The sequence below is a fragment of the Pseudomonas sp. AKS31 genome, from assembly GCF_023634765.1.
In the GTDB taxonomy this organism is placed as follows: Bacteria; Pseudomonadota; Gammaproteobacteria; order Pseudomonadales; family Pseudomonadaceae; genus Aquipseudomonas.
In genome coordinates this window covers 322,200-371,098 of record NZ_JAMLFX010000005.1, presented here as the reverse complement: position 1 = coordinate 371,098, position 48,899 = coordinate 322,200, and the positions used below count along the sequence as shown (strand labels likewise).

Here is a 48,899-nt window from a genome sequence, read left to right as displayed (position 1 = left end):
CGAGCAGGCTCGCTCCCACCCTTGGAATGCGTTCCCTGTGGGAGTGAGCCTGCTCGCGAAGAGGCCCGCTCAGACAACACAAATACCTCGGTTACAGCAGATTCCCACCCACCACCGGCTCAACCTGCGCCCAATGCGAGGTGTCTTCACGATGCGCCTGCAAATACGGCAGCACCGCCGCCAGCAACGGCGCTTTGAACGCCTCTTGAAAACGATGCGCCAGACCAGGAATCAGCTTCAACTGACTGCCGCGAATATGCGCCGCCAGATGCACCCCGTGCATCACCGGCAACAACGGGTCCGCCGTGCCATGCACCACCAGCGTCGGCACTCGCAATTGATTGAGCAACGCCACCCGGCTCGGCTCGGCAAGGATCGCCATGATCTGCCGCTTCACACCTTCGGGGTTGAACGCACGGTCGTAGGACAGCGCGGCCTGATGCAGCAAGGCCTGACGATCATCGGTGACCGTCGGGCTGCCCAGCGCGGCGAGCAGGTCAGCCTGTTGCTCCAGCGCCACCTGTCGATTCGGTGCGCCGCGACGCGACAACAACTGCACCAGTGCCGCGCTCGGTGCCGGCAGGCCTTCGGCGCCCGAGGTGGTCATGATCAATGTCAGGCTCTCGACCCGCTGCGGTGCCATTGCCGCCATGTGCTGGGCAATCATCCCGCCCATGCTTGCGCCCAGCACATGGAATTGCTCAACATGCAGCGCGTCCATCAAGCCCAGCGCATCGTCTGCCATATCCGTCAGGCTGTAGGGCGCCGCCACCGGCAGACCGAGTTTGTAGCGCAGCACTTCAAAGGTCAGATTGGCCTCCGCCGGCGCCTGACGCCAGGTCGACAAACCGACGTCGCGGTTGTCATAGCGAATCACCCGAAAGCCCTGCTGACACAGCGCGACCACCACTTCATCCGGCCAGTGGATCAACTGACCACCCAAGCCCATGACCAGCAACAACGCCGGATCCGACGTGCGACCAATGCTCTGGTAAGCCAGGCTCACCTGCTGCAGATCAACATGTTCGGTCGGCACATTGACGTCGCAACGCGCCGCCGCCCATACCGACGATCCGAAAAAAATCGCGGCCAGAACAGCCGCGACCGATAAAAATCCCTTGACCATGAAAAACACCGAAACGCAGAACCCCAGTAGAGCGCGAGTCTGATGAAGTTTGTTCAAGCGCGCTGCCACACTTCCATGACAGTTTGATGAAGAGTGCCGAGCGGTCATCGACCGTTGGTGCAAACAATATCTATGTACCGCCATCGCCTTGCGCGATTTCTCTTGAATGACCCGCTCAGGGACGGATTCCCCGCCCCGCCAATGCGAGTCACACCACCATGCCCGAGCGCCTTATTCCGGATGAACTCCCCGCACCGTCACCGTTGCCCGAGACCGTCGAGCACCTGCCGAAAACCATTGATGACAGCCTGTTGCTGCAGGCCTGCCAACGCTGGCGCGCCAGCAGCGAGGGTTTACGCGACCTGTTTGCCGCCAGCCCGGCCCTGCGCGACAGCATCAATGAACTGCTGCGCCAACAACTGCAACTGGACGGTGAAAAAACCGGACTGCGCTTTGCTGCCACCGATGACCAGCCGGAACACTTCGTCAGCCTCACCGACGCCTGTGCCTTCGTCGTTCAACAGCCGACGCTGGAAACCGATCTGGATCAGCATTGTGTCCTCTCCGGCCTACGCGCCAACCATCCGTTGTACGCCTTGAAGCCGCTGCAACTCCTGGAAAAACTCAAAGCCCTCGACCCACGCAAAAGCCACGAGATTCGCTGGGCAGAATTCTGGGATGCGCGGGCGCCGCGCACGCCCGTGTCGCGACGTACCCGCGCCACGCAGCTTTACCGTGCGCATTTCGAAGCCACTGCGCACATGGCCCTCGCCCACCAGGCCATTACCGCGGCGCAACTCAAAACCCTGCAACTGATCATTGATTCAGGTGACGGCGTGCTGACGATCGATGGCCAGCCTGTGCACACGGAAAAGCTGGCACTGGTGCTGAGCAATGGCAGCAGAATCAAACTCCCCGGTGCCTGGGTCATCAGCGTCGGCGATTTGGCCACGGCCGCTCCGTTGCTTTATCTGCCCGGCAACGCCACATCGATCCAGGCTTTCACCACTCGCGCAGACATGCAGACGTGGCTGGCCGGTCAGGTACAGATTCCCACCGGACTGCCCAAGACCATCCAGCGCGTTGACTACAGCACAGCGCTCGAGCCGATGGTCACCGGCGCCAGCGATCTGTTCGCCAACCGCCACCACGCGCAGCTCTACGCCTTGAGCAATACCAACAAGGGCCATCCCGGGATCAGGGCGCATGGCGCGCGCTCACTGGTGCACGTCGATCTGATCGATCATCAGCGCAGCAGCGCGATCATCGTGGCGGCGCCGCCAAAACCGCTTACGTCCACCAGCGATGTCGAGACGGACGAGACACCGCTGTTCGGCAGCCTGTCGGCCGGGATTCCACTGGGCATGCGCCACGCGGCGCTCAAACGCCAGCGCGAAGCGCTTGAGCGCTTGCAGGACAATGACAGCGACGGCGCTCGATACCGAGAATGCCAGGACGCCCTCGATGCGCTGGAAACCGCCGAACAAGCCGGCACGACCGCTGCCACAACGCTGCTTTACCGCGAAACGGCCCTCGACGTGAGCACCTTCAATACGGCGTTCAGTGCCCTGCGCCAGGCACACCTGGACGGCTTGTATGCCGAAGGCAGACTGCAAGCGGCGCTGGGCCAACTCGACAGCGGCGAACATGACCTGCTCAAAGCCGTGCTGGATAAGCCCGTCGCGGCCGAACGCGACGCGGACATCACGGCGGCCAGCCTGACCTTGTCACTGAGCGAAACCCAGGACGGGGTCACGACAACGCAGAGCGAAGTGCTCCGGGGCGCGCTGGTCATCGGAGCACAAGCCGCACTCGCCGACCGCACCGCGACTTCCAGTCTGATGCTCTACTGGCCGGGCAATGGTGGGGGCCTGCAACGCTTTGCTGATCGCCGCACGCTGGAGTGCGAGGTGTTCCGGATTCTGGATCACGACAGCAACCTGACCCTGCAACTGAGCCCCATCAGCACAGACCCGTTACATCACTGCCTCAATGAGCTGGTGACCGACTTCGAAGCAAAAGCCACACCCCTGCGCGGTATTCCCGAGCAGGCCGATGCACTGGCAATCCTGCGCCAGGGCTACCTCGCCCATCTGCAGGTTCCGCTGCACGCCGCCAGACAACTGGCCTTTGCTCATCTGCAGGAACAGGAACGCAGCGGCACCCTCGCCGGGCATCTGCCGGGCTGGCTGGTCACGCTCAAAGAGAACGAGCGCAGCGCGTTGAAACAGAACATCGAGGCGTACATTGCGGCGATGCGCCAAAGCCACGCGCTGATGACACTTGCGCTGGAGCCCCGTGACGACTTCACCCGCCGTCACCTGCACGCACGCCTGCGCAAGGACTTTTCCCTTGATGGTGACTTTTCCATCCTGGTTGAACTGCCCGACTCGACCACCACCGAACAGGTGCCCGAGGCTGGGCCCGGTGGCATCAGGAAGACGACCAACATTGTGCCCAGCAAAGCACACAGCAAAATGTCACTGGAGGACCTGGCCCAGCTCAATATCGATAACGTGCAATCGGTGCTCAATGACTCGCTTTCACAACGCCTGGTCTTCCTGCGCCTGGAGATCACTGCGACGCACAGGACAGATCGCACGCGCCTGCTCAACGGCATCAACCTGACCTATCTGCGCAGGGTCCTGCCGGAACTCGACCTGCCCAAAGCCTATGAGCAGAAGATCCGTGACGCCTTTCAAGGCGCCGCCAGCGAGTCGGCATTCGTCAGACAACATCGCCGGGAAAGCCTGATCGAGCCCTGGCGCCTGATGCTGAAAATACAGAGCGAAAATGCACGCCTGCAAAAACACCTCAGCCCTGATGAAGCAGCGCTGCTGAACACCGCTATCGATGCCGACACCCCACAGGCATGGCAAGCCACCGGCAAGCGCCTTGTGCTGTTGCCGGTGTCGCTGAAAGTCGGTGGCAAGGACACCCCCGGCGAAGGCCCGGTGACGCTGTCCGGCGTCAGCTTCATCCAAGAGCAGATCAGCGGCGTCACCCTGCTGTACCTGCCGGACAGCCACGACGGGCAGTTTTTCCGCCGCTACGACACGCTCGAGGCGGCGCGCAAAGGGCTGTTCACTTTGTGCGCAACTGACAAATGGATCGACTACCTGGCAGGCAGGACCTTGCAGGGCAACGTCAGGGCCCATGTCCGGCGTATCGGTCAGGCCGTGGAAAAAAACTTCGATGCCATTATCGAAGTCGGCGTGCGCTGGCCGGCCAGTACTTCGCTGGCCGCGCACCTGCTCGACGCGCACATGGGACGCTTGATCGAAGCCCATCGCGGCACGTCGCGCTCCAATGATGAATTGTTCTTCGAGCGTTACGCCCTGAAAGGCCCGCGCGCTTTCAACTACATCAAAATGGCCTTGGGCATGGTGCCCTTCGTCGGCAGCGTACTGGCCCTTTACCAGGCCTGGACCGCTGCCAATCAGGCGACCGCCGCATTCTTGCGCGGCGATGTGGCCGACGGTCTGGTGGAAATCGAATCGATGCTGTTGTCGTTGATCGACGCGTTCATGGATCTGCTTCCGGGCGAAGCCGCAGCCTCGACGCTGTCGCAGACGACCCGCGCGTTGACGCGGGCGCGTCAGCTTCACACGGTGGTGCGCAACATGGCGGCACTGCAGATCAAGTCGCAGCGTCACGCCCGGCATGTGCTGGCGCGCTTCAAGGATTACGAATATGAAAAGCCGATTTCCCTGGCCGCCACAGAGCCGGTCGGCCACGGCCTCTATCGCGGGATCTACCGGCATGCCGACGGTGACTTCATCGAGCGCCAGGGTCGCCTCTACCAGGTAGAGCTGAGCCGCGATTCGCGCAGCTGGCGCCTGGCCGGCAACTCGCGAAAAACCTACAAGCAACCGATCGCACTGGATGAAAGCGGACACTGGGACACCTGGTTCGGCGTCCACGGTACAGCCCTTGAAGGCGCCGCGGTGGGGGGTGGCAATGTCGTCGGGCGTGTCGCCGATACGCTCGAACCTTTCTGGCCACCGGTGATTCGCCAACGCTTGCCGCGCTGGCTGGTGGATCGAAACTTCCGCCGTCACCATCAACTGACCGCTACCGTTGATGACCTGGCCGACCAATTGCAACGCAGGGGGGCAAAAAGTGACCGGGTGCTCAATGCCTACGGCGCAGCCACGGACGCGCAACGCCTGACCATGTTGCCAGCGGTCGAAGCCGCTTGTGTTGGCGATATCAAATTGGCCAGGCAGCGTTATGAGGCGTTGACCGAGTTGACTGCGCTGACCCAGGGCAGAAAACGCAGGGAAGTCACCTACATGCAAAGCAAGACCGCATGGCTGTTGACTGATCGTTACCGGCGACGCGCCATTCACGTGTCGCATAAATTTCTCGGCATGACACGAGCAGTCAAGCGCTTGAAGCAGCTACACAATGCGCTACCAGGTGATGCTGTGGCTGAACGTTTGAAACACATTGAAGACATCCACAGGTTTCGTGTCGAGATCATCAACCAGCTCGATCAATTGGGCGAACTCAAGGATCAGGTCAATCACTGGTATGAACGCATGCTGGCTAAAGACCGGCCGAAAATTTCGGCGCTGGTCGATAACACGAACAGTCGTCACAGTGAAGCCGTGTTGCTGTACCTGAAAACCTCCCAACGCCTGGAAATCGTCAGAAAACCCGGCAGCCCCGACGACGCCTCGTGGCGCTATTTTGTGACGATGGCAGAGCCCCTGCGCAACAAAATCGATCTGCGCCTGTACCGCCAGTACGACCTGCCGAACATGCAGAATACGACCGCCCAACGTAACCGCATTCTTCAGGAAAGCATCGACGCTTGTGTCGAGTTTCGTCGCGAGATTGGCGTCTGGATCGCCAGCTATCCGCAATTCTTTCATCTGGACGTAGTCGAGCCCTTGCTCGAAGGTATCGATCGCTTGGCGGATCGCGCGCGTGCCGCTATCAACAAACCACCCGAGCCGAGGGTCGCGGGGCAACCTCTGCAGCGCGTGTTCATCACCGATGACAACCAGTTGCGCCATGGCGTGGAGCAATGGGACAACGTGACCAACGCCCGTCAATACAGAAGCACCGGGACTGGAGGCTATGAAGAAATCTGGGAACATGGCGCCGATGGCGTCGTGCGCCTGACCAACCCGCAAAACCTGGCAGTTCCCTCCCCCGCCGAGCTGAGTCTGGCCACCCTGGTAACCGAGGCACAGCAACGTCTGGACAACCTGGCCACTTACCGCACCACGGTGCAGAGCAACGCCAACCGCGGCATGCTCCCCGTCGACCTGCAGCACATGATGGACAGTCAGGCGAGTGAACTCACCACCCGTGCCGACAGTATCGCCGCCAAGTCGGCAGAGCAGCCGATCATTCGGCAATTACGCGACCAGGCCGCCGCGCTGATCGTCGAAGGCCGGACCTTGCGCACCCAGCGCTCATTGAGCAGTCAAAAGCCTACCGACGGCATGCTTGATGACCTCATCGGTCAAAACGCGGTGGAGATCCGCAAACCCCTTGCGATCCGGCAACTGGCGGATCATCAGGGTCGCGCCAACTACCTGCAGGAATATGAGGTCTGGAACCTCACGCAGGAGCCTGCGCAACTGCTCTGGTACGTGCATTTCCATTACCGCTCGGCGACAAGGCCTCTGCGTCAATTCGAAAGAGCTCACCTGAAACTGCCGGCGCATCGCAAGCTGACTCACGCTGACGACCCGACCCTGCTCGATTCCCGAATCACCGAACAGTCGATTGTTCTGCGGCATTTCGAAGGGATTTGAATCCGCGCTCTGCTACCGCCCGTCGCTACTGTCAGATCTGACAGTAGCGCGGCCAAGGTTTTGCGCAGCCAATGGATCGACGACGGAACTCATGATGAACCGTCGATACGATCAAGGGATGGCAGACATGAATAAAAACCTTCTTCAGAACGGCGGCTTCGACACGGGCGAGTTTGATCCTTGGGAGGTACACGTATTCGAAGGCAAAGCCAGCGTCGTTCAGCATAATCGCAGCGCCCAGGCGCAGGTGCTGCCCGGTGTAAACAACGGCGTAGTGCTGTTGAACCGATTCAATGCCCAATCCGGTGCCTTTACCGTGCAGATCGAAGCATCCGCGCCTGAGGCCAAATACCATCAGGATCCGCCGAACATCGATACGCACGCGATTCTGTTTTTTATTATTTCGGGCTATGCAAAGGACGGTAAACCAGTCCAGTACGACATCGGTAGCTGGTGGCTGAAACCTGCACAAAAGTCTTTCAAATACTCCGGCGTCATGTTGGACGGCGTAGTGGAGGCCCAGGTTCAAGTGTCCTTTTCTTCTGATCCTCTCAGGGTCAAGGGCCCGCTCTACATCGATAACGTCAGCTACACGCTCGATCCACCCGAACACGTTCGCGAAACCCGATGGAGTCAGTGAACGGCGGATCGGCGCCACTGCACAAGGACGTGCGGCGCTCCACGGATTAAAGAGGTGTAACGGTCGACAGCTCAGGCAACTTGAGACAAACTCACCCTCTTTGCGTTTATCACAAGTTTTCCTCATGGAGCCTTCGGTGCTTGAAATCCGTCACCTGAAAACCCTGCACGCCTTGCGTGAAGCCGACAGCCTGGTCGATGCCGCCGACCGTCTGCACCTGACGCAGTCGGCATTGTCCCACCAGTTCAAGGAGCTTGAGGAACGCTTGGGCATGGCCCTGTTCGTGCGCAAGACCAAGCCGGTGCGTTTCACCAGTGCCGGTTTGCGCCTGCTGCAACTGGCCGACGCAACCCTGCCGCTGTTGCGCGCCGCCGAACGGGATATCGGTCGTCTGGCCGGTGGCACCGCCGGGCGTTTGCACATGGCCATCGAATGCCACAGCTGCTTCCAGTGGCTGATGCCGACCATCGACCAGTTCCGCGATGCCTGGCCGGAAGTCGAACTCGACCTCGCCTCAGGCTTCGCTTTTGCACCGCTGCCGGCACTGGCACGTGGTGATCTGGATCTGGTGGTGACGTCTGATCCACTGGAAATCGCCGGCATCACCTATGTTCCGCTGTTCACCTACGAAGCCATGCTCGCCGTGGCCAATCAGCATGCTCTCGCGGGTAAACCGTACATCGTCCCCGAAGACTTGCTGACGGAAACGCTGATCACCTACCCGGTGGAACGCGACCGCCTCGACATCTTCACGCGCTTTCTGGAACCGGCCGACATCGAGCCGGCACAAGTGCGCACCTCGGAGCTGACGGTGATGATGATGCAACTGGTCGCCAGCGGCCGAGGCGTCTGTGGCATGCCGCACTGGGCGCTGCACGAATATAGCTCGCGCGGTTATGTGAAGGGCAAACGATTGGGGGAAAAAGGTTTGTTCGCGACTTTGTACGCGGCGATTCGCACCGACATGCTCGATGCCCCGTACATGCGCGATTTTCTGCTGACGGCGAAAGACACCTCGTTCTCGACCCTGGACGGCGTCAGCGCGGTTCGCTGAGTCACTTGTGGGAGCGAGCCTGCTCGCGAAAGCGATGTATCAGACACGAAAATAGTGACTGTCAGATTGCCTTCGCGAGCAGGCTCGCTCCCACAGGGATCAGCGCAATATCAGAGCTGTCGCCACATGTGGATCTTGTCGAAATAGTCTTCGCCCACCCGCACCGCCAGCGGTTCGAGGCCGAACTGGATGAAGCCGCAGCGTTGGTAGAGATTGAACGCGGCGTCATTGCCGGCGGTAACGGTGAGTTGCAGCAGTTTCAGCGCCGGGTGGTTTCGCGCTTCGGCGATGGCTGCCTGCACCAGTTCATGGCCCAGGCCGTGCTGACGAAAATCTGCCGAGACGTACATGCCGAACAACGTGGCCTTGTGACGAGCCTTCTCGCGCGGTTCGAAGGCCAGGCCGACGATGCCGGCCAACGTGCCGGTTTCAAACGCGCCAAGCACCACATCGAGCTTGCTGGTCAGGCGCCCTTCCCACCAGCTCAACGGCATCACCGCGCGTTCGCGCACGCTTGAGGTGAAGGCCTGCGGATGACGGTCATAGGCTTCAAGCATCAGTTCGCGGTAAGCCAGGGCATGACTGGCATCCAGCCGTTCGATCCACATGCTCACGCCGTCCTGCGTTGTTCAAGCATCAGCCGCACAGCGAGGCCGCCGAGGACGAAGCCCATGAAATAACGCTGCAGCGCCAGCCACGTCGGGTTACGCACAAACCACGCAGCGATGCCCGCCGCGAACAGCGCGATCAACAGATTGACGCAGAAGCTGACGCTGATCTGGGTCAGGCCGAGAATGATGCTTTGGGTGAACACCGAGCCGTGTTCAGGGGTGATGAATTGCGGAAAGACCGAGAGGTAGAACACGGCGATTTTCGGATTCAGCGCGCTGGTGAGAAAGCCCATGGTGATCAGCTTTCGCGACGAGTCCGGGGGCAACTGCTGCGCCTCGAACGGTGAGCGCGCGCCCGGTTTCACTGCTTGCCAGGCCAGCCACAGCAGGTACAGCGCACCGGCCCACTTCAGTACTTCATACGCCATCGGCACCGCCAGAAACACCGCGGTCAAACCTGCCGCCGCCGCGAACATGTGCACAAAGAATCCACTGACCACGCCGAGCAACGAGGTGACTCCGGCCTTGCGCCCCTGACAGATCGAACGCGAGATCAGGTAGATCATGTTCGGCCCCGGTGTCAGCACCATCAACAGCGCGGCAGCAGCAAAAATCAGCAGGTCTTGCAGCGGGATCATGGCAAAGTCCTTTGCGTGGATGATCAGACGATGGCCGTCAGCGAATTGCGATAAAACGGCAGGATCAGGTCGCGTGTCAATGGCGCCAGTACGACAGCAGGATCAGTGGCCGGATCGACCCAGATCACTTCCTCGATTTCCGCCGCCGGAGTGACGTCGGCCGCGATCGTCAGTTGAAAGATCTCGGCCTGGACGACAAACCCCGGCTCGTTGGCCGCAGGCGCCGAGAACTGGCCGAGAAAGCTGGCCTGCGCAGGATCGATCCGCAGCCCCAGCTCTTCTTCCAGCTCCCGGGCCAGCGCGTGCACCGGCAACTCATGCGCCTCGATCTTGCCGCCCGGTTGCATGAACGCCGTGGTGCCACGCTTGCGCACCAGCAGGGTCTGGCCTTCGGGGTTGAGCAACAGCGCGGCGGCTATATGAATGAGGTTTGCAGAGACAACGGATGCAGAGGTCATGGGTCAGCCACCGGCCTGGAAAAACCGCAAGGATCCCATGCGCGCCCCGCTGAGGTCATCCCGTAAATCATTCCCCCTGGGCCTTGAGCGCGGCTTCAACCTCCTCCGGCACCTTGACGAAAATCGTGTATTTGCCGCCCTCCATGGCTTCGAACGCAATCAGCTTTTCCACCAACAGCGCGCTGAGCACCTTGCCGGCGTTGAGCAGCAGCATGCCGTTATCGGCGTTCAGATTGCGCGCCAGGATCATTCCCGCCGCCAGATCCCGGGTGGACAGCACCTTGACCGACGGATCGGCCAGCGTCACATCGCTGAGGAATGCCGCGCACACCTGAATGAAATCTTCGACCAGATCGGGATCGTACAAGCGCCCGGCGTACTGGCGCAGGTACAGCAGCGCTTCGTCGCTGTTCATCTGCCGCTCAAGGATCAGACCGCGCTGCAACTCGACGAAATCCACCGCCAGTTTCAGCAGGCGTGAACCGAACGGAATGCCCTCGCCCTTGAGCCGGTCGGGAAAGCCGCTGCCGTCCCAACGCTCCTGATGATGCAGGATCAGACGCGCCGCATCCTTCATCGGGTCGAGGGTCATGAGCAACGATTCGCTCTGCTTCGGATAACTGCGATAGCGCTCGCGTTCGGTATGGCGCAGCAGATCCGAGGGCGTGGTCATCATCGCGTCGGTCCAACTCAGCTTACCGACGTTGTACAGCGCCGCAGCCATGGTCAGGTCGCGGCTGGTGGCCTCGTCCAGCCCGTGCTGTTTGCAGTAGCTGCGCACCAGTTCAATGATCTGCCGATTGGTCTGCTTGGCAGGGGGCAGGCGCAGATTGGCCAGCAGCGAGAACACTTCAGTGCCGGTGACGTAGCTGTGCTTGAGCTCTTCGTAGGCCAGATCGAGCATGTCGGCGGTCTGCTGCAGTTCGGCGGTGCGCGCCGCGACATGCTTTTCCAGGGTGCTGTTGAGCAGTTTCAACTGGTCGTTCTGCACCTGGTTCAAGCGCTCCAGGCGCTGGCGCTCCTGCTCGGAATGCTGGTGTTCGAGGGACTGGCGCAGAATCAGCAGCAGCTCCTCGTCATTCCACGGCTTGCTGATGTAACGGTGAATCTGCCCGTCATTGATGGCTTTGATGATCGCCGCCGGATCGGCGTAGCCGGTGAGCATGATCCGCGCAGTCGCCGGATAACGCTCACGGACATGCGCCAGTAACGAAGCTCCATCCATGCCCGGCATGCGCGCATCGCTCATCACCAGGTTGACCGGCTGCTGCGCGAGGATCTCCAGCGCCTGGGCGCCGCTGGTGGCCAACAGCACATCGTAAGGTTGGCCGCGTAACAGGCGACGCAGGCTGTTGAGGATCGACTCCTCGTCATCGACCAGCAGTACTGTGGGTCGATGCGCCGGCATCGGCGCGGATAGCTCTTCCATGGCATGGCCTCAAGCAAACAGGGAAATTACGACGCACCGACCAACACTTCACCGGTCCGCGCCTGAGTCCAAGGCTAGATGATTTTGGCCGGCATTCACGCCGATCTTTGTCCGGGGCCGAAAGCGTAGTACCGAGGAGCCGACTATGCTGAAGACAGCGCAAGACTCCATCGGCTGATACAAGCAGGCAAATGGCGAGGGAAAGGGATGCCCCGGATGATCACAGCAGGCCTGCCCACGGGCGGCGCGGCATGACAGCAGCAACCGTGCACATCAACCGTCGGGTGCTGATCGTTGACGACAGCCCGGCGATCCATGGCGATTTCGCCAAGATTCTCAGCCCGGTCATCCCCGGCGACGAGGGGCTGGGCGCAACCGAGAGCCTGTTGTTCGGCACACCATCCGCACAGCAATCCCAACATTTCGAACTGGATTCGGCCTTTCAGGGCCGCGAAGCCCTGGAAAAGCTTGAGGCCGCGCTGAGGGAAAACCGCCCCTACGCCATGGCGTTCATCGACATGCGCATGCCACCGGGCTGGGATGGTGTGGAGACCATCGAACGGCTGTGGCAAGCCGACCCCAAGTTGCAAGTTGCCTTGTGCACGGCCTATTCCGATTATTCCTGGGAAGACATCGACCGGCGTCTGGCGCTGAACGATCGGTTGCTGATCCTGAAAAAGCCATTCGACGCGATCGAGATCCGCCAGATGGCCAGCGCCCTCACGGTCAAATGGCAGATGACCGAAGACGCCGAACTGAAGATGAGCCTGCTGGAACAAGCGGTGCAGGAACGCACCCGCGAGCTGTCGGACGCCAATGTGATCGTGCAGAACAGCCCGACCATTCTTTACCGTTTGCGCGGCGAACCCTCGTTTGCGCTGATGTACATCTCCCACAACATCACCCGTTACGGCCACGTCGCCGCCGACCTGGTGGGGTCGCCCGACTGGGCACAGGCATTGATTCATCCGGACGATCAGGCGAACGTCGATGCCGCCATGGCCCGGGTGCTGGATCGGCATGCGTCGGGCGCGTCCATCGAGTTCCGCATGCGCACCGGCCAGGGCACCTGGCGCTGGGTGGAGAACCGCTACATCCCGGTGCGCGATCAGGAAGGTCGCCTGCTGGAAGTCGAAGGCATCATCCTCGACATCACCGAACGCCGCCTGGCCGAGGACAAACTGGCCTTGCTGGCGCGCTCCGATGGCCTGACGGGGCTGGCCAATCGCGCCACGTTGATCGAACGTCTGCATCAGGCATTCGCCGCCGCGCGACGCGGCGCCATGCCGTTCGCAGTGTTCTACCTGGACCTCGACCACTTCAAGCGGATCAATGACACCCTGGGCCACCCGGTGGGCGATCTGCTGCTGCAGGAAGTCGCCCGGCGCATCAAGTGCGGTGTCCGCGAAAGCGACGTAGTGGCGCGCCTGGGCGGCGACGAATTCGCGATCCTGCAACTGGACGTCAGTGATCCGACCCAGTCCGCCGCGATGGCCGCCAATATCCGCGACACGCTGCTGGCGCCCTACCACCTGGCCGGCAATGCCCTGCACATTTCAGTCAGCATCGGCATCAGCAGTTACAGCAAACTCAGCCTCGATGCCGACACGCTGCTCGGACAGGCCGACATGGCGCTGTACCGCGCCAAGGAAATGGGGCGCAACCAGTACCACTTCCATTCCGAGGACATCTCCCGGGAAGTGGCCGAACGCATGACCCTCGTCGGCGAATTGATGACGGCCCTGGAGGGCAATGAGCTGATGCTGCGCTATGCGCCGGAAGTCGATCTGCACAGCGGCAGGATTCTCGGCATGGAGGCACAAGTCCTCTGGCAGCATCCCCGGCGTGGTCTGCTGCCGGCCGCCGACTTCGTGCCGATCGCGGAGAAAACCGGCGCAATCATTCCACTCGGGCGCTGGGTGCTGGATCACGCCTGTCACCAGATGCATCTGTGGCGTAACGACGGCGTCGCGCCACCGGTGATGGCGATCAAACTCTCGCTGGCCCAACTCAAGAGCGGCCCCGAGCTGATCTACAACGTGCTGCGCACCACCGCGCGCTGGGAACTCGCCCCATGGGATCTGCGCTTCGATGTCACCGAGGCCACGCTGGCCCAGACCAAGTGGACGCACAACGACGCGCTGCCACGCCTGCGTGAACTGGGCGTGAGCATCGCCATCGATGATTTCGGCACCGAATACTCCTCGTTCGACTACCTGAAAACCTACCGGGTCAATCACCTCAAACTGGCGCAGAGTTTCGTCGACAGCGCCGCCCACGATGTCGCCAGTGCCAACGCCCTGCGCGCGATCGTCAACTTCGCCCGGGATCTGGACATCGGCATCATTGCTGAAGGCCAGCCGTCGCCGGATCAACCTTGCACGCCCCCCGCTGCAACCCCGCTGCCCAGCACCCGGGGCATGTATTTCAGCGCAGCGGTCAGCGCCGAACAGGCCGGGCATTTGCTCAAGGACAGTGCCCGTCTGGCGCCGAAGGAGGACGAGGCATGAAAACGCCTTTTCCCCAGACCAACCGGCGCATCCTGATCATCGACGACACGCCGGCGATCCACGATGACTTTCGCAAGATCCTTGCCCCACAGGTTCCAGACGCCGCCGATTTGCAGCAACTGGAGCAAACGTTGTTCGGCACTCAGCAGACGCCGCACCTGAGCTTTCAGCTCGACTCCGCCTATCAGGGCCAGGAAGCGCTGGCGCTGGTCAACCGCGCACTGGCCAGTGGCACCCCCTACGCCCTCGCCTTTATCGACATGCGCATGCCGCCCGGCTGGGATGGCCTGGAAACCATCGAGCAACTATGGCGGGTCGACCCGAACCTGCAAATCGCCTTGTGCACCGCCTACAGCGACTACAGCTGGGAAGCGATGGCCGAACGACTGGAGTTCGGCGATCAGTTACTGATCCTGAAAAAGCCGTTCGACAGTCTGGAAATCCGCCAGATGGCCAACGCCCTGACGTGGAAATGGCAACTGGCGCAGGACGCGGCGCTGAAGATGCTCAGCCTTGAGCGAACCATCGAGGCGCGGGTGCACGAACTGCTCAAGGTTTCGCACCTGCTGCAATACGACAGCCTCACGGAGCTGCCCAACAGCACGCTGCTCGGTGATCGCCTGAGTCAGGCCATGGCGGTGTGCCGACGGCATGACAAACAATTGGTGGTGATGTTTCTCGGCCTGGACCGCTTCAAGCGCATCAACAATGCGCTGGGCCATCCGGCGGGTGACGAGATGCTCAAACGGGTCGCCCGGCAACTGTTGTCCTGCGTGCGTGATTCCGACTCGGTGTTTCGCTACGGTTCCGACGAGTTCGTGGTGATCCTCGGCGACATCAACCACCCTCAGCAAACCCACGGCATCGCGGAAAAACTTCTCGCTGCCATTCGCCTGCCGCAGGCGATTGCCGGGCACGATGTCAGCGTCACCGCCAGCGTCGGCATCAGCGTCTACCCCGAAGACGGCCTTGAAGCCACCGAGCTGATCAAGAAGGCCGAGACTGCGATGCGCAACGTCAAGGATCAGGGCCCCGACAACATCGGCTTTTTTATCGAAGCCATGAACCAGCACGCCCGGGAACAGCACAGCATCGAGTCGGGTATTCGCCGCGCCCTGCAGGAACATGAATTCGTCCTGCACTACCAGCCGAAAATCGACTTGCGCAGTGCCAAAGTGGTGGGTGCCGAAGCACTGCTGCGCTGGCAGAAACCGGGGCATGGCTGGGTCTATCCGTCGGACTTCATCCCGGTGGCCGAGGACAGCGGCCTGATCGTACCGCTGAGCAAATGGGTGCTGGCGGAGGCCTGTCGCCAGACCCGCGCCTGGCAACTGGCCGGACTGCCGCCGATCCGCATGTCGGTCAATACTTCACCCATCGATTTTCGCCAGCGTGACTTCGTCGCCGGCATCGAACGCGTACTGGAACAGACAGGTCTGGCGCCCGAGTGGCTGGAACTGGAAATCACCGAAGGCGTGCTGATGCAAAACGTCGAGGCGACGATGACTGCGCTCAATCGCCTGAAAACGCTGGGCACACGTCTGGCTATTGATGATTTCGGCACCGGCTATTCCAGCCTGAGCTACCTGCGGCGGTTTCCCATCGATGTGCTGAAGATCGACCAGTCGTTCATTCGCAACCTGTGCAACGACCGCAACGATGCCGCGCTGGTCAGCGCGATCATCAACCTGGGCAAAAGCCTGGAGCTGGATGTCATCGCCGAAGGCATCGAAACCGCCGAGCAACTGGCCTTTCTCAAGGCTCATCATTGCGAAGAGGGCCAGGGCTACTTTTTCAGCCAAGCCATGCCAGCAGACACGTTTGCGCGGTTGCTCGCCGGCACGGATCCCGCGCCGTGGACGATTGAATAATCACTGTGCAACCGGCCTGGAGTCAGGGAGACAATTGCTGATGAAGCTTTTCCACCACGCCATAGCGTTGCTGCTGTGCGGACTCTGTGCCGGGGCCAGTGCCGAGCCGCTGAACGAGCCACTCAAACCGTTGCCCGCGATACCGCAGCAGGATGCCCGGCGCGTGGAACTCGGTCGACGCTTGTTCCACGAGCCACGGCTATCGATCAACAACACGCTGTCCTGCGCCAGCTGCCACCAACTGGACAAGAACGGCGCCGACAGCCGCGCCTTGTCACTGGGTTTCGATGGCAAACCGGTCGCCGTCAACACACCGACCGTGTTCAACGCAGCCCTCAACTTCCGCCAGTTCTGGGATGGCCGCGTTAAAACGCTCGAGGAGCAAAGCAACGTCGTCGTCACCAGCCCCCATGAAATGGGCAGCGACTGGCGCACCGTGATCGAACGCATCGGCAACGACCCCGACTACCGTCGCGATTTCGCCGCCAGCTACCCGGACGGCGTGACCCAGGCCAATGTCCAGCAGGCGCTGGCCAGTTTTGAACGCACCCTGCTGACGCCCGATTCGCGCTTCGATCAATACCTGCAGGGCAATACCGACATCCTTACCCTGGATGAAAAGTACGGTTACCAGCGCTTCAAGGAGCACGGCTGCATTGCCTGCCATCAGGGGGTGAACATCGGCGGCAACATGTTCCAGAAATTCGGCGTGTTCGGCGATTACATCGCCGATCGCGGCAACCCGACCCTGGCCGATCAGGGCCGCTTCAACGTGACCGGCGATGAAGCGGACCGCGCAGTGTTCAAGGTGCCGAGCCTGCGCAATGTCGCGATCACCGCGCCGTACTTTCACGACGGCTCGGCACCCACCCTCGAGCGGGCGGTGGATGTGATGTTCCAGTACCAGTTGGGGCGCATGCCGAGTGAAGAGGACAAGCGGCTGATCATGCTGTTTCTCGCGACCCTGACCGGCCAACGGGAGGACCAGCCATGATCAACATTTCGCGGCGACGCAGCCTGTTATTGCTGACCCTGGTCGCCCTGGCGCTGGCCTCGATCCTGCTGTTTCTGTACTTGAAATCCAGCTCTGACCAGACCATGACGTACACCGAATCCCGGGATCTGATCCGGCAGATCAAACAGCAGAACTCACTGTGGGAAAACGAGATCCTCAAGGCCCGGGTGGCGCTGACTCACAACTACGATCCGCTGGTGTCACCGATGGACGAGATGAACCGGCTCTGGGCGCGCTTCGACATGATCGAGTCAGGGCATGGGCGCAACGACTCGGCGCAATGGAACGCCGCTCACGAAAGCTTCCTGCAGGCGATGCAGGAAAAGACCCGTCTGGTCGAACAGTTCAAATCGCACAACGCGCTGTTGCGTAATTCCCTGGCTTTTTTGCCCACCGCTGAAGACGACATCCAGCAGCAACTGTCCAGCCTGTCGGACTTCGATAAATTGCAATTGCAAAACATCATCACCGACACCTACGACTTGTTGCTCAGCGCCCTCGAATTCGCCCAGGTCACCTCTGACGACCGGGCCGCCGACATCGAGGTCGGCCTGAACAAGCTGAAGGTCAACGCACAACGCCTGCCGCTCGCGTTTCAGACCCCGATCAAAATCCTGAGCAGCCATATCTCACTGATTGCTCGCGAGCAGCCACGGGTCAACCAGTTGCTCGAAAGCATCGAAGGCATTCCCGTGGCCGACAGCCTCGACAACATCACCACCATGCTCGATCACGACCAGCAGCGCGCCGATCAGGTCGACCGCCAATACCACTTCTACCTGCTGTTGTTTTCGGTGCTGTTGATGTTGTCGCTGGTGTGGCTGGCCATCCGCTTGATCGGCAGCTTCGCCGAGATCAATCGGGTCAATAACGCTCTGCAAACAGCCAACGATGCACTGGAACAGCGGGTCGAAGAACGCACCCGGGAACTGCGCAACGCCCAGAGCGAGCTGCTCGACGCGGCACGTCAGGCCGGCATGGCGGAGATCGCCACCAATGTGCTGCACAACGTCGGCAACGTGCTCAACAGCGTGAACATCTCCAGCGATCTGATTACCCGCAAACTGCGCAACAGCAAGGCCCAAGGCCTGGGCAAGGCCATGCAACTGATCAACGAACACCCGGATGACCTCGGTACGTTCCTCAGCGAAGACGCCAAAGGCAAATTGCTCCCCGGTTACCTCAACCAACTGGTGGTCGCCATTACCCAGGAACAGCAGGAAATGCTCGATGAGTTGAACCAGATGAACAAAAGCGTCGACCACATCAAGGACATCGTCGCCACCCAGCAATCCTATGCCGGCGCCAACAGCATGACCGAACCGCTGTTCATCAACGAATTGCTCGAAGACGCGTTGCGCATGAACGCCGGCGCCCTGACCCGGCACCACGTCACGGTGGTCCGGGAGTACGCCGACGTGCCGCAGGTGATGGGCGACAAACACCGTTTGCTGCTGATCCTGATCAACCTCATCAGCAACGCCAAATACGCCATGTCCGACCTCAGCAACCGCCCCCGCACCATGACCCTGACGGTCAGGATTGTCGATGACAACTTCCTTGAAATCAGCGTCAAGGATGACGGCGAAGGCATCGCGCCGGAAAACATGACGCGCATCTTTGCCCACGGTTTCACCACCCGCAAGGAAGGTCACGGCTTCGGCCTGCACAGCTGCGCCCTGGCCGCCATCGAGATGAACGGCCACCTGACTGCGCACAGCGACGGCCCCGGCCTGGGTGCGTTGTTCACCTTGCAGATCCCCCTGATCAGCGTCACGGAGAACGCATGAGCGAGCTGTCGAACCGCCGCATTCTGCTGATCGACGACATGCCGTCGATCCATGAAGACTTTCGCAAGATTCTTGCGCCGCCGGCAGCGCAGTCCGTGGAACTGGACGAGATGGAAGCCGCTCTGTTTGGCGCTCAGGTGCGCGTCGAACGTCCGCCGTTCGAGCTGGACTCCGCCTACGGCGGCGAGGAGGGTCTGGGCAAGCTGATCCAGGCCTTGGCGGAACAACGCCCCTACGCGCTGGCCTTCGTCGACATGCGCATGCCCGACGGCTGGGATGGCGCGAAAACCATCGAGCATCTGTGGCAACAGGACCCGCAGTTGCAAGTGGTGGTCTGCACCGCCTACTCGGATTATTCCTGGGATGAACTGCTGGAGCGTCTGCAGGCGCATGACCGCTTGCTGATTCTGAAGAAACCGTTCGACAACATCGAAGTGCAGCAGATGGCCAACACCCTGCTGACCAAATGGCAGATGACCGAACGCGCGTCATTGCAAATGCACCACCTGGAACATCTGGTCGATCAACGCACCGCCCAGTTCAAGCAGGCCAGCGAAGCACTGCAGCGGGAAATCGATGAGCGCAAGCAACTGGAAAGTCAGTTGGTGCAGTCGGAAAAACTCGCCTCACTGGGGCAAATGGCGGCGGGCGTGGCCCATGAAATCAATAACCCGATCGGCTTCATCTCCTCCAACCTCGGCACCCTCGACGGCTACTTCAAACAATTGCTCAGCGTACTCGATGCCTGGCAGACGCTTGGGCCAACGCCAGATCCGCAATCCGTGGCGCGGCTGGAGCAATTGCGCAAAGACGCCGATCTGGCGTTTCTGCTCGAAGACATCCCGGTGCTGATCCGCGAATCCAAGGAAGGCATTGGCCGCGTCGGCCAGATCGTCAAGGACCTGAAGGATTTCTCCCGGGTCGATACCCAGCAGCAATGGCAGTGGGCCAATCTGCAACAAGGCATCGAGTCGACGCTGAACATCGTCGCCAGTGAACTCAAGTACAAGGCCGACCTGATCAAGGAGTACCAGCCCCTGCCGGACATCGAGTGCCTGCCGTCGCAAATCAATCAGGTGATCATGAACCTGGTGGTCAATGCGGCGCAGGCCATGGGCCCCGAACGCGGCACCATCACTTTGCGCACCGGGCAGCTACAAGACACGGCGTGGGTGGAAGTCGCCGACACCGGCGCGGGGATTGCGCCGGACATCCTGCAGAAGATCTTCGATCCGTTTTTCACCACCAAACCGGTCGGCCAGGGCACCGGGCTTGGCCTGTCCCTGTCCTACGGCATTGTGAAAAAGCACGGTGGCGACATTTCGGTACGCAGCGAGCCGGGGGTGGGCACGACCTTTCGCGTCGAGTTGCCGATGCGCCAGAACCGGCCCGCTGCCTGAAGGCGCTTCAGGTGGTTTCCTGAAAGTCCATTTCCGGCGGCTGGCGGCGGAAACCCCCGGTGAGTAGCGCCAGGTACACCACGCCGATCGCCAGCCAGCTCAAGCCCAGATACACCGCCAGGTGATCGAGGCTGACCATCAGCCACAAGTCCGCCACCAGCCCGATAAACGGGAAAACCAGAAACAGCAGCAGCTCTCGCGGGCCTTTTTTCTCGCCGCCGATCCAGTAATGAAAGATCACCGACAGGTTGACCAGGCTGAAGGCCAGGAATGCGCCGAAGTTGATGAACGAAGTCGAGGTGGTCACGTCGAGTTTCAGCGCCAGCAACGCCACCACGGCGCACAGCAGGATGCTGTTGACCGGTGTGCCGAAGCGCGTGTGCAAGGTGCCGAAGAACGACTTCGGCAACACGCCGTCGCGGCCCATGGCGAACAGCAGACGCGAGCCGCTGGCCTGAGCCGACAGCCCCGAGGCGAACTGGCCGACAATCAGACCGATGAGGAAGATCGAGACGAACAGATCGCCGCCGATATTGCGGGCGATTTCATAGGCGGCGGAGTCGACGCTGTCGAACTGGAACGACGGGTGGGCGATTTGCACAAAGTATGAAACGCCGACGAAGATCAGTCCGCCGATCAGGGTGATCAGCATGATCGCTCGCGGAATGGTACGGCGTGGATCGCGGGTTTCCTCGGTCAGCGTGCTGACCGCATCGAAGCCGAGGAACGAGTAGCAGGCAATCGCCGCGCCGCTCATGATCAACGGCATCTGCATGTCGCCGTTGAAGAACGGCTTGATCGACCACAACGGCCTGCTCGCATCGCCACCGATGTAGTGCACGCACAGCGCGACGAAGGCGATCAGCACCAGAAACTGCACCAACATCAACAAGGCGTTGATACCGTTGGCCAGTTTCAGACCAATGATGTTGATCGCGCTGGTGATGCCGATAAACGCCAGCACCCAGATCCATTGCGGGATCGCCGGGAATGCCGAGGCCAGATAAGCCGCGCCGATCAGCCAGATCGCCATCGGCAGAAACAGGTAATCGAGCAACACCGCCCAACCGGCGATAAAGCCGAGTTTCGGGCTGATTGCCTTGCGCACGTAGCTATAGGCGGAACCGGCGACGGGGAACGCGGCGGCCATGCGCCCGTAACTCATGGCGGTGAAGAACATCGCCACCAGCGCCGCCAGGTATGCGGCGGGCACCATGCCCGCGGTGGACTGGGCGAGGATGCCGAAGGTGCCGAGAACAATGATCGGCGTCATGTAGGCGATGCCGAACAGCACCACCGACCCTAATGAAAGGGTGCGTTGCAAACGAGCCATGGGCGACTTACTCCGAATGTTATTGGATTTATGGCAGAGCCGGATTCGGCGAATGTTTCGGGTGTGGCTTTGTTGTTCTGGTGTTGTTTGAGTTTTTTGTTCGGCTTGAAATCTTTTCCCCCTCACCCCAGCCCTCTCCCCCAGGGGGTAGAGGGGGAAGGGAGCGGATCTCCATGGGTTTCAAACCCTGCGTTCGACTCGAATTCGCAGTTTCAAACCTTGCGTCCAATTCGAATTCGCAGCTTCAAATCCTGAGTTCGACTCGGTATTTCAGGTCGGCGTACCTCGAACAATCAACCCGGTCAGTTCCCTCTCCCTCCGGGAGAGGGCTAGGGTGAGGGCAGCGGTCAACGGCGTGGAATCAACAACTCACGAACACCATCGCCGTGCTCCAGCACCTCCCCCGGCAACTTCAAACGCTGATCATCCAGATAGCGGTAATCCTTGCGCGCAATCGCCAGTTGAGCGAAATCCAGCTCGACGTTGAACGTCCCCTCCTCTCGCCCCGCTTCGAACAGCAACGTCCCCAGCGGATCGACCAGCGCACTGCCACCGGCAAACACCAGACCGTCATCCCCGGCCTCGACGCGATTGACCATCAACGCAAAGGACTGATTCTCCTGCGCCCGCGCCATGATGGCGGTGCGGTGCGTCGGCGCGTATGGGTCCATGTTGCCGTTGGTCACGATCAACAGTTCGGCACCCAGTTGTGCCAAGGCACGGGCCGACTCTGGAAACTCGATGTCGTAGCAAATCAACAGGCCGACACGCACACCGTTCCACTCGCACGTGGCGTAGCGGTCGCCTGCCTCGAACACACCGCGATCCGACGCCCACAAATGCGTCTTGCGATATTTCAGGGCGATGCCTTCAGGGGTGATCAACAGCGTGGTGTTGTAGAAGCGACCGTTGTCGTTTTCGGCCATGCCGATCACCACGGCAATGTTGCGTTCGCGCGCGGCGGCCAGCACGGCGCTGACAGTCGGGCCGTCCAGCGGTTCGGCGGTTTGCGCGACAGTCTCGGCCGTCGGAAAGCCCATCAGGTGGGTTTCCGGAAACACGATCAATTGCGTGTCGGCCGCGCACGCGGCAATCGCTGCCAGTGCGCGTTCGAGGTTGTAGGCCGTGGCATTGTCACGGCCCGCCAATTGCGCGAGTTCGACTTTCATGGGAATTCCTTGTGATGAGCGCCGGGCGCTGAAAGATTGCCCGGTGGCTGTCTGTGGGCCAGTATGCGCAGCAAGCAGCCGGCCAGGGAATTACGCGGCCGGGGTAACCCGATAGGGGTAGATCGATGACACTTGCGTTTGACGACATCACCTGGCACCGCGCCGTCGGGCAACTGATCGAGGCGCTGGACAAGCCGAATTTCTGGGCGCAACTGGTGCGGTTGCTCGACCAGTACGTGCCGTTCGATAGCTGGGTGGCGCTGCTGTTCAGCGCCGATCAACACCCGCAAGTGTTCGCCGAATGTCCGGGCGAGGACGGCAATCCTGACCCGTTGTTTCAGGACTACTTGCGCGGCCTGTACCTGCTCGACCCGTTCTACATCGCCTGCCGCGAGCAAACCCGCACCGGTCTGTATCGCCTGTCGGAGGTCGCGCCGGAGCATTTCGAACTGACCGAGTATTACCAGCGATACTTTCGTCTGAATGTCGTGGCCGACGAAATCCAGTTCAATTGTCAGCTCGAAGGCGAGCGCACGTTGTGTCTGTCACTGGGCAGTGAAAAACGTTTCACTGGCGAACATATCGCCTTGCTGTCATTGATCCAGCCATGGGTGCTGGGTTTGTTGCGCCAGCGCCTGCCTTATGAAATCAACGAGACCGTGGCCCTCGCTACCGCCCCCGCGCCGACCGACTGGCGGGTGCAACTGGAGGCGTCAGTGCAGCAACTCAAGGGCGCGCAGTTGACCGCCCGGGAACTGGATGTCGGGCGTTTGATGCTCAGCGGTTGCTCCAGTAAAGAAATCGCCCGTAAGCTGGAAATCTCCGTAGAAACCGTGAAAGTCCATAAGAAACACATGTACAGCAAGCTGGGAATCAAATCCCAGTCCGAGCTGTTTTCGATTTTTCTTCAGGCGCAAAACGCCTGATCGTTTGGTGAAGTTGCTTTTTGTGGGAGCGAGCCTGCTCGCGAATGCGTCGGATCAGACAATAATTTTTCTACTGACAGGTCGCTTTCGCGAGCAGGCTCGCTCCCACAGGGATTTTGTACATCCCTGAGCCTTTCGCCGAAATCTCTGAGTCCGAACCAAGGAAACCGTATGAGCCTGTCACTCCTGAGCCGCTACGCCTTCTTTGCCGTCTGCGTGATGTTCACCCTCGCCAGCCTGCCCTTCCTCGAACACGACTGGCTGTGGCCAATCACCGCCGTCACCGGTGTACTGAGCCTGCTCGGTCTGTTCGACCTGCTGCAAAGCCCGCACGCGGTGCGCCGCAATTACCCGATCCTCGGCAACATCCGTTACCTGGTCGAAGGCATCCGCCCGGAAATACGCCAGTACCTGCTGGAGTCCGACAGCGATGCCCTGCCCTTCTCCCGCGCGCAACGTTCGCTGGTCTATTCGCGAGCGAAAAACGAAACCGCCGACAAACCGTTCGGCACGCTGATCGATGTCTATCAATCCGGGTTCGAATTCATCGGTCACTCGATGCGCCCGGCACCGCTGAGCGACCCAAGCAGTTTCCGCGTCACCGTCGGCGGTCCGCAGTGCAGCCAGCCGTACTCGGCCTCGGTGTTCAACATCTCGGCGATGAGCTTCGGCTCGCTCAGTGCCAACGCCATTCGCGCGTTGAATCAAGGCGCGAAACTCGGCAACTTCGCCCACGACACCGGTGAAGGCAGCATCAGCCCGTATCACCGCGAACACGGCGGCGACCTGACCTGGGAGCTGGGCAGTGGCTACTTCGGCTGCCGCACCAGCGACGGCCGTTTCGACCCGGAACGCTTCGCCACCCAGGCGCAGAACCCGCAAGTGCGGATGATCGAAATCAAGATGAGCCAAGGTGCGAAACCGGGTCACGGCGGCATCCTGCCCAAGCACAAAGTCACCAAGGAAATTGCCGAAACACGCGGCATCCTGATGGGCGAAGATTGCGTGTCGCCGTCACGCCACAGCGCGTTCTCCACGCCGATCGAACTGATGCAGTTCATCCAGCAACTGCGTGAACTGTCCGGCGGCAAACCGGTGGGCTTCAAGTTCTGCCTCGGCCACCCGTGGGAGTTCATGGGCATCGCCAAAGCCATGCTGGAAACCGGCATCCTGCCGGACTTCATCGTCGTCGACGGCAAGGAAGGTGGCACCGGCGCCGCGCCGGTCGAGTTCACCGACCACATCGGCGTGCCGATGCGCGAAGGCCTGCTGTTTGTCCACAACACCCTGGTCGGCCTGAACCTGCGCGACAAGATCAAACTCGGCGCCAGCGGCAAGATCGTCAGCGCCTTCGACATCGCCAGCGTACTGGCCATCGGCGCCGACTGGGCCAACTCCGCGCGCGGCTTCATGTTTGCCATCGGCTGCATTCAATCGCAGAGCTGCCACACCAACAAATGCCCGACCGGCGTCGCCACCCAGGACGCCCTGCGCCAACGCGCGCTGGTGGTGCCGGACAAGGCGCAGCGCGTGTTCAACTTCCACCGCAATACCCTCAAGGCGCTGGCAGAAATGCTTGCCGCTGCCGGCCTTGAGCATCCGTCGCAACTGTCGGCCAAGCACCTGGTGCGGCGCATGTCGGCGACCGAGATCAAGTTGTTCTCGCAGTTGCACGTGTTCCTGAAACCGGGGGAATTGCTTACCGGGGAAGTGAACGGCGAGTTCTATTCGCGGATGTGGCAGATGGCGCGGGCGGACAGTTTTGAGCCGCAGGAAGTGGCGGCAGCGTAAATCCTTTCAGTGCCTGGCCAGTTGGCCTTACTCAAAAATGCAAAAGCCCCGATCTCTCGATCGGGGCTTTGTTGTTTTTACCGTTACAACTTACGAAGCCGAACGCACCGCACCTTGCGACACATTGCTCGGTTGCAGCTTGAACACGTAGAACAACACCGTCAGCAGCACCAGGAACGCCGGCCCCACATACAGCGCCACGCGGGTGTCCGGGAAGTACGCCATCAGGCCGACCACCAGCACCAGAAACGCCAGCGCAAAGTACGAGCTGACCGGGTACAGCCACATCTTGTACTTGAGGCCGGCACGTTCGCTGGCGCTCAGGCCTTTGCGGAATTTCAGTTGCGCCAGCAGGATCATTACCCAAGTCCAGATCGCGCCGAAGGTGGCAATCGAGGTCACCCAGACAAAGACTTTTTCCGGCACCAGATAGTTGAGCAGCACGCCCAGCAACAAGGCAGCAATCGACAACAGCAATGCACGACGCGGCACACCGTTGCTCGAGGTCTTGGCAAAACCGGCCGGTGCCTGGCCGTTCTGCGCCAGGCTGTAGAGCATGCGCCCGGTGCTGAAGATGCCACCGTTGCACGACGACAGCGCGGCGGTGATCACCACGAAGTTGATGATGCCGGCGGCGGTCTTGATGCCCAGACGCTCGAAGGTCATCACGAACGGGCTGCCTTGGGTGCCGATTTCGTTCCACGGGTAGATCGACAGAATCACGAACAGCGCACCGACATAGAACAGCAGAATGCGCCAGAACACCGAGCCGATCGCATCGGGAATGGTCTTCTGCGGGTTCTTCGCTTCACCGGCGGTCAGGCCGATCATCTCCACGCCGAGGTAGGCGAACATGACCATTTGCAGGGACATCAGCACGCCGGTCACGCCGTTGGGCATGAAGCCGCCATGCGCCCACAGATTGGAAATCCCCAGCGCCACGCCGTCATTGCCGAACCCGAAGGCGATGATGCCGACGCCGCCGATGACCATGGCAATGATGGTGACAATCTTGATCAAGGCGAACCAGAATTCGAATTCACCGAAGGCCTTCACCGCGATCAGGTTGACCGAGCCCATGCTGATCAACGCGGCCAGCGCCCAGATCCAGCGCGGCACATCGGGAAACCAGATGCCCATGTAAACGGCCACCGCGGTGATTTCCGCAACACAGGTCACCAGCCACAGAAACCAGTAGTTCCAGCCCGTGAGGAAGCCCGCCAATGGGCCGAGATAGTCTTGCGCGTAGCGGCTGAACGAGCCGGCGACCGGGTTATGCACGGCCATCTCACCGAGGGCGCGCATGATCACCAGGATCGCCAGGCCACCCAGAATGTAGGACAGCATGATCGCCGGGCCAGCCATTTCGATGGCCTTGGCGGAACCTAAAAACAGACCGACGCCGATACAGGCGCCGAGCGCCATCAGGCGAATATGCCGTTCGCCGAGTTCGCGTTTGAGCGGACCGCCCTGAGCGGTGTCGCCGTGAGGCAGGTGATTGCCAACTGGCATAGGGGTGCAACCTCGTCTTGTTATTGGATTTGACCACCGAGTATCGAAGCGTCGGCCGGTAAGCCTTGGCTACTGTGGAACCGCGCCTGCCTTGTGGGCAGACGCGTCTTGCAGGACCACCTGCAAGATCAGCGGGGCGTGCAGTATAAAAAGCCTTTGGCAGGCGTTTTCACTCTATAAACCACAACATTCAGCGACAACTCTCGGTTAAAGCGCGGTTTGCGGAGATGCTTTACCTGCTTAGCGTAGGATTATTCGCCGCTGAAAAAGCCGCCGAGTATTGCACAGCATTGGTGCATCGTCATGTGTCCGCTTGGCTACCTTCACTGCTGACCGGCCTCTATTGCGGCCGCTCAGATCTCCCTCGCCACAAAGTTTGCTCCAGGCTCATTTTCGCTCCGGCACCCGCCTTCCAGATTAATTCAGCAACTCCCCTCCCCCATCCCGCACATTTTTTTCACCACCGGCAACCACCGTCTAAGCTTCAGACAAGTCCGATCAATCTGCGTGAATGGATCAATCGACTATGGGCGCTTTGTGGCAAACCGATTCGAGTAAAGCCGTGGTTCCGACTGAACGAGTGGATGAAGCGCCTGTCCCTGAAAAACCCCGCCGCAACCGGCATGGGTGGAAGGCTTTCTGGTTGTTGCTGGTGATAATCGCGATCGTCGTGGGGCTGGCTGCGTCCAGGGAAATGCGCACTTCGCGCTTCCAGTCTCGCGAGCTCAGCCAGTACGCCGCGTCGCTGACGTACACCCTCGAACCCGGTCCCAGCGAAGCCATTCGCTATCCGGGCAATGGGCCGTTTGATCTGCGCCTGGGTTACAGCTCGCTGGATGAATTTCTGCCACGCCTGCTCAAACGCAATTACGTCATCACCGAGCAGGCGCGGTTTTCCCCGGCGCTGCTCAGCTACACCGACAAAGGCCTGTTCGTGCCGTATTCCGAGAAGATTCAGGCCGGGCTGTCGATCACCGATTGCCGGGCTGCGCCGCTGTACAAGTACAACTATCCGCAACAGCTCTACTCAAGTTTCGACGCCATCCCGCCCGTGGTGGTCAGCAGCCTGTTATTCATCGAAAACCGTTTTCTGCTTGACCCGAAACAGCCGCTGGCCAACCCGGCGGTGGACTGGCCGCGCTTCGGCATGGCCGCATGGTCGCAAGTGGCGAAGCTGCTGAACCTGCCGGGCCAGTCGGCGGGCGGCAGTACGCTGGCGACGCAATTGGAAAAGTACCGGCATTCCCCGGATGGCCTGACGGTGTCCGGTGCCGAGAAGCTGCGGCAGATGATGTCCGCCAGCGTACGCGCCTATCAGGCCGGCCCGCAAACCCTGGTGGCACGGCAGAACATCGTGCGTGACTACCTCAACAGCGTACCGCTCTCGGCGGTGCCGGGGCATGGCGAAGTGCATGGCATGGCTGAAGGCTTGCGCGTGTGGTACGGCAGCGACTTCAACCAGGCCAACGAACAACTGAACAACCCGGCCACCGATGCAAAAACCATGGCCGCCAAAGGCTTGGTCCTGCGTGAAATGCTCTCGCTGATGATCGCCCAGCGCCGTCCTTCGCATTACCTGACCAAGGGCCGCGACGAACTCGCCAACCTTACCGACAGCCACTTGCGCCTGCTCAAGCAGAACGCTGTGATCGACAGCGCCCTGGCCGATGCCGCGCTTGCCAGCAAGGTCACTTACCGCGACTGGCAGACCCAGCCGACCCTTCAACCCATCGAAACCAACAAGGGCATCAGCGTCGCCCGCAGTCGTCTGGCGAGCATGCTCAACAGGCCGCTGTACGACCTCGATCGCCTCGATCTCTCGGCTACAAGTACCCTGCAGGGCGACCTGCAAACCCAGGCCACCGCTTACCTGAAAAAACTCGCCGACCCGGCCTATGCCGCCGAAATCGGCCTGCTCGGTGAACGTTTGCTGACCCCGACCAGCACCACACAAGTGCGCTACAGCTTCACCCTCTTCGAACTGACCGCGGACGGATCCCGCGTACGGGTGCAGACCGACAGCACCGACCAGCCGTTCGACATCAACGAAGGCAGCAAACTCGAACTCGGCTCCACGGCGAAAATGCGCGTGCTCACCACTTACCTGCAAATCATCGCCGAACTGCACGACAAGTACGGCGCCATGAGCGTGCCGGAACTGAAGAAAGTCGAAGTTCCCGATCAGGACCGCTTGAGCCAGTGGGTCATCGATTACCTGATCCAGAACAAGGATCACGACCTGTCGACGCTGCTCGGTGCAGCCCTTGACCGCAAATACTCGGCGAGCCCCGGCGAAGCGTTTTTCACCGGCGGCGGACTGCACACGTTCCACAACTTTCGCAAGGAAGACAACGGCCGCCTGCCGACCCTGCGCGATGCCCTGCGCGAATCGATCAACCTGCCGTTCATTCGCCTGATGCGCGACGTGGTGCGCTACGTCACTTATTCGGGGCCCAACAGCAGTGCCGAACTGCTCAAGGATGATCGTGACCCGCGCCGACAGGAATACCTGGCGAATTTCGCCGACCGCGAAGGCACGGCGTTCCAGCTCAAGTTCTGGAAAAAATACAAAAACAAAGACACTCAGGCGCGCCTCGACACCTTCCTCGACAGCATGCGCCCGACGCCGATCCGCATGGCCGCCGTGCATCGCTACCTGCTGCCCGAGGCCAGCCAGGAAGACTTCAACACCTTCGTGCGCTCACACCTCAAAGGCGCCAGGCTCAGCGAAAAACTCACCGACGATCGCCTGATCCGCCTTTACGACGCCTACGGCCCCGGCAGTTTCGATTTGCCCGATCAAGGCTTCATCGCCAAGGTGCATCCGCTGGACTTGTGGATGATGGGTTACCTGTTGCATCACCCGGACGCGACCTTCAGCGAGATCGTCAAGGCCAGCCATTTCGAACGTCAGGAAGTCTACAGCTGGCTGTTCAAGAGCAAGCACAAGGGCGCCCGCGACAGTCGTATTCGCACCATGCTCGAGATCGAAGCGTTCCTCGAGATTCACCAGCGCTGGCAGAAAGTCGGCTACCCGTTCGATCATCTGGTGCCATCGCTGGCCACCGCCATTGGCAGCTCCGGTGACCGCCCGGCCGCACTGGCCGAGTTGATCGGCACCATTCTCAATGACGGCGTGCGCATGCCGACGCTGCGCATCGACAGCCTGCATTTCGCCGCCGGCACGCCCTATGAAACGCAACTGGTCAATGACCCGCATGTCGGCAAACGGGTGATGCCGTCCGAGGTCGCCACGGCCATGCGCGAGGCGCTGTCGCAAGTGGTCGACGCCGGTACGGCAAAACGTGTTTCCGGCAGTTTCAAACTGGCTGATGGCAGCCCACTGGCCATGGGTGGCAAAACGGGGACCGGTGACAACCGCATCGAAGCCATCGGTTCGGGCGGACGCATCCTCAGTTCGAAGTCGATCAACCGCACGGCGACGTTCGTTTTCTTCATCGGCGATCACCATTTCGGCACCCTCACCGCGTTCGTTCCGGGGCGCTCGGCGGAGAACTTCAAGTTCACCTCGGCCCTGCCAGTGCAGGTGCTCAAGGGCATGGCGCCGATTCTGACGCCGTATCTGCAACCGGGCAGTGACTCGCAATGCAAGCCGACACAGACCGCCAGCGTGGCGATGCTCGAGGCGCCGCGCCCTACAGCGAGGTAACAAATCGTGTCGGCTTTTTCTGCATCAGGGTGACGAATTTTCGCTTCGGCGGGTGGTATTTATATATTTTTCAGATTCGAATTTTCGTCGAATTGGCGCTGCGCAACACGGTTTGCCTCCCGATCTTTGAACTTTTGTTTTGCCCTGTCCTGAGTAGGCTGATCACTCCTCAACAATCAAGGATGATTGGCCATGTCTCTCTCTCCCCTGCCTGCGGAAACCGCGGACAAAGGACGGCACTACGAATTCATCAAGTCTGCCGTCAACGACACCTTCAAAACCGCCACCGTCAGCCGGGGCCTCGCGCTGGCAGCCTCGCCTCTGCAGATTGAAGCCTGGTACACCAACGCGCCTTCCGCGTATCTGAGCAAACTCGCTGTGGCCAACCTCAAGGCCTGGGGTTCGCAGAACCAGGTTGACCATCTGCTGGCGAAAACCGATCTCTACGCTTTCGCCGAGCCGCTGCTCAAGGCGAAAATCAAGGAGCGGCACGGCATCGAGCTGGACGTCAAAAACACCTTTCTACGCCTGTACCTGCCCAAGGACAAACCGTGGTACGCCATCGATGTTTCCACAGGCAGCGTGACCCGCACCGTCTCATTGCTGGATGCCGCCCTGCACAACTTCGCCAGCAGTGAAACGGTCGGCCATGGCTCGGACTACATCAGCAAACCCGATGAACGCGGTCTGTTCGATATCGTGCCGATCAAAAGCGCCATGCCGATCAGCCAGTTTCAGACGCTGTGCCGCGATCTGGATATCGGCGCGCAGTATAAAAAACTCCTGGAAAGTTACCTGCTGCCCGGCGAAGCGCTGGCCGAGAGCGTGCTGCAGTACAAAGTCAACGAAAGTCAGAAGGACGCCCTCGCCGTTGCGGCGAATCTGGCGCTGATCAATGACGACATCCAGTACGACGCCTACAAAATGCTCCTGAGCCTGGCCGAGGAGAAACCGCAACTGGTGCTCAATGGCCGTTCGATGCAGTGTTCCGATCTGACGCTGCTGGGCACCCGGCTGACCGGGATCCTGCTGCTGACGCACACGGTCTCGGACAACCGTGGCGTCCGACGCCTGATCGTCTACATCCCCCACGACCCGGATCATCCGCTCAAGGAATACGCCTCTCTGAAAGCTTTCCGGGATGAATTGGCGCGCCAGTTTCGCGAGGACCGGTTCAGCGAGACGACCCGACAGACCTACCGCCAGTTCTTCAGTCAGTTTGTCGACCATCAGCAGCGCGGGCACTTCTTTGCCGAGCTGGAACAACGGCTGTTCGTTGTCAGGTATCACCCGCGCCAGGATCCCACTGACCAGCAACCGGCGTGGCGCAAGGACCCGCTGAACAATCCCAACCTGCAGTTCGGTCGAGTGAAATTGCAGGGTGATTACTGGCGCCACGCCTATCAGCAAAAGCTCAACAAGATCCTCAACGACGCGCGGGAAATTGCCGTCTCCACCGCCGACACCGACAGCAAGGCGCGCTGGGCGTGGTGGGACAACTTCAAGAAAATCCTTTCGGACATTTTCAACGTGGCGCTGCTGATTGCCACGCCGTTCGTGCCGGGACTGGGCGAACTGATGATGGCCTACACCGCCTACCAACTGACCAGCGACGTCATCGAAGGCATCGTCGATCTGGCCGAAGGGCTTTGGCAGGAAGCCGCCGGGCATGTCATCAGCGTGGTCACCGACATCATTCAGTTGGCCGCTTTCACAGCAGGCGCGCAGATCGGCGAAGCGTTTCGTATCAAGCTGTCGCCACTGGTCGACGGCATGAAACCGGTCACGCTGCCCGACGGCAAAAACAGCTTGTGGCACCCGGACCTGAGCCCTTACCAACGCAATGAACTGATGCTTGCGCCCGGCGCCAAACCCGACTCCCATGGCCTGCATCGGTACGGCAACGAAAACGTCCTGCCACTGGAGGGCAAGCTGTACGTCGTCGAAAAAGTCTCGCCTGATACGACGTCCAATACCCACCGCATCAAACACCCGACCCGCGCCAACGCCTACCGACCGCAAATCGAACCCAACGGCCACGGTGCCTGGGTGCATGAAGTGGAAACGCCACAAGACTGGCCGAATGACGCGCTGATGCGGCGACTGGGCCACAGCGTCGAACGTTTTTCGCCCACGGAGCTGGAACAGATCCGCGTCGGCAGCGGCACCGATCACAACGCCCTGCGTCAGATGCATATCGACAACAGCCCGCCTCCGCCGCTGTTGGCCGATACGGTCAGGCGCTTCAGCGCCTACGACGATGTGCTCACAGCGACTGCCGACATTCGCGCTGGCCGCCCGATCGATCCACAGGCCGTCTGGCTGGAACCGCTGTTGACCGGATTGCCGGGCTGGCCTTACAGCAAAGCGCTGGAAGTGTTTGCCGATTCCAGCCTGAGCGGCTACTCGCGCAAGTACGGCAATCCACAGGCTGCACCGGCGGATACCTTGCGCATCAGCCTCAACGATCTGAATGCGGGCCAGTTGCCGGATCGCGTGGCGAACTTCCTCACCGATGAAGAATTCAACCACCTGCTGGGCCCGGACATTCCTCGGGACGAGCGCGTCGCGGCCTTGCGCAATCGGCTCGCCAATGCCGTCGATGAGCGCCGTGGCGACATCTCCCGTCATGTCTATCAAGCAGGGGAAAGATCAGATAAAGCCGACATCAGAATCGTCAAGCAGACCTTCCCCGACCTCCCGCTGCCGCTTGCCGAAAAACTCGTGGCCCAGGCCAGCCCCAACGAACTGAAAAGAATCGCCGATGAAAAACGCCTGCCGTTGCGCCTCAAGGTCCAGGCCCGTGAAATGGATTTCGAAGCCTGTGCCACCCGCGCCTACGAGGGCTTTTATCATGACGAGCTGATGACTGCAGACAGTGAACGCCTCGCCCTCAATACCCTCAGGCTCAACACCGATACCTTTGCCGATCTGCGTCTGGAAGTGCGCGACGGCACCTACGACGGGCCACTGCGCTGCAGTGTCGGCCCCGATGATGCAAGCGTCGTCAGGCGCCTGATCCGCGACGAACAGGGGCGCTATGAAGTGCTCGACGCAGGCAACCGTACGCTGCATGACGCGGATAATTTCTACGAGTCGATTCTGCAGGCCGTGCCTGCCGAAACATTGCCAGCCGTGGGTTACCGGCACGGTCAGGGACGCCCGTTGAAACGGTGGGTCATGGAACAGGCTGCCGCCCCAGCGCAGCGCCGAACCGCACTGGCGGAACCGCCGATCCGTCCAGTGGCGACGATCGAGACCGAAACGCTGGTGCGCGGTTGGCCGTGGTTCTGGGCTAGACCGACCCCGGAACAACGCGTCAGCACGCTCTACCCGAAAATGAACAAAAGAGAGGTGAACGCCTTCATTGAAGGCTTGCAGCGCAAGACCGACGGCAGTGCGGTCGATGCGATTGCAGAGCTGGAAAGCGAACGCAAGGAATTGCACAGTGCATTGCAGAAATGGCGGGACACCTATCCCGCCGCAATGGACGACTCCGGACATATGCCCTTGGGAGCGTCCAGGCAATACGCGCAAAACGGCGGCATGCACATCGAAGAACAACTGATCGAATGTTTCGAGCGTAAAAGCGAACCGTTCGGTGAGCGCAGCCTGGATCCCGATCAAGGCTATACGCTGGACCTGACCTCCGAACTCAGAACTTATGATCTCGAACGCTGGTGGAAAGATCTGCGCAAGCGACCCGACATCAAGGTGCACCTCGACAAGATCACCTCACTGCGCATCAACAGAACATCCCTCTCGACAGATCCCGAGGGATTGCTCGGCAGCTTCCCTCATCTGCGCCAATTGAGCGCCCGCCAGTGCAATCTCGAAGAGGTACCCTCCAGCATCGGCCAGATGCGTGAACTCGAAGATCTGGATCTGGCCGATAACCGCATCGGCTCGGCGCCTCAACTCAAGGAACTGGTGCGTCTGCGCACCCTCAACCTCAACGGCAACCCCTTGCACCTGCCTCCGGATGTCGGGCGGATGTACCGGCTGGAAGAGCTGAGCCTGGCTAACACCGACATCCAGACCTGGCCCGAGGGGCTGTTCAAGGTGGGCAGCAATAATCGGCAGCGACCGCGCAGTTTCATGCTCGATATGCGGCAGGCACCGATCAACACCTTGCCCGAGGTCACGCCGGGCACCGAACAGGCGTTCGTTCTCAGTCGCGCGCGTTTTGGTTTATCGGGACTCACCAATGAAGACCGCGTGCGTTTTGGCCAATACCGGGAGTCTTCAGGGTTTTCTTTTGAACAGCGTTATTCACAGGCAATCAAAACCGAGCTTCGCCATTGGCAAGTTTCTTCCGATGAGCCTGGCGGTTTCAGCCCCTCAGCGGCGTTCAGCAAATATCGCGAAGAAACCTGGCATGACCTGATGGCCGAGCCGGACTCCGCCGGTTTTTTCAGCGTGATTGCCAAGCAAAGAGAGAGCGCGGATTACCAGACCCATCACGGTCGCCGGCAGTTGACCCAGCGCGTCTGGGAAATGGTCGAAGCCGCCGCCCTCGATTCAAAACTGCGCGAAAAACTGTTCAGACAGATTGTGTCACCGGAGGACTGCGGCGATCTCGGTGCGCAATTGTTCAATTCACTGGGAATGAAAGTGCTGGTATCCAAAGCCTATACAGCGCCGACATCGGCCCAGGTTCTGGATAACACCCTCGTACGCCTGGCCCGCAGTGCTGCGCGGCTGGACTTTGTGAGCGACGAGGCTCGCGTGGAATACAGCAACCAGGCGCAACAGAACCTGATCGATCCGAGAAAGCCTGCACCGGATGAAGTAGAGATTCACTTGGCATTCGAAACCGGCCTGGCGCAAAGGCTGGAACTGCCCTGGCAATCGGAAGGCATGCGCTATCAACCTCGATCAGGAGTCACTGACGCGAAGATCGAACTGGCTCACAGAATGATCATGAATCGGGAACGGGGCGACGGGTTGATCAATAAAATGATCAATCTGCCTTCAGACAACTTCTGGGAGCTTCATCTGCGCAAGACCCACCCGACGCAGTACATGCGTAATGATCAACTCTTCGAGAACAAACCCGAATGGCTGGATGAATTGAGAGAGGTAAAAAAGCAATGGGCTGACCTCAAGGATCGGCGTCAGATCAAACCGCTGTCGGAAAAACTGGAAAGCCTGGCCAATAAACTCGGCCTTTCCGTGGAATATATTCTCGAAGACGAGCCCTTGGACCCAGAGCTATACAAGACTCTGCTGGAAGAAATGGGCTACCAGCGCAATGAACTGTCCCGCCAACTGACCCGGGAAGCGATGAGAATCGCCGACCTTTGACAGCCGGCGTGCCACCCGGCCGGCCCCTCAGGGGCTGGCCGGAATCAGACCATTGGCCAGACCGCGCTCATTCTGCCCCCGGCGCCCTGGCAGTGAAAAACAGCACCACCGTGCCTTGGTAATCCCCGGAGCGATACCCCCCCTCCGGCTCGATCGGGTCGATTTTCAATGCCACGCGTTTGCCTCCGCCGGCTTCTTCTTCGGACAGCACCTGGCGCGACGCGGCGTGCGAACTCAGCTCGATATCATTGAAAGAGACCCGCAGATAGATCACTTCGCCGGGGCGGCCATTCTCCAGATAAGGTTCGTAGAGCAGACGCGCTTCGATCGCGCTGCTGTCATGGCGCACATCGAAATTCCTCTGCAGCCCGCTCAGGGTCGAGCGCTGGTAGTCCCACTCAAGCCGCTGCGGCCGGTGGATCCAGTCCGGTTCTGCCGGAATGATGTAGAACGGGCGGCTGGGAATGTTCAGGGACACTACGAAGGTGTGCTCCTCGCGCGCGGCCCACGCCCCGGTGACGGTCAGCGCAGTGGCGGCCATCAGCGCGGCGGCGGTGCATTGCTTGATCATGTTGGTTACCCGATGCGTCAATGGAAACACCTAGCGACTGGCGATCTTGATGGTTTTCTTCTCGCTGCCTTCGATCAGGAAGAAGCTGTATTCGCGGCCCTTTTCCTTGTCGAAGGCAAAGGTCTTGCCCGCCAGCACATGGTGTTTGGTGGTCGCGCCGCAGTCGTTTTCCTTGCTCAGCGAACAGCTTTTGAATTCATCGACGATCAGCACGGTATTGCCATCGTTGCGCAGCTCGTAGCGGCTGTTGGTGTCATTGATGACGGTGGCATAACGCGCGTCCTTGGGCCGCACAAAGAAGATCGTGCCGAAACCCGTCATCACGTTGACCCCGGCCGAGAGCGAGTTTTTATAGTCTTCGCGCTCCTCACTGCTGACCACAAAGTCGTCTTCCTTTTCCGGCACCACCGGGACGAAACGCACGCGGAAATAACGCTCGCGGTCACGCTCACCCATGTACAGCAAACGCGTGCCCTGCATGCCTTGCGCCGGGACGATCAGCCGCGCCGGGCTGGCCATCACGCCATTGCGCGACGCGCCATCGGCGGCGTTTTGCACAGGCACTTCCTTCGGCACGCCATCGGCGCCGTAAATGATTTCCAGCACGTTGATCTTGACGAATGCCGTGGCGTCGCCGCTGTTGAACACCCGTTTCAGGTAGGTACTCTTATCGGCGTCGAGATAGTCGTAGACGGTGCCGACATTGATTTGCGGGCCGGCCTGCGCTGTCAGGCAACACATGCTGAGCAGGCCCAGCAGAAAACCACGGTTCATCGCGTTCAACTCCTTGAATATCGAAAAAGGCCGGACTGGAATGCTCACGCATCCGAGTCCCAGATAATGGTGATGTTGCCGCGCAGCCGGTCGTTCTTGCCGGGTCGCAGGAGAAAATCGATGGCCGAAGGTTCCAGCTCGAAATGCAGCGTGCCGGGCTTGCGATCCACATAGATGCCTGGCTGGAACGGGCCCATCCAGTTGTTGAAATTCAATGGAATTCTGTTGACCGGGCCATTGCCGGGGCCGTCGATTCCCGCGGGCAAAGTCATCGAGACCCTGACCGATGTGGTGTCGCCCAAGGAGCTACCGAGGTTGCAGTAGGGCCCGCCCTGGGAATCGCACATCATCATCACTTTGAAGCGCGAAGACGCCGAGATGAAGAACGGTTGATCGCGAAAGATCCTTCTCGGCTTGCGCCCGGCGTCGAGCCACGGCGCCCATCCGCCCTCGGGTTCCAGCGACACTTCGTTGCCACCCGGTGGCAGGTCGACCTTCAGGGTGTGCTGAACGTCCAGTACGAAATCCAGATCCAGGCTGGCATCATCCGGGTTCAGCAATGGCCCGAAATCGAAATCGCTGGTGGGTCCGATGCTGTAGGACATCGAGCCGGTATAGAGGCCTGACGACATGCCCAGCGGATTGGGTGTACGCAACTCGTAGGCAAAATCCAGCGTCTCGAACGCGATAGACGGAATGCTGTAGGCCGCATATTTGGTGCAAGGCGCTTCCACGGGTGTTTTCCAGAAAAAACTGTACGTGTGGGAACTGAGGGGCATGTTGCCGCTGAACCGACAAGGCTCAGGGGCATAAACCCAGCTACTGTTTGTCCAGAGGGCTCTGTGCCCCGCATCGATGGGGCCGGTGACCCCTGTCAGTTCATTGGCCGAGTGGCTCAAGCGATACGTTGAACCGATCCCGGTAATGCGGATCTCGACAGTTTCCGCCTCCTGCGTGTCGGCGTTGGTCACTGTCAGCCTTTGCCAGTTGGCAGGGGCCTTCACCGGTATGCCATCACCTGGAATCAGAGATCGACTCTGGTTGAAATTCACTGGCACACGAATACTGAACGTAAGGTTTTCTGCGCACTGGGTCGGGTAATTGGCGCAGTAACCGCTGTTCGGCGTCTGGTTGATGAACACGTTCTTCGAGGGCTGGGCAGGGTCCGGCCGAAACATGGCGCGAATTTCCTGACTCGCGCCGTGGGCGGTGGATGCCCCCATCAGCAGCACCAGTGCGCAGCCTCGTTTGAATACCTTCATGATCAACCTGCCTTCTGTTCGGTGGAGGTGGCGTCAGCGAGCGTGTCCGGCGTGCAACGCAGATCGCCGATCATCAGCACATTGTTTTCACTGCGATGGTTGTTGGCTTCGAGGCGGAACTGGCAGAGCAACTGGTTGCCCTGACGCACTTCCAGGGTCGGTGAACCGGCGTTCATTTCCATCGAGAAGAACCCGTCGACTTCGGTCACCCCTCGGCTGGCGTGGTTGATCACGTGGTGGCCTTTGAGCGGCAGCCCTTGGCCATCCACCAGTCGGCCGAGCACGGTCAGGGTTTTCATCACGCGGACCTTGCGGTACTCCACCCCGCCCTTGTTCAGGTGATAGCGGGTGCGCGGCGGTTCGATGGTGGCTGCCGGCACGTGGTTGCCCTCGAAGTCGAAACTCACCGAGCTGTTCTGGTATGCGGTGATCGGGATGAAATTGCGCCCCGGCTTCAACACCGAACCGCCACCGGTGTAATCGTCGGCGCGCAGGACGATGTCCTCGATGTCCGACTCGACGTCGACGATCAGCCCGGCGCCGCGTACCTCGGTCTGGCTGGTCATGAGCACTTGCTGTCCGCCAACCACCAGCGTGCTGTCGAGGTTGAGGCCGCCGGTGAAGTTGCCGTTGTAGGAGGAGCGCTGGATAAAGCCGTCGCCGTTGACCGCATCGGTGCGGAAGTTGGCCAGGCTCGATACGCCCACGCCATAGGTGTCGGTGAGTGCCGTGAGCGACACGTTCTGCAGGACGTGATCCTGAAAATCCTTGCGCCAGCCGAGCGAGGCATTGTTGTCACGCGCGCCATCACGGGCCGTGCGCGAACCGATACTGCCGGTGATCTGCTGACCGGGTGCGCCGAGCGCCATGTTGATGCTCAGGTCGACCCCGCGATTGCGCGCATCGCCGCTGCTGAAACTGCCCGGCCGATCAAAAATCGACAGACGCCAACTGGCATCGCTGCCCAGCACCATCACGCGCTGGGTCCAGCCCAGATCCACGCCCATGCCTTCAACGTTGCCCTCGCTGTGCGAGACCCGCGCGTTGACCGAGCTCTTGCTGCTGAGGCGATGGTTGAGCGCCAGCGATGAATTGCTGGTCTGGCCGACGAACACATTGCGCGGGCGCACCCGGGTGCCGTCCGGCAACGTATCGTAGGTATTGGTGGTGTCGAGCCAGCTGCGGTTATGGCTGACGACAAGACTGCCGGAGCCATAGTTGTAAAGGCTTTGCAGATCGAGACCGGTGCCGTAATCCTCGGTCTTGTAGACGTTGGCGTACAGGTTGATGTGATTGGCCAGGGTCCAGTCGATGGACGTGCCGTATTGGAGCTTTTCGCGAATCTGTCGCGCCGACAGCCCGAGAATGACGCGCGGATGCAGCAGGTAATTCACCGACGCGCCCGCCGTCGGGCTGCCGCTGGCCTGGGTGTCCCAGTTGCTCAGCAGTTTCTGTTCTTCGCCGGCGAAGACGTTGTAGCGCCAGCGCTCGTCGAGGTTGCGCCAGTTGTTGGGCTTGTACACCAACTCCTGGGTGGTGGAAGTGATCTGGCCGTCTTCGATCAGGTGCACTTCCACTTCATAGATGCCGCCGGGCAGTGGCCGGGTGTCGAGGGTCTGCAAACCGGCCGGCACCGACTGCGTATTGATCAGCAGACCGTCGCGCCAGATCTCCACCGAGCCCTGGCGGTTGGCGGTGACATAAATCGGATAAACACTGGGCATCGGGCTGTTGATGGCCAGGCTGTCGGAGCTGCCGTACATCACACCGACAGCGGTGTCGGGGCTGGTGCCGAACGTGCGCGGCTGGCGCGTCAGCCCTTCGGAATTGGGGGTGAAATAGCCCAGCCGGAAAAAACTGCCTTGCAGTTCGCGCTGGGTGTGCAGCTCTTGGATGGCGTGATAAAGCTTGTCGTCCGGACCGCCAAGACGAGCCACTTGCAGATTGAGCGTCTGGCTCCAGTTGCCCAGGCTTGAACTGGCCTCAAGGCCGAAGCGTCCGCCGAGATCCTGATCCTGACCGCCATTGAGGTTGAGCTGGTTACGCACCATCAAGCCGTGACTGCCGCTGTCGGGCTGTGCGTAATAACGCTTGGCCTCGACATCGCGTTCGGCGTTCTCGGTGAGAATCGAGACCAGCGAACTTTCCAGGTTGTAGTGCACCGCCAGAAACTGATCCGGGCAGGAACCGCTGCACGCCCCCAGCGGCACGCCGGGTTTGAGGTAGCTCGCCCACTTTTCACGCTCGGCGGGGCCAAAGCGGTTTTCGCTGGTGTCGGTGAATTCGAGCAGGGTGATGCGATCGTCGCGGGACAACACCACCATGGCCTCACCCAACGGCTGCTGATCGACTTCGACCCTTACCGCCAGAGGCACATCAAAGAAATGCTCTTCGAAATCCGCCGGCAAACCCTTGGCCTGCGCCAGCAGACTGCGGGGTGTGGTACCGGTGGAGTTGGACGCCACGGCTGCGCTGGCACAAAACAACAGCGCAAGCGCAGCCGCGATGGGTGTCATCGGGAACATGAACTCGTACTCTGATTTACAAACAAGGAAAGTCCGGCGGGGCCAACACTAAGGCCTGCCCCGTCGGTGAGCGTCACTTGTATAAGTGCACGCTTAATGCCCGATCAATGTGATCAGTTGCCACCAACCGGCGGCACAGCATCAAAGATCATCGCCACGGAACCGGTGTAATCACCCGGCTGGAAGTTGCTGCCTACGGCGCTGATGTTCAGCGGCGCACGGTAGTTGACGTCGGACTCCGACTCACCCACCACCAGTTGCGGAGTCAAGGTCAACTCCTTGTTGTTAAGCAGCACGCGCAGGTCAATGGAGGTATTGCCGGCGATCAGTTTCGGCTGGCTTTCGAGGCTGGCGTGTACCGAACCGTTGTTGTTGCGCACATCGAAGTAACCATTGACGTCACGCATCTTGCCGGTGGTCGGCTGGTAGCTCATATCCTGGTCCTTGTTGACCAGATCCGGGTCGGTCGGCACTACATAGAAACCGTTGGTCGGCACATGAGCGACAAGGCTGATCGTGTGCTGCGCTTCACCAGCAGCGAATACGCCAGTAGAACCCAGAGCCAGAAGAGCCAGTGGAGCGGCGATTGCGAGTTTCTTGAACATCGTTATGTACCTGTTTTCTTGATAGGGGGATGAACATTGAAAGTTCAAGACAATCACTGCCCGAGTCGCTGCCCGAGTTGAGCCAGGTCAAACTTGAACTTTCAATGCCGGGGCATCATCGACTGTTACCTCTGGAAAGTAAGCAAGTAACTTCCGATAACCTCGTAGTTAAACAACCCCATGACCCGCCAGAAAAAAGAACGAAATAACGATATTCGAAACAGTAACTGTAAGTTATCCCCTACAGACAGTTAAAGTTAAAAAACCATACAGCAACTTCGCCCCGACAGTGCGGCAACTTAGCGCCATTTAGAACATATACTCTACATCAATAGAGTGATGACTTTAACTTTCGAGTTATCGCCGACTTACATCCCGCTGAAAAATCAGCGCTTGCATTGGCGGGTCGGCTGCCACTCGTCAGCCGAGGTCGCGAAGCGGGGGAAAACGTCTTGCGCAGACCTTAAGATATATCTTAAGTTGTATCTAAACACGACGAGAGAAGACAGAAATGAGAGACCATCATTCCCCCCACCGCGAACACGGCGACGGTCGTGACGGCTTCGAGAAGCGCCCCGGACGCGAGCGCGGCGGCCGTGGCCCCCGGGTGTTCGCCCCCGGTGATCTGAAACTGCTGTTGCTGGCGCTGGTCGCCGAACAGCCGTGCCACGGCTACGACCTGATCCGCCAGATCGAAGGCATGTTCGACGGCGCGTACAGCCCGAGCCCCGGGGTGATCTACCCGACCCTGACCTTTCTCGAAGAGAGCGAACTGATCACCGGCGACGCCGAGGGCGGCAAAAAACGTTACAGCGTCACCGAGGCCGGTCGTTTATCACTTAGCGAGCAAGCGGTCGCGCTGGACGGCGTGCGCATGCGTATCGATGTGAGCAAACGCTCACTGCGCGGCCATGATCGTCCGCCGGAAATTCACGAAGCCGTACACAACCTGCGCCATGCCCTACAAATGCACCACGGCCGCTGGAGCGCCGCAGAAATCCTGCGTGTGCGTGACCTGCTCAACGACACCGCCAAAGCCATCGTCGACGGCCCTGCCGTTCAACCTGCCCCGGAGAAAGCCGAATGACTGCAGTCGATACCCAAACCATTCACCGCGTGATGCACGAAATCAAACGCCGCAAGTTAGAGGTTCTGCGCGTCGTCGACCTGACCCCGCGCATGCGCCGCATCACCCTCGGCGGGCCGGAGCTGGCCGGGTTCATCAGCCTCGGCAGCGATGATCACGTCAAACTGTTGTTCCCGCAGAACGCCGAACAAGCCGCCGCGCTGGAGACGATGGTGCTAGGCGCCGGCAAGGACGATGGACCGAAGCCGCCAATGCGCGACTACACCCCGCGTCGCTACGACCTCGATGCGCTGGAACTGGACATCGATTTTGTTCTGCACGGTGACGGCCCTGCGTCGACCTGGGCCGAACAGGTCCAACCCGGGCAGTTCCTGCACATCGGCGGCCCGCGCGGTTCGATGATCGTCCCGGACATCTTCGACAGCTACTTGCTGATCGGCGACGAAACCGCCCTGCCCGCCATCGCCCGCCGCCTCGAAGGCCTGGCGGCCAATCGCAAGGCGCTGGTGGTGATCGAAGTGGAAAACGGCGCCGAACAGCAAGTGCTGGAAAGTGCGGCACAGGTCAATGTGATCTGGGTGTTGCGCGAGGGTGGCAAGGACAACCTGCTGACCACGGTTAAGCAATTGCAGGTGCCCAAGGGCAATCTGTATGCGTGGGTCGCGACAGAGACCAAGGTTTCGCGGCAGATCCGCCGGGTGCTGATCGATGAGCACGGGCTGGATGAGCAACTGATTAAAGCGGTCGGCTACTGGCGCGCCGAAGGCACCTCCGAAGAGGAGTAAATCCCCAGATCAAAAGATCGCAGCCTTCGGCAGCTCCTACATTGGAATGCGTATACCTGCAGGAGCTGCCGAAGGCTGCGATCTTTTGATTTTCATCGCCGTAATCGGTCCAAGCCAATGACCAACAACCCAATCACCACAAACCCCACCAATATCCCCCCGGCATTGAGCAGCACCTGTGGATAACCCAACACCGCCACATCAATGAACGGATACGCATACGCGCCGAGCAGATGCCCGCGCAGCAAGGCGTAGATGAAATACACCAGCGGATAAATCAGCCACACCAGCAGGTGCCACAAGCGCAGCGTGCCTTTCGGTACGCACAGCCACCAATAGCCAAGAAACAGCAGCGGCATCACGTCGTGCAGCAACTCGTCAGCGATAAATTGCCAACCCTGCGGGTGCCACAAATGCCGCAGCAAAATGCTGTAGGCGAGGCCGACCACCGCAATGCTCACGGCAATCCCGCTACTCACCCAGGGCTGCAAAAACCAGCGGCGCAAGGCAGATTCACGCGCGGTCACGGCGCAGGTCAGCACCGTCGCCACCAGTGTGTTGGTCAGTATCGTGAAGTAACTGAAAAAGCTCACCAGCCCACCCAACAGGCTGGCACCGACGCTCAAACGCGCGAAGAAAATCAGGTAAAGCTGAATGCCCAAGCCTGCCCAGCCCAACACAGCGGCGAGGGTGATCAGGCGGCGGCGCCAACAACCGGTATCCATTTCAGAGCGGTCGCTTGGTGCGCATCAACTTCACGTACAGACGCTCGATCTTCTCCCGCGCCCACGGGGTTTTGCGCAGAAATGTCAGGCTCGACTTGATGCTCGGATCACTCTTGAAGCAGCGAATATCGATGCGCTCGGCTAGCCCCGACCATTCGTAATGGGCCACCAAGGCATTGAGGATCTGTTCGAGGGTGACGCCGTGCAGCGGATCGGGGGTGTGTTCGTTCATGCCAGGCCTTTGGACGAAGTGAAAATGCACAAGCCGCGCACCTTAGCCGAGGGGGTGATCGGGTGGAAGGGCTTCCTTCAAATGTAGGTCAAGGTCAAAAGATCGCAGCGTTCCGCAGCTCCTACACGTTTATGCATTTCAACGTGGGAGCTGCCGAACGTTGCGATCTTTTCGCACTGTTACCGAATCCGAAACGCTGCATGTTCACAAAAGGCCTTTGTCTTTTTGTAACAGATCATTATCCTGCCGCCCTTCCGCTGAATCGCTTCACTGCCTGCGACATATTGAAGCGCTCGAATTGCACCCCGAAAACACCAAAAAAAGACTGAGCCATGCCCGATTTTTCCTTTTACCGAGACAGCGCTATCTCAACCCTGCGCACCCTTGGCGGCTGTACCGCCCTCGGCCTTGCCACTTGCGCCCAGGCGGCACCCGCGTTCGACAGTGAATCGCCGTACATGCTCGGCGACTGGAACGGCACGCGTACCGAACTCTCGGAAAAAGGCTACGACTTCAAACTCGATTACACCGGCGAAATGGGCAGCAACCTGCACGGTGGCTACGACCACGACCGCACTGCGCGCTATAGCGATCAATTCGGCCTGGGCACGCACCTGGACCTGCAAAAGATCCTCGGCTGGGACGACGCCGAGTTTCAACTGACCATCACCAAGCGCAGCGGCAACAACATCAGCAACGACCGCATCAACGATCCGCGCGTTGGCGGCTTCACCTCGGCCCAGGAAGTCTGGGGCCGTGGCCAGACCACGCGCCTGACGCAGATGTGGTACCAGCAGAAATTCTTCGATCAGAAACTCGACATCAAGGTCGGCCGTTTCGGCGAAGGCGAAGACTTCAACAGCTTCCCGTGCGACTTCCAGAACCTCGCGTTCTGCGGCTCCCAGGTCGGCAACTGGGTCGGCGGCATCTGGTACAACTGGCCGGTCAGCCAATGGGCATTGCGCGTCAAATATCACCTGACCCCAGAGCTGTATGCACAGGTCGGCGCCTACGAGCAGAACCCGTCGAACCTCGATCGCGGCAACGGCTTCAAACTCAGCGGCAGCGGCACCCAAGGCGCGATCCTGCCGATCGAACTGGTGTGGACGCCGAAACTCAACGGCCTGCCGGGCGAATACCGCGCCGGTTACTACTACAGCAACGCCAACGCCAGCGACGTCTATAAAGACAGCCACGGCCAACCGGCCGCCCTCAGCGGCGAAGCCTACCGCAGCGCATCAAGCAAACACGGCGTGTGGCTGGGCATCCAACAGCAGATCACCAGCGTGGCCAGCGACAACAGTCGTGGTTTGAGCGTGTTCGCCAACGGCACGATGCACGACAAGAAAACCAACGCGATCGACAACTATGTGCAGGCCGGCATTACCTATAAAGGCCCGTTCGATGCGCGCGCCAAGGATGACATCGGTTTCGCCCTCGCCCGCGTGCACGTCAACCCGGCCTTGCGCAAAAACGCTGAAGCGAGCAACCGAGCCAACGCCGTTTACGACTACGACGACCCGTCCTTCCTGCCGCCACAAGACACCGAATACAGCGCCGAGCTGTATTACGGCGTGCACGTGACGAACTGGCTGACCGTGCGCCCGAACCTGCAATACATCCGCCACCCCGGTGGCGTGGACAAGGTTGATGACGCCCTGATCGCGGGACTGAAGATCCAGTCCTCGTTCTAACCAACACCGCAAAAACCTGTGGGAGCTGGCTTGCCAGCGATAGCGGTGGGTCAGTCACTGAAAATGCCCACTGATAGACCGCCATCGCTGGCAAGCCAGCTCCCACAGGGGGCGAAGGAAAATTCGTTAGCTAGGCAAGTTTTTATCTGAACCATGCCTGCGCCAAATCGTCATCTAAAGTGACTACAGCGCGGGACTACATAAACGTCACGGAGAATCACACTATGAGCACCGAAAGTGCTTCGAGTCGGGGCCGTCTGCTACCGAGCCTGCTCGGCATTCTGCTTCTACTGATGGGCCTGGCCATGCTGGCCGGGGGGGTCAAGCTGAGCATGCTCGGCGGCTCGCTGTACTACCTGCTGGCCGGTATCGGCATCGCGCTGTCCGGCATTCTGCTGCTGATGCGCCGTCGCGCGGCGCTGGGCCTGTACGCCATCGTCTTGTTTGCCAGCACCGTTTGGGCGCTGTGGGAAGTCGGTCTGGACTGGTGGCAACTGGTGCCGCGCCTGGCCCTGTGGTTTGTCCTCGGTTTTGTGATGTTGCTGCCGTGGTTCCGCCGTCCATTGCTGCTCGCAGGCCCGGCGCCGATGGGCACTGGCGGCCTGACCGTGGCCGTGATTCTGGCCGGCGTTACCGCACTGGCCAGCCTGTTCACCCATCCGGGCGAAACCTTCGGCGAACTGGGCCGCGACACCGCGGACACCACCAGCACCGCGCCAGCCATGCCCGATGGCGACTGGCAGGCCTATGGCCGCACCGAGTTCGGTGACCGTTACTCGCCGCTGAAGCAGATCACCCCGGCCAACGTCGGCAAGCTGCAAGAAGCCTGGCGCATCCAGACCGGCGACCTGCCGACCGCCGATGATCCGGTCGAGCTGACCAATGAAAACACCCCGCTGAAAGCCAACGGCATGATCTACGCCTGCACCGCGCACAGCAAAGTGTTGGCCCTGGACCCGGACACCGGCAAAGAACTGTGGCGCTTCGACCCGCAGATCAAGAGCCCGGTCGGCTTCAAAGGCTTCGCGCACATGACTTGCCGTGGCGTGTCGTATTACGACGAAGCCGCGTACGCCAAGACTGAAAACGCAGCTTCCGCTGTGATTTCCGAAGCCGGCAAAGCCGTTGCTCAGGCCTGCCCGCGTCGTCTGTACCTGCCAACCGCTGATGCCCGCCTGATCGCCCTGAACGCCGACACCGGCAAGATCTGCGAAGGCTTCGGCAACAACGGCGTGGTTGACCTGACCCAGGGCATCGGCCCGTTCACCGCCGGTGGTTACTACTCCACCTCGCCAGCGGCGATTACCCGTGATCTGGTGATCATGGGCGGTCACGTGACCGACAACGAATCGACCAACGAGCCATCGGGCGTGATCCGCGCCTTCGACGTACGCGACGGCCACCTCGTATGGAACTGGGACAGCGACAAGCCAGACGCCACCGAGCCATTGGCACCGGGCGAAACCTACAGCCGCAACTCGGCGAACATGTGGTCGCTGGCCAGCGTCGACGAAAAACTCGGCATGGTTTACCTGCCACTGGGCAACCAGACTCCAGACCAGTGGGGCGCTGACCGCACCCCGGGCGCCGAGAAATTCAGCGCCGGCGTCGTAGCCCTCGACCTGGCCACCGGTAAAGTGCGCTGGAACTACCAGTTCACCCACCACGACCTGTGGGACATGGACGTTGGCAGCCAGCCAACCCTGCTCGACATGAAAACCGCCGACGGCGTGAAACCTGCGCTGATCGCTCCGACCAAACAGGGCAGCCTGTACGTCCTCGACCGTCGTGACGGCACGCCGATCATCCCGATCAAGGAAATCCCGGTTCCGCAAGGCGCCGTCAAAGGCGACTTCACCGCACCGACCCAGGCCCGTTCGGACCTCAACCTGCTGGCCCCGGAACTGACCGAAAAAGCCATGTGGGGCGCGAGCCCGTTCGACCAGATGCTGTGCCGCATCCAGTTCAAGGAACTGCGTTATGAAGGCCAGTACACCCCGCCGTCGGAACAGGGCAGCCTGATCTACCCGGGTAACGTCGGCGTGTTCAACTGGGGCGGCGTCTCGGTCGACCCGGTTCGCCAGATGCTGTTCACCAGCCCGAACTACATGGCCTTCGTGTCGAAAATGGTGCCACGCGAGCAAGTCGCCGCCGGCAGCAAACGCGAAAGCGAAACCGCTGGCGTGCAGCCAAACACTGGCGCGCCGTACGCGGTGATCATGCACCCGTTCATGTCGCCATTCGGCGTACCGTGCCAGGCCCCGGCCTGGGGCTACGTGGCCGGTATCGACCTGACCACCGGCAAAGTCGTGTGGAAACGCAAAAACGGCACCAGCCGCGACAGCTCGCCAATCCCGATCGGTTTCACCCTGGGTGTACCGAGCATGGGCGGTTCGATGGTGACGGCCGGCGGCGTCGGCTTCCTCAGCGGCACCCTCGACCAGTACCTGCGTGCGTACGACGTGAACAGCGGTAAAGAGCTGTGGAAATCGCGTCTGCCGGCTGGCGGCCAGGCAACCCCGATGACGTATACCGGCAAGGACGGCAAGCAATACGTGCTGCTGGTTGTCGGCGGTCACGGCTCGCTGGGCACCAAGATGGGTGACTACGTGATT

Annotated in this window: 31 protein-coding genes; 16 read left to right on the top strand and 15 right to left on the bottom strand. The window is 60.4% G+C overall.

Translation table 11 applies throughout. The features are described from left to right. Nucleotides 1–91: 91 nt before the first annotated feature. Entirely contained in the window at nt 92–1,126 is a 1,035-nt protein-coding gene (locus M9827_RS17270) for an alpha/beta fold hydrolase (protein ID WP_250606327.1), read from the bottom strand. A gap of 218 nt (nt 1,127–1,344) precedes the next feature. On the opposite strand from M9827_RS17270, the gene M9827_RS17265 reads away from it, so the two are divergent. The 3 genes from M9827_RS17265 (at nt 1,345) to metR (ending at nt 8,594) form a co-directional block, all read left to right on the top strand. After that, nucleotides 1,345–6,900: a dermonecrotic toxin domain-containing protein gene (locus tag M9827_RS17265; RefSeq protein WP_250606326.1), complete on the top strand. Its 5,556-nt coding sequence runs from the start codon at nt 1,345–1,347 to the stop codon at nt 6,898–6,900. A 127-nt stretch (nt 6,901–7,027) separates the two neighbouring features. Continuing rightward, nucleotides 7,028–7,540, top strand: coding sequence for a hypothetical protein (locus tag M9827_RS17260; RefSeq protein WP_250606325.1), 513 nt, complete (start codon nt 7,028–7,030; stop codon nt 7,538–7,540). A gap of 136 nt (nt 7,541–7,676) precedes the next feature. Further along, nucleotides 7,677–8,594, top strand: a complete 918-nt coding sequence (gene metR / locus M9827_RS17255; RefSeq protein WP_250606324.1) for a transcriptional regulator MetR — start codon at nt 7,677–7,679, stop codon at nt 8,592–8,594. Nucleotides 8,595–8,704: 110 nt separating this feature from the next. Here the strand turns inward: metR and M9827_RS17250 are convergent, their stop codons facing one another. From M9827_RS17250 to nosR, 4 genes are all read right to left on the bottom strand, one after another. Beyond that, the gene (locus M9827_RS17250) at nt 8,705–9,202 is read right to left on the bottom strand and encodes a GNAT family N-acetyltransferase (RefSeq protein ID WP_250606323.1); all 498 of its coding nucleotides are present in this window, start codon (nt 9,200–9,202) and stop codon (nt 8,705–8,707) included. A gap of 2 nt (nt 9,203–9,204) precedes the next feature. Beyond that, the gene (locus M9827_RS17245; protein WP_250606322.1) at nt 9,205–9,843 is read right to left on the bottom strand and encodes a LysE family translocator; all 639 of its coding nucleotides are present in this window, start codon (nt 9,841–9,843) and stop codon (nt 9,205–9,207) included. A 23-nt stretch (nt 9,844–9,866) separates the two neighbouring features. Then, the gene (locus tag M9827_RS17240) at nt 9,867–10,301 is read right to left on the bottom strand and encodes an NUDIX hydrolase (RefSeq protein ID WP_250606321.1); all 435 of its coding nucleotides are present in this window, start codon (nt 10,299–10,301) and stop codon (nt 9,867–9,869) included. 67 nt (nt 10,302–10,368) lie between these two features. Continuing rightward, nucleotides 10,369–11,730 (bottom strand): response regulator c-di-GMP phosphodiesterase, NosR family, encoded by a 1,362-nt coding sequence (gene nosR / locus M9827_RS17235; protein WP_250606320.1) that lies wholly within the window; start codon nt 11,728–11,730, stop codon nt 10,369–10,371. Nucleotides 11,731–11,981: 251 nt separating this feature from the next. Here nosR and M9827_RS17230 point away from each other — a divergent pair, with 251 nt between their 5' ends. The 5 genes from M9827_RS17230 to M9827_RS17210 are packed head-to-tail and all read left to right on the top strand — an operon-like array spanning nt 11,982 to nt 20,316. Next, nucleotides 11,982–14,240 (top strand): GGDEF/EAL domain-containing response regulator, encoded by a 2,259-nt coding sequence (locus M9827_RS17230; protein WP_250606319.1) that lies wholly within the window; start codon nt 11,982–11,984, stop codon nt 14,238–14,240. After that, nucleotides 14,237–16,111 (top strand): putative bifunctional diguanylate cyclase/phosphodiesterase, encoded by a 1,875-nt coding sequence (locus M9827_RS17225; protein ID WP_250606318.1) that lies wholly within the window; start codon nt 14,237–14,239, stop codon nt 16,109–16,111. Before M9827_RS17230 ends, M9827_RS17225 begins: the two co-directional genes overlap by 4 nt. A gap of 40 nt (nt 16,112–16,151) precedes the next feature. Then, nucleotides 16,152–17,105, top strand: coding sequence for a cytochrome-c peroxidase (locus M9827_RS17220; RefSeq protein ID WP_250606317.1), 954 nt, complete (start codon nt 16,152–16,154; stop codon nt 17,103–17,105). Then, nucleotides 17,102–18,916, top strand: coding sequence for a DAHL domain-containing sensor histidine kinase (locus M9827_RS17215; RefSeq protein ID WP_250606316.1), 1,815 nt, complete (start codon nt 17,102–17,104; stop codon nt 18,914–18,916). The genes M9827_RS17220 and M9827_RS17215 overlap by 4 nt, the downstream gene beginning before the upstream one ends. Continuing rightward, nucleotides 18,913–20,316 (top strand): ATP-binding protein, encoded by a 1,404-nt coding sequence (locus tag M9827_RS17210; protein ID WP_250606315.1) that lies wholly within the window; start codon nt 18,913–18,915, stop codon nt 20,314–20,316. Before M9827_RS17215 ends, M9827_RS17210 begins: the two co-directional genes overlap by 4 nt. Nucleotides 20,317–20,323: 7 nt before the next feature. On the opposite strand, the gene M9827_RS17205 is transcribed toward M9827_RS17210, so the two are convergent. Next, nucleotides 20,324–21,649, bottom strand: coding sequence for an APC family permease (locus tag M9827_RS17205; RefSeq protein ID WP_250606314.1), 1,326 nt, complete (start codon nt 21,647–21,649; stop codon nt 20,324–20,326). A gap of 347 nt (nt 21,650–21,996) precedes the next feature. Then, on the bottom strand, nt 21,997–22,818 hold the full coding sequence (locus tag M9827_RS17200; RefSeq protein ID WP_250606313.1) for a carbon-nitrogen hydrolase family protein: 822 nt from the start codon (nt 22,816–22,818) through the stop codon (nt 21,997–21,999). Nucleotides 22,819–22,943: 125 nt separating this feature from the next. On the opposite strand from M9827_RS17200, the gene M9827_RS17195 reads away from it, so the two are divergent. Beyond that, a complete protein-coding gene (locus tag M9827_RS17195; RefSeq protein WP_250606312.1) occupies nt 22,944–23,744 on the top strand; it encodes a helix-turn-helix transcriptional regulator in 801 nt (266 codons plus the stop codon). Between the two features lie 171 nt (nt 23,745–23,915). Beyond that, the gene (locus M9827_RS17190; RefSeq protein ID WP_250606311.1) at nt 23,916–25,535 is read left to right on the top strand and encodes an FMN-binding glutamate synthase family protein; all 1,620 of its coding nucleotides are present in this window, start codon (nt 23,916–23,918) and stop codon (nt 25,533–25,535) included. 90 nt (nt 25,536–25,625) lie between these two features. Here M9827_RS17190 and M9827_RS17185 read toward each other — a convergent pair whose 3' ends face one another. Beyond that, the gene (locus tag M9827_RS17185; protein WP_250606310.1) at nt 25,626–27,047 is read right to left on the bottom strand and encodes an amino acid permease; all 1,422 of its coding nucleotides are present in this window, start codon (nt 27,045–27,047) and stop codon (nt 25,626–25,628) included. A gap of 526 nt (nt 27,048–27,573) precedes the next feature. Here M9827_RS17185 and M9827_RS17180 point away from each other — a divergent pair. Both M9827_RS17180 and M9827_RS17175 read left to right on the top strand, forming a co-directional pair. Further along, nucleotides 27,574–30,717, top strand: coding sequence for a transglycosylase domain-containing protein (locus tag M9827_RS17180; protein WP_250606309.1), 3,144 nt, complete (start codon nt 27,574–27,576; stop codon nt 30,715–30,717). A gap of 192 nt (nt 30,718–30,909) precedes the next feature. Continuing rightward, entirely contained in the window at nt 30,910–36,024 is a 5,115-nt protein-coding gene (locus tag M9827_RS17175) for a dermonecrotic toxin domain-containing protein (protein WP_250606308.1), read from the top strand. Nucleotides 36,025–36,091: 67 nt separating this feature from the next. Here the strand turns inward: M9827_RS17175 and M9827_RS17170 are convergent, their stop codons facing one another. The 5 genes from M9827_RS17170 to M9827_RS17150 all read right to left on the bottom strand — a co-directional run bounded on the left by M9827_RS17170 (nt 36,092) and on the right by M9827_RS17150 (nt 41,761). Continuing rightward, a complete protein-coding gene (locus M9827_RS17170) occupies nt 36,092–36,595 on the bottom strand; it encodes a CS1 type fimbrial major subunit (RefSeq protein ID WP_250606307.1) in 504 nt (167 codons plus the stop codon). A gap of 30 nt (nt 36,596–36,625) precedes the next feature. After that, nucleotides 36,626–37,369, bottom strand: a complete 744-nt coding sequence (locus M9827_RS17165; RefSeq protein ID WP_250606306.1) for a molecular chaperone — start codon at nt 37,367–37,369, stop codon at nt 36,626–36,628. Between the two features lie 44 nt (nt 37,370–37,413). Then, complete coding sequence (locus M9827_RS17160) at nt 37,414–38,631, bottom strand: hypothetical protein (RefSeq protein WP_250606305.1); 1,218 nt, start codon at nt 38,629–38,631, stop codon at nt 37,414–37,416. 2 nt (nt 38,632–38,633) lie between these two features. Then, the gene (locus tag M9827_RS17155) at nt 38,634–41,156 is read right to left on the bottom strand and encodes a CS1-pili formation C-terminal domain-containing protein (protein ID WP_250606304.1); all 2,523 of its coding nucleotides are present in this window, start codon (nt 41,154–41,156) and stop codon (nt 38,634–38,636) included. A 113-nt stretch (nt 41,157–41,269) separates the two neighbouring features. Then, entirely contained in the window at nt 41,270–41,761 is a 492-nt protein-coding gene (locus M9827_RS17150; RefSeq protein ID WP_250606303.1) for a CS1 type fimbrial major subunit, read from the bottom strand. A gap of 511 nt (nt 41,762–42,272) precedes the next feature. Here M9827_RS17150 and M9827_RS17145 point away from each other — a divergent pair. Together M9827_RS17145 and M9827_RS17140 are read left to right on the top strand one after the other, a co-directional pair. Then, the gene (locus tag M9827_RS17145; protein WP_093430616.1) at nt 42,273–42,848 is read left to right on the top strand and encodes a PadR family transcriptional regulator; all 576 of its coding nucleotides are present in this window, start codon (nt 42,273–42,275) and stop codon (nt 42,846–42,848) included. Beyond that, nucleotides 42,845–43,633: a siderophore-interacting protein gene (locus M9827_RS17140; protein ID WP_250606302.1), complete on the top strand. Its 789-nt coding sequence runs from the start codon at nt 42,845–42,847 to the stop codon at nt 43,631–43,633. The genes M9827_RS17145 and M9827_RS17140 overlap by 4 nt, the downstream gene beginning before the upstream one ends. A gap of 92 nt (nt 43,634–43,725) precedes the next feature. Here M9827_RS17140 and M9827_RS17135 read toward each other — a convergent pair whose 3' ends face one another. Further along, the gene (locus M9827_RS17135) at nt 43,726–44,358 is read right to left on the bottom strand and encodes a Pr6Pr family membrane protein (RefSeq protein WP_250606301.1); all 633 of its coding nucleotides are present in this window, start codon (nt 44,356–44,358) and stop codon (nt 43,726–43,728) included. 1 nt (nt 44,359) lies between these two features. Further along, nucleotides 44,360–44,590: a VF530 family protein gene (locus M9827_RS17130; protein ID WP_250606300.1), complete on the bottom strand. Its 231-nt coding sequence runs from the start codon at nt 44,588–44,590 to the stop codon at nt 44,360–44,362. Between the two features lie 332 nt (nt 44,591–44,922). On the opposite strand from M9827_RS17130, the gene M9827_RS17125 reads away from it, so the two are divergent. After that, on the top strand, nt 44,923–46,284 hold the full coding sequence (locus M9827_RS17125) for a carbohydrate porin (protein ID WP_250606299.1): 1,362 nt from the start codon (nt 44,923–44,925) through the stop codon (nt 46,282–46,284). A gap of 224 nt (nt 46,285–46,508) precedes the next feature. After that, nucleotides 46,509–48,899 (top strand): glucose/quinate/shikimate family membrane-bound PQQ-dependent dehydrogenase (locus M9827_RS17120; RefSeq protein ID WP_250606298.1); only part of this gene is annotated, 2,391 nt, incomplete at its 3' end.

Excerpts from the sequence above, each read along its gene's own strand:
- M9827_RS17270 (WP_250606327.1), bottom strand. The coding sequence starts at position 1,126 with ATGGTCAAGGGATTTTTATCGGTCGCGGCTGTTCTGGCCGCGATTTTT.
- M9827_RS17265 (WP_250606326.1), top strand. The coding sequence starts at position 1,345 with ATGCCCGAGCGCCTTATTCCGGATGAACTCCCCGCACCGTCACCGTTG.
- M9827_RS17260 (WP_250606325.1), top strand. The coding sequence starts at position 7,028 with ATGAATAAAAACCTTCTTCAGAACGGCGGCTTCGACACGGGCGAGTTT.
- M9827_RS17250 (WP_250606323.1), bottom strand. The coding sequence starts at position 9,202 with ATGTGGATCGAACGGCTGGATGCCAGTCATGCCCTGGCTTACCGCGAA.
- M9827_RS17245 (WP_250606322.1), bottom strand. The coding sequence starts at position 9,843 with ATGATCCCGCTGCAAGACCTGCTGATTTTTGCTGCTGCCGCGCTGTTG.
- M9827_RS17240 (WP_250606321.1), bottom strand. The coding sequence starts at position 10,301 with ATGACCTCTGCATCCGTTGTCTCTGCAAACCTCATTCATATAGCCGCC.
- nosR (WP_250606320.1), bottom strand. The coding sequence starts at position 11,730 with ATGGAAGAGCTATCCGCGCCGATGCCGGCGCATCGACCCACAGTACTG.
- M9827_RS17230 (WP_250606319.1), top strand. The coding sequence starts at position 11,982 with ATGACAGCAGCAACCGTGCACATCAACCGTCGGGTGCTGATCGTTGAC.
- M9827_RS17225 (WP_250606318.1), top strand. The coding sequence starts at position 14,237 with ATGAAAACGCCTTTTCCCCAGACCAACCGGCGCATCCTGATCATCGAC.
- M9827_RS17220 (WP_250606317.1), top strand. The coding sequence starts at position 16,152 with ATGAAGCTTTTCCACCACGCCATAGCGTTGCTGCTGTGCGGACTCTGT.
- M9827_RS17215 (WP_250606316.1), top strand. The coding sequence starts at position 17,102 with ATGATCAACATTTCGCGGCGACGCAGCCTGTTATTGCTGACCCTGGTC.
- M9827_RS17210 (WP_250606315.1), top strand. The coding sequence starts at position 18,913 with ATGAGCGAGCTGTCGAACCGCCGCATTCTGCTGATCGACGACATGCCG.
- M9827_RS17205 (WP_250606314.1), bottom strand. The coding sequence starts at position 21,649 with ATGGCTCGTTTGCAACGCACCCTTTCATTAGGGTCGGTGGTGCTGTTC.
- M9827_RS17200 (WP_250606313.1), bottom strand. The coding sequence starts at position 22,818 with ATGAAAGTCGAACTCGCGCAATTGGCGGGCCGTGACAATGCCACGGCC.
- M9827_RS17195 (WP_250606312.1), top strand. The coding sequence starts at position 22,944 with ATGACACTTGCGTTTGACGACATCACCTGGCACCGCGCCGTCGGGCAA.
- M9827_RS17190 (WP_250606311.1), top strand. The coding sequence starts at position 23,916 with ATGAGCCTGTCACTCCTGAGCCGCTACGCCTTCTTTGCCGTCTGCGTG.
- M9827_RS17185 (WP_250606310.1), bottom strand. The coding sequence starts at position 27,047 with ATGCCAGTTGGCAATCACCTGCCTCACGGCGACACCGCTCAGGGCGGT.
- M9827_RS17180 (WP_250606309.1), top strand. The coding sequence starts at position 27,574 with ATGGGCGCTTTGTGGCAAACCGATTCGAGTAAAGCCGTGGTTCCGACT.
- M9827_RS17175 (WP_250606308.1), top strand. The coding sequence starts at position 30,910 with ATGTCTCTCTCTCCCCTGCCTGCGGAAACCGCGGACAAAGGACGGCAC.
- M9827_RS17170 (WP_250606307.1), bottom strand. The coding sequence starts at position 36,595 with ATGATCAAGCAATGCACCGCCGCCGCGCTGATGGCCGCCACTGCGCTG.
- M9827_RS17165 (WP_250606306.1), bottom strand. The coding sequence starts at position 37,369 with ATGAACCGTGGTTTTCTGCTGGGCCTGCTCAGCATGTGTTGCCTGACA.
- M9827_RS17160 (WP_250606305.1), bottom strand. The coding sequence starts at position 38,631 with ATGAAGGTATTCAAACGAGGCTGCGCACTGGTGCTGCTGATGGGGGCA.
- M9827_RS17155 (WP_250606304.1), bottom strand. The coding sequence starts at position 41,156 with ATGTTCCCGATGACACCCATCGCGGCTGCGCTTGCGCTGTTGTTTTGT.
- M9827_RS17150 (WP_250606303.1), bottom strand. The coding sequence starts at position 41,761 with ATGTTCAAGAAACTCGCAATCGCCGCTCCACTGGCTCTTCTGGCTCTG.
- M9827_RS17145 (WP_093430616.1), top strand. The coding sequence starts at position 42,273 with ATGAGAGACCATCATTCCCCCCACCGCGAACACGGCGACGGTCGTGAC.
- M9827_RS17140 (WP_250606302.1), top strand. The coding sequence starts at position 42,845 with ATGACTGCAGTCGATACCCAAACCATTCACCGCGTGATGCACGAAATC.
- M9827_RS17135 (WP_250606301.1), bottom strand. The coding sequence starts at position 44,358 with ATGGATACCGGTTGTTGGCGCCGCCGCCTGATCACCCTCGCCGCTGTG.
- M9827_RS17130 (WP_250606300.1), bottom strand. The coding sequence starts at position 44,590 with ATGAACGAACACACCCCCGATCCGCTGCACGGCGTCACCCTCGAACAG.
- M9827_RS17125 (WP_250606299.1), top strand. The coding sequence starts at position 44,923 with ATGCCCGATTTTTCCTTTTACCGAGACAGCGCTATCTCAACCCTGCGC.